46 protein-coding genes and 3 pseudogenes (2 of these 49 running past the window's edge) are annotated in these 57671 nt (G+C 70.3%); 23 read left to right on the top strand and 26 right to left on the bottom strand.

The window, feature by feature from the left end:
* From F4562_RS00790 to F4562_RS00775, 4 genes are all read right to left on the bottom strand, one after another.
* Positions 1 to 389, bottom strand: partial view of an MFS transporter gene (locus F4562_RS00790; protein WP_184546117.1) — the 5' portion only. The gene continues 787 nt to the left of window position 1, outside the view; the window shows 389 of its 1176 coding nt (coding positions 1-389); the start codon lies at positions 387 to 389; its stop codon lies off the left edge, out of view.
* Complete coding sequence (locus F4562_RS00785; protein WP_184546115.1) at positions 386 to 817, bottom strand: chromate resistance protein ChrB domain-containing protein; 432 nt, start codon at positions 815 to 817, stop codon at positions 386 to 388. Before F4562_RS00785 ends, F4562_RS00790 begins: the two co-directional genes overlap by 4 nt.
* Positions 814 to 1296 carry a Chromate resistance protein ChrB gene (locus F4562_RS00780; RefSeq protein ID WP_184546113.1) on the bottom strand — a complete coding sequence of 161 codons (483 nt, stop codon included), beginning with the start codon at positions 1294 to 1296 and terminating at the stop codon, positions 814 to 816. The genes F4562_RS00785 and F4562_RS00780 overlap by 4 nt, the downstream gene beginning before the upstream one ends.
* A gap of 303 nt (positions 1297 to 1599) precedes the next feature.
* Positions 1600 to 2781, bottom strand: coding sequence for a Cmx/CmrA family chloramphenicol efflux MFS transporter (locus F4562_RS00775; RefSeq protein ID WP_184546111.1), 1182 nt, complete (start codon positions 2779 to 2781; stop codon positions 1600 to 1602).
* Positions 2782 to 3632: 851 nt separating this feature from the next.
* On the opposite strand from F4562_RS00775, the gene F4562_RS00770 reads away from it, so the two are divergent.
* Both F4562_RS00770 and F4562_RS00765 read left to right on the top strand, forming a co-directional pair.
* Positions 3633 to 4169: a cytochrome b family protein gene (locus tag F4562_RS00770; RefSeq protein ID WP_184546109.1), complete on the top strand. Its 537-nt coding sequence runs from the start codon at positions 3633 to 3635 to the stop codon at positions 4167 to 4169.
* Between the two features lie 444 nt (positions 4170 to 4613).
* On the top strand, positions 4614 to 5201 hold the full coding sequence (locus F4562_RS00765) for a hypothetical protein (RefSeq protein ID WP_184546107.1): 588 nt from the start codon (positions 4614 to 4616) through the stop codon (positions 5199 to 5201).
* Positions 5202 to 5312: 111 nt separating this feature from the next.
* On the opposite strand, the gene F4562_RS00760 is transcribed toward F4562_RS00765, so the two are convergent.
* Positions 5313 to 5507: a hypothetical protein gene (locus F4562_RS00760; RefSeq protein ID WP_184546105.1), complete on the bottom strand. Its 195-nt coding sequence runs from the start codon at positions 5505 to 5507 to the stop codon at positions 5313 to 5315.
* A gap of 577 nt (positions 5508 to 6084) precedes the next feature.
* Between F4562_RS00760 and F4562_RS36170 the strand changes: the two genes are divergently transcribed.
* On the top strand, positions 6085 to 7185 hold the full coding sequence (locus F4562_RS36170) for a serine hydrolase domain-containing protein (RefSeq protein WP_184546103.1): 1101 nt from the start codon (positions 6085 to 6087) through the stop codon (positions 7183 to 7185).
* Between the two features lie 271 nt (positions 7186 to 7456).
* On the opposite strand, the gene F4562_RS34430 is transcribed toward F4562_RS36170, so the two are convergent.
* The 6 genes and pseudogenes from F4562_RS34430 to F4562_RS00730 form a co-directional block, all read right to left on the bottom strand.
* Entirely contained in the window at positions 7457 to 7999 is a 543-nt protein-coding gene (locus F4562_RS34430; RefSeq protein ID WP_311734208.1) for a TipAS antibiotic-recognition domain-containing protein, read from the bottom strand.
* Positions 8000 to 8091: 92 nt separating this feature from the next.
* Positions 8092 to 8214: pseudogene (locus F4562_RS36165) on the bottom strand (MerR family DNA-binding transcriptional regulator); the annotation flags it as partial.
* A 10-nt stretch (positions 8215 to 8224) separates the two neighbouring features.
* The gene (locus tag F4562_RS00745; RefSeq protein WP_184546101.1) at positions 8225 to 9109 is read right to left on the bottom strand and encodes a DUF2268 domain-containing putative Zn-dependent protease; all 885 of its coding nucleotides are present in this window, start codon (positions 9107 to 9109) and stop codon (positions 8225 to 8227) included.
* Positions 9110 to 9221: 112 nt separating this feature from the next.
* Positions 9222 to 9413, bottom strand: a pseudogene (locus F4562_RS00740) (transposase); the annotation flags it as partial.
* Between the two features lie 301 nt (positions 9414 to 9714).
* Positions 9715 to 10236, bottom strand: coding sequence for a calcium-binding protein (locus F4562_RS35610; protein ID WP_281402925.1), 522 nt, complete (start codon positions 10234 to 10236; stop codon positions 9715 to 9717).
* Positions 10237 to 10500: 264 nt separating this feature from the next.
* Positions 10501 to 12531, bottom strand: a complete 2031-nt coding sequence (locus F4562_RS00730; protein ID WP_184546097.1) for an NACHT domain-containing protein — start codon at positions 12529 to 12531, stop codon at positions 10501 to 10503.
* Positions 12532 to 12568: 37 nt separating this feature from the next.
* Here F4562_RS00730 and F4562_RS00725 point away from each other — a divergent pair, with 37 nt between their 5' ends.
* Positions 12569 to 15277: a helix-turn-helix transcriptional regulator gene (locus tag F4562_RS00725; protein ID WP_311734207.1), complete on the top strand. Its 2709-nt coding sequence runs from the start codon at positions 12569 to 12571 to the stop codon at positions 15275 to 15277.
* A gap of 3 nt (positions 15278 to 15280) precedes the next feature.
* Entirely contained in the window at positions 15281 to 16159 is an 879-nt protein-coding gene (locus F4562_RS00720; protein WP_184546095.1) for an alpha/beta fold hydrolase, read from the top strand.
* Between the two features lie 114 nt (positions 16160 to 16273).
* Here F4562_RS00720 and F4562_RS00715 read toward each other — a convergent pair whose 3' ends face one another.
* The 3 genes from F4562_RS00715 to F4562_RS00705 all read right to left on the bottom strand — a co-directional run bounded on the left by F4562_RS00715 (position 16274) and on the right by F4562_RS00705 (position 19885).
* Entirely contained in the window at positions 16274 to 17404 is a 1131-nt protein-coding gene (locus tag F4562_RS00715) for an alpha/beta hydrolase family protein (RefSeq protein WP_184546093.1), read from the bottom strand.
* 314 nt (positions 17405 to 17718) lie between these two features.
* Positions 17719 to 18333 (bottom strand): TetR/AcrR family transcriptional regulator, encoded by a 615-nt coding sequence (locus tag F4562_RS00710; RefSeq protein ID WP_184546091.1) that lies wholly within the window; start codon positions 18331 to 18333, stop codon positions 17719 to 17721.
* Positions 18334 to 18643: 310 nt separating this feature from the next.
* The gene (locus F4562_RS00705; RefSeq protein ID WP_184546089.1) at positions 18644 to 19885 is read right to left on the bottom strand and encodes a CaiB/BaiF CoA transferase family protein; all 1242 of its coding nucleotides are present in this window, start codon (positions 19883 to 19885) and stop codon (positions 18644 to 18646) included.
* Between the two features lie 303 nt (positions 19886 to 20188).
* Between F4562_RS00705 and F4562_RS00700 the strand changes: the two genes are divergently transcribed.
* From F4562_RS00700 to F4562_RS00690, 3 genes are all read left to right on the top strand, one after another.
* On the top strand, positions 20189 to 21730 hold the full coding sequence (locus tag F4562_RS00700; RefSeq protein WP_184546088.1) for an ABC transporter substrate-binding protein: 1542 nt from the start codon (positions 20189 to 20191) through the stop codon (positions 21728 to 21730).
* Entirely contained in the window at positions 21730 to 22620 is an 891-nt protein-coding gene (locus F4562_RS00695) for an alpha/beta fold hydrolase (RefSeq protein ID WP_184546086.1), read from the top strand. The genes F4562_RS00700 and F4562_RS00695 overlap by 1 nt, the downstream gene beginning before the upstream one ends.
* 118 nt (positions 22621 to 22738) lie before the next feature.
* Complete coding sequence (locus F4562_RS00690; protein WP_184546084.1) at positions 22739 to 23188, top strand: MarR family winged helix-turn-helix transcriptional regulator; 450 nt, start codon at positions 22739 to 22741, stop codon at positions 23186 to 23188.
* Positions 23189 to 23262: 74 nt separating this feature from the next.
* On the opposite strand, the gene F4562_RS00685 is transcribed toward F4562_RS00690, so the two are convergent.
* The 4 genes from F4562_RS00685 to F4562_RS00670 are packed head-to-tail and all read right to left on the bottom strand — an operon-like array spanning position 23263 to position 29520.
* Positions 23263 to 25383, bottom strand: coding sequence for a 2-hydroxyacyl-CoA dehydratase family protein (locus F4562_RS00685; protein WP_221207677.1), 2121 nt, complete (start codon positions 25381 to 25383; stop codon positions 23263 to 23265).
* On the bottom strand, positions 25380 to 26894 hold the full coding sequence (locus F4562_RS00680) for a carboxylesterase/lipase family protein (RefSeq protein WP_184546082.1): 1515 nt from the start codon (positions 26892 to 26894) through the stop codon (positions 25380 to 25382). Before F4562_RS00680 ends, F4562_RS00685 begins: the two co-directional genes overlap by 4 nt.
* A complete protein-coding gene (locus F4562_RS36160) occupies positions 26891 to 28333 on the bottom strand; it encodes an alpha/beta fold hydrolase (RefSeq protein WP_184546080.1) in 1443 nt (480 codons plus the stop codon). The genes F4562_RS00680 and F4562_RS36160 overlap by 4 nt, the downstream gene beginning before the upstream one ends.
* A gap of 50 nt (positions 28334 to 28383) precedes the next feature.
* Positions 28384 to 29520, bottom strand: a complete 1137-nt coding sequence (locus F4562_RS00670; protein ID WP_184546078.1) for a CapA family protein — start codon at positions 29518 to 29520, stop codon at positions 28384 to 28386.
* A 130-nt stretch (positions 29521 to 29650) separates the two neighbouring features.
* On the opposite strand from F4562_RS00670, the gene F4562_RS00665 reads away from it, so the two are divergent.
* The 3 genes from F4562_RS00665 to F4562_RS00655 are packed head-to-tail and all read left to right on the top strand — an operon-like array spanning position 29651 to position 33406.
* Positions 29651 to 30691, top strand: coding sequence for a carboxylesterase family protein (locus F4562_RS00665; protein WP_184546076.1), 1041 nt, complete (start codon positions 29651 to 29653; stop codon positions 30689 to 30691).
* Positions 30691 to 32190 (top strand): carboxylesterase/lipase family protein, encoded by a 1500-nt coding sequence (locus F4562_RS00660; protein WP_246473648.1) that lies wholly within the window; start codon positions 30691 to 30693, stop codon positions 32188 to 32190. Before F4562_RS00665 ends, F4562_RS00660 begins: the two co-directional genes overlap by 1 nt.
* A 49-nt stretch (positions 32191 to 32239) precedes the next feature.
* Entirely contained in the window at positions 32240 to 33406 is a 1167-nt protein-coding gene (locus tag F4562_RS00655) for a cytochrome P450 (RefSeq protein ID WP_184546072.1), read from the top strand.
* A gap of 194 nt (positions 33407 to 33600) precedes the next feature.
* On the opposite strand, the gene F4562_RS00650 is transcribed toward F4562_RS00655, so the two are convergent.
* The 5 genes from F4562_RS00650 to F4562_RS00630 all read right to left on the bottom strand — a co-directional run bounded on the left by F4562_RS00650 (position 33601) and on the right by F4562_RS00630 (position 38631).
* Positions 33601 to 34392 (bottom strand): ABC transporter ATP-binding protein, encoded by a 792-nt coding sequence (locus tag F4562_RS00650; protein ID WP_221207676.1) that lies wholly within the window; start codon positions 34390 to 34392, stop codon positions 33601 to 33603.
* Positions 34389 to 35402: an ABC transporter ATP-binding protein gene (locus F4562_RS00645; protein WP_184546070.1), complete on the bottom strand. Its 1014-nt coding sequence runs from the start codon at positions 35400 to 35402 to the stop codon at positions 34389 to 34391. Before F4562_RS00645 ends, F4562_RS00650 begins: the two co-directional genes overlap by 4 nt.
* Positions 35399 to 36316 (bottom strand): ABC transporter permease, encoded by a 918-nt coding sequence (locus F4562_RS00640; RefSeq protein WP_184854753.1) that lies wholly within the window; start codon positions 36314 to 36316, stop codon positions 35399 to 35401. Before F4562_RS00640 ends, F4562_RS00645 begins: the two co-directional genes overlap by 4 nt.
* Positions 36313 to 37326, bottom strand: a complete 1014-nt coding sequence (locus tag F4562_RS00635) for an ABC transporter permease (protein WP_184546066.1) — start codon at positions 37324 to 37326, stop codon at positions 36313 to 36315. The genes F4562_RS00640 and F4562_RS00635 overlap by 4 nt, the downstream gene beginning before the upstream one ends.
* Positions 37327 to 38160: 834 nt before the next feature.
* Positions 38161 to 38631: a MarR family winged helix-turn-helix transcriptional regulator gene (locus F4562_RS00630; RefSeq protein WP_311734206.1), complete on the bottom strand. Its 471-nt coding sequence runs from the start codon at positions 38629 to 38631 to the stop codon at positions 38161 to 38163.
* A 122-nt stretch (positions 38632 to 38753) separates the two neighbouring features.
* On the opposite strand from F4562_RS00630, the gene F4562_RS00625 reads away from it, so the two are divergent.
* The 6 genes from F4562_RS00625 (at position 38754) to F4562_RS00600 (ending at position 46234) form a co-directional block, all read left to right on the top strand.
* Positions 38754 to 39557: a crotonase/enoyl-CoA hydratase family protein gene (locus F4562_RS00625; protein ID WP_221207675.1), complete on the top strand. Its 804-nt coding sequence runs from the start codon at positions 38754 to 38756 to the stop codon at positions 39555 to 39557.
* A complete protein-coding gene (locus tag F4562_RS00620) occupies positions 39554 to 41536 on the top strand; it encodes an acetoacetate--CoA ligase (RefSeq protein ID WP_184546063.1) in 1983 nt (660 codons plus the stop codon). Before F4562_RS00625 ends, F4562_RS00620 begins: the two co-directional genes overlap by 4 nt.
* The gene (locus F4562_RS00615; protein WP_184546061.1) at positions 41533 to 42477 is read left to right on the top strand and encodes a 3-hydroxyacyl-CoA dehydrogenase NAD-binding domain-containing protein; all 945 of its coding nucleotides are present in this window, start codon (positions 41533 to 41535) and stop codon (positions 42475 to 42477) included. Before F4562_RS00620 ends, F4562_RS00615 begins: the two co-directional genes overlap by 4 nt.
* A gap of 13 nt (positions 42478 to 42490) precedes the next feature.
* Entirely contained in the window at positions 42491 to 43468 is a 978-nt protein-coding gene (locus tag F4562_RS00610; protein WP_184546059.1) for an amidohydrolase family protein, read from the top strand.
* Positions 43469 to 43798: 330 nt separating this feature from the next.
* A complete protein-coding gene (locus F4562_RS00605; RefSeq protein WP_184546057.1) occupies positions 43799 to 45502 on the top strand; it encodes a DMT family transporter in 1704 nt (567 codons plus the stop codon).
* 267 nt (positions 45503 to 45769) lie between these two features.
* On the top strand, positions 45770 to 46234 hold the full coding sequence (locus F4562_RS00600; RefSeq protein WP_184546055.1) for a transposase: 465 nt from the start codon (positions 45770 to 45772) through the stop codon (positions 46232 to 46234).
* A 215-nt stretch (positions 46235 to 46449) separates the two neighbouring features.
* Here the strand turns inward: F4562_RS00600 and F4562_RS36585 are convergent, their stop codons facing one another.
* Positions 46450 to 46734, bottom strand: coding sequence for a hypothetical protein (locus tag F4562_RS36585; RefSeq protein ID WP_184546395.1), 285 nt, complete (start codon positions 46732 to 46734; stop codon positions 46450 to 46452).
* On the opposite strand from F4562_RS36585, the gene F4562_RS00590 reads away from it, so the two are divergent.
* Positions 46697 to 46846 carry a hypothetical protein gene (locus tag F4562_RS00590; RefSeq protein ID WP_184546053.1) on the top strand — a complete coding sequence of 50 codons (150 nt, stop codon included), beginning with the start codon at positions 46697 to 46699 and terminating at the stop codon, positions 46844 to 46846. The genes F4562_RS36585 and F4562_RS00590 overlap by 38 nt on opposite strands.
* Positions 46847 to 47562: 716 nt before the next feature.
* Here F4562_RS00590 and F4562_RS00585 read toward each other — a convergent pair.
* The gene (locus tag F4562_RS00585) at positions 47563 to 49665 is read right to left on the bottom strand and encodes a WD40 repeat domain-containing protein (RefSeq protein ID WP_184546051.1); all 2103 of its coding nucleotides are present in this window, start codon (positions 49663 to 49665) and stop codon (positions 47563 to 47565) included.
* Between the two features lie 326 nt (positions 49666 to 49991).
* On the opposite strand from F4562_RS00585, the gene F4562_RS00580 reads away from it, so the two are divergent.
* The 5 genes from F4562_RS00580 (at position 49992) to F4562_RS00560 (ending at position 57488) form a co-directional block, all read left to right on the top strand.
* Positions 49992 to 50924, top strand: a complete 933-nt coding sequence (locus F4562_RS00580; RefSeq protein ID WP_184546049.1) for a tyrosine-type recombinase/integrase — start codon at positions 49992 to 49994, stop codon at positions 50922 to 50924.
* Positions 50925 to 51065: 141 nt separating this feature from the next.
* Positions 51066 to 51853 (top strand): IS5 family transposase gene (locus F4562_RS00575; protein ID WP_311734220.1). Its coding sequence is split into 2 segments (ribosomal slippage): positions 51066 to 51399 and positions 51399 to 51853, totalling 789 coding nucleotides; the frame shifts between segments, so codons are not numbered across the junction.
* A 694-nt stretch (positions 51854 to 52547) separates the two neighbouring features.
* Positions 52548 to 53951, top strand: coding sequence for a group II intron reverse transcriptase/maturase (gene ltrA / locus F4562_RS00570; protein ID WP_184546045.1), 1404 nt, complete (start codon positions 52548 to 52550; stop codon positions 53949 to 53951).
* A 533-nt stretch (positions 53952 to 54484) separates the two neighbouring features.
* Positions 54485 to 55707, top strand: a protein-coding gene (locus tag F4562_RS00565) for an IS3 family transposase (protein ID WP_375782492.1) whose coding sequence is annotated in 2 segments (ribosomal slippage) — positions 54485 to 54800 and positions 54800 to 55707 — 1224 coding nt in all. Because the reading frame shifts where the segments join, the coding sequence is not laid out codon by codon here.
* Between the two features lie 209 nt (positions 55708 to 55916).
* A complete protein-coding gene (locus tag F4562_RS00560; RefSeq protein ID WP_221522787.1) occupies positions 55917 to 57488 on the top strand; it encodes an IS4 family transposase in 1572 nt (523 codons plus the stop codon).
* 25 nt (positions 57489 to 57513) lie between these two features.
* On the opposite strand, the pseudogene F4562_RS36580 reads toward F4562_RS00560, so the two are convergent.
* Positions 57514 to 57671: pseudogene (locus F4562_RS36580) on the bottom strand (Tn3 family transposase); its annotated part runs 1274 nt beyond the window's last position; the annotation flags it as partial.

The following is a 57671-nucleotide window of genomic DNA, read 5'->3' as shown; positions in this document are numbered from 1 at the left end:
GGCCGCCCGGTGCCGGTCAGCATGACCTGCTCCAGCGTGGTGAACGGCCCGGACTCGATCACCTCGACCGACAGCGCGCCGGTCATGGCCACCACCGCCAGCAGCCACAGCGGTGCTCCGGACGCGATCGTGATCCCCGAGCAGGCCAACGCCGCGTACAGGGCGGCGTACACGCGGCGGCGGCCGGCCCGGTCGCCCCAGCGGGCCAACGCCAGGCTGGCGGCGAGGGTGCCGGCCAGGACGGCCGCCAGCAGCAGCCCCACCCCCGCAGGGGTCAGGCCGTCGAGTCGCAGGATCGCGCCGAGCTGCACGGCCGCGATGCCGTACCCGAGACCACGCAGCGCCTGGGACGTCAGCAGCAGGCCGACCACGCGGCCGGCCGGGTTCATGCCGGTTCCCGCCCCAGCAGTAGCGCACGCCGGTGGAACTCGTACAGGCCGTCGAAGATCGGGCCGGTGATCTCCAGCACCCGGGCGTCGTCGCAGACCATCGACAACCCGCGCAGGATCACATCCACGCCGCGTGCCTCCGGCGCGTCGAACCGCTCATCGTCGATGTCGGCCTCGTGCACGATTTCGGCGACCTTCCACAACACCGGATCGTCCAGTTCGTAGCGGCGCAGGATCGTCTCGAAGCTGCAGTCGTCGCCGTGATGGGACAGCTCGGCCCCGCGCATGTCGAACGGGGTCGCGTCCGCGGGCACCGCTGCGGGGTCGTCGACGAACACGAACTCCGGTTCCGGATCGATGTGGCGGCGGATCAGCCAGGCGCACGCGGCCCGGTCGATGTGCACGCCGGCGCGCGTGGCCCACCTCATCGCACGTCCTCCGTGACGACCGCCTCCGCCAGCGCCTGCACCGCGCGCTGCGCGGCCTCACGCTCTGCGGGCGGGAAGTAGTCGCGCCGGCCGATCCGGCGTAGCTCGGCCTGCAGCCGCTTGACCGTCCGGCTGCGCTCACCCGGCCGCGCCCGCGCAGCGGCCTCGGCCTGCTCGATCACCACCCGGTACTCGGCCGCCCGCGCGGTGCGCATCTCGGTGGCGACGGCCTTCTCCTGCGCCACGCTGCCGGCGACGGCCAGCCACACGGTGGAGCTGCCGCCCATCTCGCCGATCTCCTCGGCGATCCAGTCGAGCTGCTCCCGGGTCCGGGCGTCGGCGGGCAGCGCGACCAGCCCGTCACCCAGCCGCGCCACGCCGAGCCGGTCCAGCTTGCGCCAGATCGTGATCCGCAACGTCGACGGCTGGCGTGGGATGCGATACGCCAGCAGCACCCACTGCCCCGCCGTGCCCGTCATCGTCGCCTCCACGCCATACCCACCTCTAGCAAGTAACCATAGTTACAGTAACCATGGTTGCACTAACTGGACAACCGAAGGGGATGATCGCCTCACGGTGATTACGGAGCGGTTGCCTGACAACTGCCGTTCTCCGGCAAGGTAACGATCACAAGCCGGATCCGTTCCCGGTGGCGCTGTGCAGCCAGGACAGGCCGGCGGCGGAGAAGGTCGGGCGCATGGAGGGGCCGGAGGCCGAGCTGTCTCTACAACGCCCGATGAGCCGCCGGCGTCCTTCGACACTCGACGGAGCGTTCCCGCGGATCATCGGATCGCCTGGCCGACCCGGGGTGTGATCACTCGACGCAGAGGCAGGGCGGTGAGCACTGCGAACGCGGCAAGGAGGGCGCTGACCCATATCGGGCCAAGGTCACCGGCGCCGGCTCCGAGGGCCGCTGCCGCGATGGCAGGGCCACCCGCTGCGCCGATGTTGAGTGCCGCGGTCGCATATGACCCGCCCATGGTGGGGGCAGCCGCCGACTCATGGAGCACCCTGGCGATCAAGGTGCTGCCCACGGCGAAGGACAACGCGCCTTGCACGAACACGAGGATCAGCAGCGCCACCGGCTGGGCAGCGACGGTTGCCAACGTGACCCAGCCGAGCAACAGCATCGGGCTACCGATTCCGATCACGATGCCGGGGCGCCGATCCGAGAGCCGACCCGCAAGAGTGACACCGGCGAAGGACCCCGCGCCGAAGAGCACCAGCACCACCGAGACCCAGAGCTCGTCCAGGCCGGCGGTGTCAGTCACGATCGGCGCCAGGAAGGTGAAGGCAGCGAATGTGGCGGCGTTGACCAGGGCACCCAGCAGCATGACCAGGATCAGCCTGGGCGTCGCGAGCTGGGCTATCTCGGTTCGCAGAGAGGGGCCGGCCGGAGCGTCCGGTCCGGTCCCCTGGGCATGGTCCGGGATGCCTTTCACGATGCCGAAGGCGGCGGGAAGGCAGAGCAGTGCGATCGCCCAGAAGGTCGCCCGCCAGCCGAGCAGCGTTCCGAGCACCGCGCCGCCTGGAACTCCGGCAATGGTGGCCACCGTCGTGCCGGAGAGCAGCACCGCCAGCGCACGTCCCTTCTGGGCGGCTGCGACGAGCGTGGTTGCCGTACTCAGCGCGACTGCCAGAAAGCCTGCGTTGGCCAGGGCGGCGATCACGCGGGTGGACAGGAGGACCGGGAAACTCGACGTGAGGGCACCCGCGACATGGGTGAGGGCGAACACCAGCACGAAGCCCAGCAGACTGGCCCGGGCAGGCCACCGGCGTGCAAGCACGGCCATGAGTGGCGCCCCGAGGATCATTCCGACCGCGAATGCCGAGGTCAGAAGCCCGGCAGTTCCGACCGACACATCGAGGCCGGTGGCGATGTCCGGCACCAGGCCAGAGAGCATGAACTCCGAGGTGCCCATGGCGAAGACCGCCACGGCAAGCAGGTAGAGCGGGAGAGGCATCGAGGACTCCGAGGTGAGAGAACGAGAAGAAGGACATCTCGTCACCGCGGCCAGCGCCCAGGGGTGCGCGCACTTGCCCCGTTCAGCGAAGCCGCCGGGGAGTGGACGACGAACTCAGTGGTTCAGGGGGCTGACGGCGTGACCGAAAGCCCCCACCTTGGATGCCTCAGGGCTCGACATGCCACGGACACTACTCGACCCCACCGATTACCACGCAAGTGAATTCCGCCCAGAGAAGGTGTCGTTGACGCCCCGGCCCCGCAACAGCCAGGCGCTCAAGATCGACGCTGGTCAGCCACGCTGGCGTGTCACTCCTGGCGGCAGGACTGAAGGGCTGCCCAGCGTCACGTCCTGGCGCGTTCTTCGGAAGCGGCCGGACCGCAACAGGTGTTGCGACCCAGCTCGGCGTTGACCAGCGAACACCGGGTTCACGCGGTGGCCGGGTTGTAGAAGGCCGCGGCGCTGACCGAGGTGGCCGGCCAGCGCCATTGGGTCTGCTGCTGGTGCTGCATGGCGAAGTTGAGACGCTAGTCGTCCACGGCGAGGAAGAACTTCTCGTATAGTCCGGCGCCGCCGTACTGGCAGTTGACCGTCCCGCCTCCGGAGTCGGTGGGGGAGGTCACCGCAGAGCCGTCCATGCGTGGATACACGTTGGAAAAGGTCGCGGACTGAACCGTGATGGGGGTGCCCCCGAGTGTGGATCGCCCCGGCGATCCAACCTGGCCGACACCACCTGACCGCGCGTCCCGGCTGCCGGTGGGCTACCGCCTATACGGCTTTTGCCTGGATCGTGAGATCGTCGCGTTCTGATCCGTGGTGGACTAAGCCGAATGAGATTATATAAGACGCTGATGAGTGAGATGCTCGTCTACTGTTTCGTGGTCGTCCTGCTTACCGGCGCCTTCCTCGTGCTCTTCTACACGCCGAGCGACCGGGTGATCTATGACGGCTCCTACGAGCCGCTGCGCGGAGTCGAGATGAGTGCCGCTTACATCGCGGAGCTGACGACCAGGTTCGAGGTGCGTGGTGGACTGCTCATCCAGCAGTTACACCAGTGGTCATCGCTGGTTTTCCTGGCGGGAATCGTCCTGCGCGCAGTGCCTACCCGTGCGTTCCGACAGTTGCTGCCCGGGCTCGTGCTGCTGGGGACGGGCGTGCTCACCATGGTCACTGGCCATGCGCTGACCGGCGGTCTGGCTGTCGGGGAAAATCCGGCAGGGGTGCCAATTCCCTGGTTGTACGGCATACATCTGCTGCTGGGACTCACGACGGCAGCCGCCCTGGTGATTGTCTGGCGACAGACGAGAACCCGGTGGCCCAAGAGGGGCTACTTCATAATGGTCTGCCTCGGCCTCACGCTGGCGGCAGTCGTTGTCCCGTTCATCTGAAACCGTATGCCCTCGGTGACCTGCGGCAGGCACTGTGGATCACCGCCTTCTCCCATCCTGCACGGCAGGTGTCCGGCCGACGCGCAGCTCGCGCAGGTCCGGGATGTGGTTGTAGAGCGTGCCCGGGCTGACGCCCAACAGGCGGGCGATCGAGGTGATGGAGTGGACTGGGGTGGGCAGCAGGCCCCGGGTCGCCCGGATGATCTCCGGGGTGACGACAATGGCGCGGCCGCCACGTCCTCAGCGGTGCCGTCGGCGAGCCCCGGGGGCACCCCGGGGGCAGGACGGCCGGGGCGGAGCGCGTCTCTCATGGCCCAGTGCTCCCGAAACTGCGGGAGGGGCGAAGCAGCGGTGATGCGGAGCTCGGTTTCCGCGCGCGACCGGCATGAGCTGAGGTCAGAGCACCGTCGCCCGGGTGCCGTGAGGGGTGCGTATTCTCGCGGAGTGAAGATCATTCGTGGTGTGGTCGGTGTCCTCGTGCTCGGTGCGGGATTCGGCGCAGTCACCTCCCTGGTCAAGGATGTGTCCCCCATGGGCGGCTGGGCGTGGGCCGCGAAGGTCGCAGAGGTGGCGAGCCTGCTGCTGGACGCCGGCTGGGCCTGGGCGGCGCTGGCGGTGGCCGTGGGGTGGCTGGCCGGCGGGCAGGCCCGAGGGGCGGTCGCCGGTGTGCTGGCATTGGCCGCGGCCACGGCGGCGTACTACTGCACGAAGTCCGCCCTCGCGCAAGTCCCGTTGGCCTGGTCGTGGAGGTCGATGCTCTACTGGTGGTGCGCGAGCGCGCTCTTCGGGCCGCCTCTGGGCGCGGTCGGCGCGAGCATCCGACGTCCCGGAGTGATCGGCTTGCTCGCCTCGTTGACGGTGCCGGTCGGCGCGATCGTCCAGATGACCTTTATGCCGCCCCGGATCTTCCTGCTCGGGCGTCCGGCCGCGTCCTGGGCGCTGGTAATCGTATGGACGGCCGCCGCAGTGAGCATCGGTGTCATCCTCATCCGCTTCTTCGCCCTCCGCGATGCTCCGTTGGACGATCACTAGGGCCGATGTTGGCTTAGCGCACGATCCGGCACGGATACTCCTCACTCCCCTTCCCGCGCCTGGACCGCGCACCGGTGAGGTCTTCCCGCGCGGGGTGAGAGCTGGCGGCCGTCAGGTCCGGAGACGTCCGCCCGTCCCCGCCCGCAGCAGGTAGCCCAGCAGGGCGGCCGTCCCGGTCAACGCCTGGACGGTCAGGAAGGCGGTGAGGGCGGGCGGCTGGACGGCCAGCGCCACCGCCAGCGGGAGGCAGCCGAGCACCGCGATGTCCACGCCGGTCAGTCCCCAGATGAGCGGACCCGTCGGCACCGCCCCGCCGGGAGCGTCACGACCCGAAACCGAAGACAGGGCGATTTCTGATCAGCCCCTCTCCCCGGCCCTGCCGGCCCCAGCTCCGCCGGGGGGGCGGCCGGAGTACGCCAGAAACACGCCGCGTCGCCGCCCTCCGGCCGTGCCGTCATACGGGGATGCGCCACACCACGCGGCCGACCCGGATGGGTTCCCGGGCAAGGCCGCTGTCACTGTGCCGGTAGTGCTGCCCCCGACCGCCTACAACTACTCTTCGCATCGGATTAACTACCTTCAGTGGCGACGGTTTGAGTCGGGAGCCCTCTCATGCCTCTGTCCCCGGAGCGGCCCAGACCGCCACCATCCCCCGCTCCCCTGGCTCAGCCGCCCGGTCTTGCGGCCGCGGCGCCACAGACGATCCACGCTTCAGGACCGCTGCTGCGCGAGACAGTGCCCGGCCTGCCAGTCCCTGACATCCCGTCCTGAACGCCCCGGTCGGCCCGCGCACCCGCGACGGACCGGCCGAAGGCACTCCCCAGCTTTTCAGGATCGAGATCCACCGCCTTGCGACCGTGATTCTTGGCAAAGGAGTCCCCCGGTGAAACCACGCGTCCTCGCATCGCTCCTGCTCACCCTGCCGCTGCTGGTGTCAGCACCCACGCCGGCCGCCGCCCAGCCCACCCGCCGGCAGGCGGTCCAGGCCGCCCTGGACGCGATCGTCGCCGCCGGGGCCCCCGGTGCCCTGGCCGAGGTTCGCGACGAGAACGGCCGCTGGAGCGGCACCGCCGGCACCGGCAACACCCGCACCGGCGCTCCCGTCCCAGCCGACGGGCGCTGGCGCATCGGCAGCGTCACCAAGACCCTCATCGCCGCCCTGGTCCTCCAACTCGCCGGCCGGAACAGGCTCGCCCTGGACGACCCCATCGACCGGCACCTGCCCGGCCTGCTCCCCGGTGGGGATCGGATCACCGTCCGGATGCTGCTCAACCACACCAGCGGCATCGCCGACTACGCCACCACCTTCGACGACACCCCGGCCGGGCTGCGCCGCCTGGCCACCACCACCTACACCCCCCGGCAACTGATCGACATCGGCACCAGCCTGCCGCCCACCTCCGCCCCCGGCGACCGCTGGGCCTACTCCAACACCGGATATGCCGCACTCGGTCTGCTGATCGAGAAGCTCACCGGCCGGAGCCTGTCCATCGCCCTGTACACCCGCCTGCTCGCCCCGAACGCCCTGCCCGCCACCACCCTGCCCACCACCAGCCGCAATATCGCCGGAGTCCACCCCCGCGGCTACATGCGCGACGAGAACAACAACCTCGAAGACATCACCCGCTTCAACCCTTCCAACGCCTGGGCCGCCGGCGCCGTCATCTCCACCGCCGCCGACGTCAACCGCTTCTTCACCCGGTTGCTCCAGGGCCGGCTGTTCCCCGCCCACCTGCTCACCCAGATGCAACAGACCGTCCCGGTCGCCCCCGGCTTCGCCTACGGCCTGGGCCTGATGAAACTCACCCTCACCTGCGGCACAACCGTCTGGGGGCACAAGGGCCACATCCCCGGCTACGCCACCTACAGCTTCCACAACGACCGCCGCAGCATCACCGTCGCCGCCACCGCCCTGCCCGCCCCCGACGATGCCGCCGTCGACCAAGCCATGAACCATGCCCTGAACGCCGAGTTCTGCACCTGAAAGACCTGAGACCGCCGTGCCCGCGCCGGCTTGGCGCTGCCCCGCCGCTGCCCCGACGCGGTCACCGGCGGGCCATGTGCGTCCTCACGCGTGCCCGCGAAGGATCCCGGCGCCACCGGCGACACTCACCGCTGGGGTGGAGTCAGGCTGCGGCGTTTCCCGTATCATCCCCGCCGTTCGCGGGCGCGTCCTTCTGCGGACCGCCGAACAGCTCCAACTGCTCGCCGAGCGGCTCGTGCCCGGTGAGCTTCAGGCACCGGCAGCCAGCCGGCTACATCCGGGTCCGCGCGTACGCCTGCAGTGCGTCGCGGACGAACGTCGCCCCTGCGGCGTCGTCATACATGGCGGTGAAGCGGGGGTCGTCGACGTACATGTCCCCCAGGCATTTCACCATCTCGATCGAGCGCTCCCGGTCGCCCTCGGCCGTGGGGGTGCCCGGGATCCGGCTCAGCCACTGGACGTGCCGGGCAGCCAGCGACTGGGCGTGTTCCGATGTCGGAGAAACCCCGGCCTTCACTGCGGTGACCCATACGGCGACGAGGTCTTCGGCGGCCTGCTTCCAGGCCCGCTGCTGGTCAAGGGTCTTGCCGTGCCACCAGTCGTTGCTCACCTGGAACGCGCGCTCGCCCCAACGTGAGATCACCTCGTCCCTGTAGTGGTCGTTGAACCCCGCCAACATGACGTCCATCCGCGGTTCCGCCCCCGCCTGCAGGGCTTCGAGCGTGTGACGAACAGACCGGATCCGCCGTTCGATGCGGTCCCGTTCCTCCTCCAGCGCGGCGATGTGACCGCGGAGCCCGTCGCACGTGTCCACCTCGTCGGCCAGGACCTCGGCGATGGCCGACAGGCCATGCCGAGCCGGCGCATGAGCAGGATCCGCTGGAGCCGGGCGACCGCGGTGGGGTTGTAGTAACGGTATCCGTTCGCGCCGACCCGGGACGGGGCCAAGAGTCCGACGCGGTCGTAGTGACACAGGGTGCGGCTGGTGATGCCGGCCCTCGTCGCGAGTTCCTGGATCGTCCACTCCATCGTTCCAGTGTCACCCGCGGCGGAGCGTGGCGGCGATGATCTCCGAGCTGTCGGCGTGCAGGGCCTGCGCCGCCGTCTGCCCGGTCGCCGTCAGGTAGGTGTCGACCAGCCGGTTGCCCGCGGCGTACCCGGCGCCCATCGGCAGTCCCACCGGGGTGAGGCCGAAGCGCTCGGCGCTGGGGTCGCCGTGCACCCAGGCGGTGAAGTTCTGCATGCCTGTCACGTCGAGCCCGGTGAGCACCTTGCCGAAGATCTCGTCGTCGTGCAGGTGCGGCACGCCGATGCGGGTGAGGCCGAGCTCGTCGCCGTGGAGCTGGCGGGCGAAGGCGTCGGCCAGGCCCTCGGAGACGATGTGATCGCCGACCGTGACGGTCGTCGGGTCCCACACGACCCCACCCGGGCCGAACCGCAGGTTGTGGTGGAGTTCGTGCACGGCGGTGGCCTCCAGCCGCTCCACGTTCTCGGGGAAGGGCCAGAGCGTGATCACGATGTGGCCCGAGATGCCGCCGAACCCGGTCACTCCCCGGCAGGGACCCATGAAGTGCTCGTCACCCGGATCGCCGAGCACGAACAGCACGGTGATGTCCGGGGCCTCCAGCCCCGGCGTCGCCTCCAGCAGTACGGTGAGAGCGTTGTCGAAGGCGCGTTGCATCCGCTCCCAGGCCCCGGCCGCCGCCAGGGTTTCGAGCGCGTGGAGGCAACGCTCCTCGTCGCGGTCGACGGGGAACCCGGACGCTTGGAGGTGCATGGCCACCAGGTCGACCTCGCCGGGGTGGTGGCGGTACATGCCCCTGGTGGGCTCCAGCATCGAACGCAGCAGGTCAACGCGGTCCGCGACCGGGGCCAGCAGGATCCGCCTCATGGCGGAGTAAGTGTCAAGAACAGTGATCGACATGGCCCCGATGCTAGAAGTTGACGCAGCGTCAAGGTCAAACCAGCGGGCTCTTGCCGGCGTGAGGAATGAGTTCCGGGTTCCCGAGCGCCTCTCCGGGGCATTCAGGCTTCCCCAGGACTTCGCCGGTGATGGAGGAGATGGTCTGCTCGGGCACCTCCGCGCCGTAGACCGCGGCCAGGTGTGCGGAGATCTCCCCGGTGGTCAGGCCCTTGGCCGTCGGCGAGATGACCGTCTCATCGACGCCGGACAGCCGCTGCCGCTTACGGACGATCTCCGGCTCGAAGCCGGCGTCGCGGTCCCGCGGGCTCCTCCAGGTCCATCGCTTCGGATGCCTGGATCAGGCTGCTCGCCGCGCGTGTCTCCTTGATCAGCAATTGCGCCGTCGTTTGTACAGTCCCTTCCAGGGGCTGAGCGCATCGACTCCGGCCATAGGAACTCAGGGGTTGTTCGTCACCGGGGCGAGGCGGGCGAAGCCGTGGCGGTGAGCGTGGGAGAAACCGTCGCCGCACTTTTTCTTCCTTGGCCGACCGGCTGGGCAGGCGAGGCCGCGGCGAACGACGAACCGCCCCTGCCGGTCCGTCCGGCGGGGGCGGTCGTGTGGGCACCTACAGCTCGCAGTTGGTCTCGACTTCGCCGTCGCAGCGGTCGGTGTCGGCGCCGCCGTTGAGCGTGTCGTGGCCGACACTGCCGACCAGGCGGTCGTTGCCCCCGTTGCCGTTGAGCTTGTCGTCACCGAAACCGCCGAACAGGTTGTCGGCGGCGGAGCCGCCGTTGACGGTGTCGAAGCCGTTGTCGCCGGAGAGCGTGCTCGGCAGGTTCGTGTTGTTGCGGATCGAGTCGATGCCGTCCCCTGCGAACACGTCGACGCGATCAATCCCGCCGGTCGGGCACTTCGCCTCGACCCCCGACTGCGTGCAGCCGGAACCGGCCGCGACCGAGCCGAGCGTATTGCTGATGGTCGCCACGGTGCCCGCCAGGTTGAGCGTGATCTCGATCCCGTCGTCCACCGAGCTGCCGTTGACGAGGATCCTGCCACTGTCGAGCTGCGCGGTGACGGTGGCCGCCGACGCCGGTCCGGCCAGCGCCACGGCGCCGGTGAACAGGACGGTGACGAATCCCAGGGCCATACCCGCACTTCTGCGCATCCGACGACCCGTGTTGGTGCTGAACATTCCGGTTCCCTTCGATGATGTGTCGGTCCGGACCCCTGCAACACTGTGGGGCAACCTCGTCCGCTGCTCATCGCACAAAGACACACTGGCCGGGTGTAGTAATTCGTTGACTGGCGGCCTTGCCGTCCTCTATGCCGCGGAGGCCTCGCCGACGGCGAGTTCAGGGTGATGTGCCGTGGATCGCGGTTTGGTCACCCGGCCGACAAGGCGGGGTCGGCATTAATCGGTGGGGCGAGATTCGGGATGGGCGGCCAGGTGATCGCGGAGTTCGAGGTGGCGGAACTGGTAGGCGATGCCGGAGATTCTCAGCAGACCGGCGCCGTAACACCAGTCGAGGAAGCGGCCCAGGCGCCAGGGGAGAAGGCCTCGGGTGCAGAGCAGGAAGGCCAGGTAGCGCAGGCTCGCCGGGCCGCCCATGAGGGGTGCGGCGCTCAGGAGGAACAGGCTGACGGCGAGCCCGCACGTGACCGCGAGCACGGCTGGCCACTGTGCGACGAGTGTGCAGATGAGGCCGGTCGCGAGTGTGTAGATGAGCACCAACGTCAGGGCGCCTGCCGTGTCGTAGCGAATGACCGTCCTGGCGTCAGCGGCGGCCGGGGCGCCGACGGTGAGCCCAGCCGCGATGCCGATGACGAGTCCCAGCGAAACGCCGAACGATGCCCCGGTGGCCGGCCCCAGCACGAAGGCGAACACGACTCCGTAGGCGAATGCGCCCGGCAGCACGACGCGCACTCCCCAGGCAAGCCTTCTGAGGCCCTCCGCGGTCCTGAACCGGGACAGGTCGATGCGCTTGGGGGCATACCAGGGCTGCATCCAGGGCCCTGAGCCGACCATGCGCACAAAGACGACGCAGCCTACGGTGATCAGGCCGTTCGGGAGGGTCGGCTCGTCCGGGTATTTACTCCAGATCTGGACGAGGAGGAGACCCGCCATCAGGAGTCCGACAGCCCGGAAGACGAGGACGGCGACATGGCGGGGGCGGTGCCCGGCCAGGGGCCACAATTCGTGCGGCACGAGGTCGGTGGCGGATAGGGCACGTTCGGCGAACGGCGGCCGCTTCTCGTTGGCGTGCAGGTAGCCGGCCAGGACGGCGAGCCAGGCGTGCGCCTGCTCCGGTGCCGGGGCACCTCTCCCTCCTGCGGCGGTGACACGGGCGTGAACGAAGCGGCGGAGAAGGTGCTGGTGCACCTCCTCCTCGCTGGTCAGCTCGGTGAGCTCCTGAGGGTCGCGGAGGTACCGGCCACTGGCCGGGTCGCGTTCCTGATAGACGGTGGTGACCAGGGTGAGCTGCCACGGTGTACTCAGCGCCCCGGCCAGCACACCGCCACCGCTGGTCAGGGCGTCCAGCACGGGCTGCCAGCGCGCCGGATCCTCCTGGTCCGTCACCGCCTGGATGAACCGCCACGCCTTGTCGCCGGATACCCGGGTCAGCTCGATCCGGGCGGTCGCCCTCGCGCCCGCGTCGGCGTCCACGAGAGCGTCGTACTGGCCGGTCCGGCAGGTCACCACGAGGCGGGACCGGGTCAGCCCGTGCTGGTAGCCGTCCAGCGCGCGCAACACCTGGCCCGCCCGTGACGCGAATCCGGGGGAGGACGTCTCATCCATCTCGTCCAGGCCGTCGATGAACGGCAGGATTCGACCGGTCTCGACCAGCGCGCGGGCCGTCACGGGTGACAGGGCGAACGCCGCGGTCAGGTGTCCGGCGAGCCAGTCGGCCACCGGCACTCCGGTGTCCCAGCTCGCCGCCGACAGCCGGATCGGGATCGGGTCGTCCGGCGCGCGTCCAGTGAGCAGCCCGATGATGAGCTGCACCGCGAGGACCGTCTTCCCCGCCCCGGCGGGCCCCGTGACGACCACCCGTTGCGGCGCGTCCAGCCCCCGGAAGTAGGCGACGACCTCCTGCAGGCTGCCGCGCGGTGCGGCCGAGACGGGGCTGCCCTGGCGGCGGAAGGTGAACTCGACGTCGATGACCGCGCTCTCGCCCAGCAGTTGCGCTCGCTGCTTCGTCTCCGCCTGTAGTACCGCCACGGCCAACCGTCCCGACCACACCTGCAGGTCGGCGTCGGCGGCCCGCTGCGCCAGGCGCCCCTGGCGCCACGCCGCCATGGCCAGACCCGCCGACCCCAGCCCGATGACTGCGCCGACCGGGTCGACGTCGCCCTTCCACCGTGACCATGTCCACGCCACGGCTCCCACCGCGACCACCGCGCACATCGCGGCGGTCGCCTTGAACGACCATGCCCGGCCCATGGCGCCATCATCCCCCCGTGGAGGCCTCCTACAGTGGGTGTTCGTGCTTTATGGGAGATCTGCGGAAATCAGCGCACTCGACGAGGTCGTCGCGCGGGCCCGCGACGGCTTCGGGGGTGCGGTGGTGTTGCGGGGCGAGGCGGGGGCGGGCAAGACCGCCCTGCTCGATGCGGCGGCCGCGCGCGGTGGCGCGATGCGGGTGTTGCGGACCACTGGCGTCGAGTCGGAGTCCGACCTCGCGTTCGCGGCGCTGCACCAGGTGCTGTGGCCGGTGACCGGCTCGCTCGACGCGCTGCCCGAGCCGCAGCGCGTGGCTGTGAGCGCGGCCCTGGGGCTTGCCGCGGGCGGTGCCGGCGATCGGTTCCTGGTGGGGGCCGGCGTGTTCTCGCTGCTGGCCGAGGCCGCCGCGCCGGACGGGCTGATCTGCGTGGTCGACGACTTCCAGTGGGTGGACCGGGCTTCGGCCGATGCGCTGCTGTTCGCCGCCAGGCGGTTGGGGACGGAACGGATCGCGATGTTGTTCGCCGTGCGCGGGGACGCTGCTGTCAAGGGTGTGCCGCTGACGGTGGACGTGCGCGGCCTGTCCGAGTCCGCCGCGGCCGAGTTGCTGGAGTCCCGCTGCGGTGTGCCGGCCGCCCAGGTGGTACGGGAGCTCGTCACGTTGACCCGCGCGAACCCGCTCGCCCTGGGCGAGATCGCCGCTCGCCTGACGCGCGCGCAGCTCACCGGGCGTGAACCGCTGCCCGACCCGCTGCCCGGTGGTGCCCGGCTCTTCGGTGATCGGGTGGCCGCGTTGTCCGCGTCTGCTCGGCTGGTCGCCCTGGTCGCCGCCGTCGAGGCCGACCTCGACCTGGTCCTGCGCGCCACCGACCGGCTGTTCGCCGAGCAGGCGGTACGGCCCGGTGAGAGTACGGGGGCCGGGGTCGGCCGGGTGGCGTTGGCTGAGCTGGAGGAGTCCGGGTTGGCCGGGGTGTCGGGCACGAGCGTGCGCTTCCGTCATCCGCTCATCCGGTCCACGGTGCATGAGGCGGCCGCTCCCGCCGACGTCCGCCGGGTGCATGCCGTCTTGGCGGAGCTGACCGCCGGCGACCGCCGCGCCTGGCATCTGGCTGGAGCCGCCCTGGGGCAGGACGAGCGGGTCGCCGCCGCGCTGGTGACCGCCGCGGAGCGGGCACGTGACCGCGGCGGGTACGGTGCCGCCGCCACGGCCCTGGCCAGGGCCGCCGAGCTGACCCCTGAGCCGAGCGCTCGCGCCGTCCGCCTGAAGGACGCCGCCGTCGCGGCCTGGCTCGGTGGCCGGCCGGGACAGGCGGAGTCGCTGCTGGCCGAGGCGCGTGAACGGGCCGGCGGGGACGCCACCCTCGCCATGGAGATCGCCCAGCTCCGGGGCAGGTTCGAGCTGAACTCGGGCAACGCCGCCGAGGCCGTACGGATCCTGGCGGTGGGCGACACCTTGGACATGCTGGCCGACGCCGTGGAGGCGGCCTCATACGTCGGGGACACGGCGGCCATCGTCGAGCTCGGCCGGCGGGCGGCGGCGCATCCCGAGGGGTTCCTGCGGGACGTGGTGGCCGGGGTCGGCCTGACGCTGGACGGCGACGCCGCCGGGCCGGGCCTGCTGCGGCGGGCACTGGCGCGGACCGGTGAGCTGGAGGACGCGGCGGGGTACCTGTGGGCGACGGCCGCGGCCAGTGCCCTGGGCGAATCGGATCTGGCCACTGAGATGGCCAGCCGGGCCGGACAGGTGGCCAGGGTGTCGGGGATGACCGGGCAGCTGCCCGTCGTGCTGGAGTTCGTGGCGACCGCCGAGCGCATCGCCGGTCGGCTGGCGCGCAGCCAGGCCGTCTCCGAGGAGGGCCTGGCGCTGGCCCGGGAGGCCGGGTATGAGAACACGGTGGCCGCGCACCTGGCCAACCTGGCGGTGCTGGCGGCGCTGCGGGGCGAGGCGGAACCCTGCGAGCGGCAGGCCCGCGAGGCGCTGGCCATCGCCATCCCCCATCGGGTGGGACTGCGCGCGGGGGTGGCGTCGTACGCGCTGGCGATGCTCGACCTGTGCCTGGGCCGGTTCGCGGCGGCGCACGACCGTTTCACGGCCATCGCCGTGGCGGGACCGGGCGCCGGGCATCCGAGCGTGGTGTGGCGGAGCGCGCCGGACCGTATCGAGGCCGCCGTGGGCGCGGGTGACGAGGCGGGTGCGCGGGCGGCGCTGGCCGCGTACGAGCGGTGGTCGACGCATGCCGCGACGCCCGAGTCGCGCGCTCTGCTGGCCCGCTGCCGGGGCCTGGCCGACTCCTCCGAGGACGCCTTCGGCGAGGCGCTGCGGCTGCACACCAACCCCTTTGAGGCGGCCAGAACGGCTCTGCTGCTGGGTGAGCGCCTGCGCCGCGCACAGCGGCCGGGCGAGGCGCGGGCGCACCTGCGGAGGGCGTGGGAGACGTTCGAGCAGGCGGGCACACGGCCGTGGGCGAGGCGCGCGCAGGACGAGTTGCGGGCGACGGGCGAGAGCGGGCAGGCCCCGCCCGCCCCCGTGTTCGACGCGCTGACCCCGCAGGAGCTGCGCATCGCGGGCCTGGTCGCCGATGGGTTGTCGAGCAAGCAGATCGCCGCCCGGCTCTTCCTCAGCCCGCGCACGGTCGAGTACCACCTGTACAAGATCTATCCGAAGCTGGGCATCGGCTCCCGTACGGAACTGGCGCGACTAGTAGTTCTACAGAAGGCACCCGTCGCCGAAGACGACATGCTCTGAGACATGCAAAACGTGAACTTCTGGAGCGAAGAGTTCGGCGCCGAGACGGACACGCCGATCCTGCTGATCATGGGTTCGATGTCGCAGGGCATCCTGTGGCCGGACGAGTTCGTCGGCCGCCTGACCGCCGGAGGCCGCCGGGTGATCCGGTACGACCACCGTGACACCGGCATGTCGGGCACCGTCGACTTCGCGGCGGAGCCGTACACGTGGGACGACATCAAGAACGACGTCTACCGCGTGATGGACGCCCATGGCCTGGAGAGCGCGCACCTGGTCGGCCATTCGGCGGGTGGGCTGCTCGGCCAGCTCATCGCCGTGGAGCGGCCGGAGCGGGTGCGCTCGCTGACCGTCATCGCCTCCTCGCCACTCGGCGGCGGCGAGGGCCAGGTGCTCATGCGGGCCCTGACGGGGCAGCCGCAGCCGGAGGGGAGCCTGCCCGAGCCGACGCCGGAGTTCGTGGCCTTCTACCGCGCGCTGATGGCCGCCCCACCGCCGGAGGACCGGCGCGCGCGGATCGACGGCATGATCGCTGAGCAACGCGTGCTGCACGGCACCGGGCTGCCCTTCGACGAGGACGCGGCGCGCCGGCTGCAGGAGCGGATCTACGACCGGGCCCGCGACCTGTCGGCGGCGGCCAACCACCGGATGGCCGCGATGGCCGATCCCGACTTCGAGCCGGTGGGGGTGCTGGACCAGGTGAAGGTGCCCACGCTGGTCATCGAGGGCAGCCACGAGCCGGTCAAGCCGGGCCATGGTGCGATCATCGCCGAGCGGATCCCAGGTGCGCGGCTGATGATCGTGGCGGGCATGGGGCACACGCTGCCGCCCGAGGTGCACGAGGAGTTGGCCGCCGCCGTCCTCGCGCACACGGCCGGGTGACCTGCCGCGAGGGGAGTGCCGATGCCTCACCACCGGCCGGCTCGCCACGCGCGTTCCTGATCGACGACGAGCCGTTCGACGCCGAGTGCCTCACGCGACCGGCCGCCGGCGGGGTCACTCCACGGCGGCGGTGAGACGCCGCACGAACGGAAGGGAGTCCGGGAACGCGGCACTGGGCACGTCGAGGTGTCCGGTGCCGGCGTAGCAGTGGTACTCCACGTCGCTGCCCGTGGCGCTCAGATCCGCGGCGAGGCGCTCCACCGTGCCCGGGACGCAGAACTCGTCGGCGCCGCCCTCACCGAGGAACACAGGTCGGTCCAGGCGCTCGCGCGGCACCTCCAGGCCGTCGTAGTCGACGGATTCGCTGAGCCGGGCCGCCGCCTCCGCGTCGCTGATCTCACCGGAGGCCAGTTTCAGCAGCGGCTTGCCGTACAGCCCGGTGAAGGTGTCCAGCACGGTTCCGGGCTCGTGCAGGTAGCTGGTGCGCCAGGCGTTCCACAGGACGTGCCCGTTGTCGTTGAGCCAGTCGTCGGCGTCCACGGACGGGTCGTGGTAGCCGGCCGCGTGCAGGATCAACGGGGTCAGGATGCGTCCCATATCGCTGGTCTGCGAGCTGAGGGTGGACCACTCCGTCGGCGGCGCCGTCGCGACCGCACCTCGGTAGTCGAGTTCCGGGGCCACGGCCGACGCGGACGCCGCCGTGAACAGGGTCGCCAGCCCGCCTTCGGAGTGTCCCATCGCCAGCCACGTCGGCGAGCAGTCCCCGGCGATCCGCCGTGCTGCCCGCACCGCGTCGATCTGGCTGGCAGACAGGCTCGGTCCATGCAGGTACGGATGAAGCCCGGCTGTTCCCAGGCCCTCGTAATCGGTGCACACCACGGCGTATCCGGCTTCGAGGAACCTGGGGACCATGCCCAGCAGCGGGTGACCGAGCACCTGCGCCGTCGGACGCAGAGACGGCGCCGCGTCCGGGATGATTCCCGTGGTTCCGTGCGCGTAGGAGATCACCGGCCAACCACCCAGGGGTGCCGGGTCGCTCGGCAGGTACAGCAGCCCGCTGATCGGGATGTCGTGGCCGGCGTGTCCGACGCTGACATACAGGATGCGGAACCCGCGGGCCGCGCCTTGGACCAGGAACGTCTCCTCCAGCGGCTCGTGCCGCAGCACCGTCCCCCTGGGGCTCCCGCCCAGATCCTCGTGCCAGTCGTAGAACTCACCTGCCGCCGCGAAACGGTCCTCGCGCATCCTTTGATCCCCTCTCCGCCGAAGCGCCGACGAAGTTCACTGTCAGGCCCGCTGCGTGAGACCCAGGGGCTCAAGTTGCCGCACGCTCCGCCTCGCACCCGGTAACCGGCTCTCAGCTTATATGCATTCATGAATGTATGTAATGCGGTTCCAAGGTGCGGTTCACCCGTACCCTGATCCGCCCTGTTCCCGAAGTCTCCGGGGGCGGGCCCCCGTCGCTTCGCCGGCTTTCGTCAACCGCGACAGGACGACGACGAGCACCGACGGCATCCCCACTCCGCTCCACGCTCAGGCGGCGTACACGGTGGCCGGTCCTACTGCCGAGCGGGCAGGAAAGCACGGAGCAGGTCCGTGAGTTCACGACGGAGATCGGCATCGGTCTCGGGGATCATGAGGCGGCGGGCGACGGCGCCCAGCATGAACGTCCGCGCCGTGTGCCGGATGCCGACGAGCTCGGCCCGACTGAGCCCGGTGTCGGTGAACGCGGCCACCCACAGCTCGTCAAGCCGCTGCTCCGCGGCCAGCGCCATCGGCGTGTGCTCGGCCATGAAGCCGGCGTTGCCGCGGTAGTGGACCAGTATCTCGTAGCCGGCCAGCGCGGCGGGATGGGTGTAGGCCTGCACCATCGTCGTACCCCAGCCGGTGATCCGCCGGTCCAGGGAGACGTCCAGACCGGGCGCTGTGCGGTACACGGCCGCGATCTCCTCCCAAGCGTGGTTCACCACAGCGAGGTAGAGCTCCTGCGCCGAGCCGAAGTGGTGCTGGACCGCTCCGCGTGTCACGCCGGCGGTGGCAGCGATCTGAGCGGTGCTCACAGAGGCGGGGCCCACGATGTTGACGCACGCCACCGCCGCCTCGATCAGCGCCGCGCGCGTGTGAGCACGGCGCTCGACCTGGGTCCGCCGGACCTTGACCGTCGCATCCGCCATGCGTCTCCCACCCCCTGCCTTCACCGCCGCGCACGAAGGTAACCGCTCGTGTCGCGACGACTCCACTCGCCCCGCACACTCTCCCCGGGCTGCCGGGGTTCGCGAGGGACGGTCGGGACCTTCCCCGGACACCGGCGCCCGCGTCCCTTCTGTTCATGCCTGCATGCATGAATGTACAAAACCCATTGGGCGTTCGCCGTCCCGCCCGCCCTGCCCGGACGACCGCGTCAGGCGTGGCGTTCGCGTTCCCGCTCGTCCTGCCGACAGGGACCGCAACGTCCCCGTGAAGCGCCTCGGCTCCGGGCCGAGCTCAGATCACCCCGGAACGCCGGAGCTCGTCCACCGTGCGGGCGTCGTAGTCGAGGAACTCCTTCAGGACCCGCTCGGTGTCCTGGCTGAGGGCCGGGGCGGGACGGTCCAGCGTCGTGTCGCTGCCGGACAGCCGGAACGGGATACCCGATCCGTAGACGTCGGCCACCTCGCCGTATTCCGGGTGGGAGAGCGGGACGACTTCACCGCGGGTCAGCAGGAGCGGGTCGCGGACGGCCTCTGCGGTGCTGCGCACCGGTGCGGCGGGTACGCCGCCGGCCACGAGGCCGCTGAGCGCTTCCTCGTTGGTGCGGCTCCTGATCCAGTCGCCGATGATTGCGTGCAGTGCGTCGGCGTTCGCGACACGGGCGTCGCGGGTGGCGAAACGGTCTTCGGTCAGCAGATCCTCGCGGCCGACCGCGCGCAGGACGGAGGCGGCCAGAGCGTCGGTCGGCGCGCAGAGCGCGATCCAGCCGTTCTTGGACTCGAAGGTGCCGAAAGGCGCGAGGCGGGGCACGAGAGGACCGGTGCGCAAGGGGATGCCGACGCTTTCCAGCGCGTCGAACGGCTCGGCCGCGACGAGCGAGGTCAGCGCGCCCAGCATGGAGACGTCGACGTGCTGCCCGTGTCCGGTCGTGCGTGCCTGGAGGACCGCGGCCAGGGTGCCGATGACGGCGAAGAGGGGGGCGACGAGGTCGCCGACGGGGACGCCGAGCCGCACGGGCGGGTCGTCAGGCTGGCCGGCCGTCATCATCAGGCCGCTGAGCGCCTGGATGATCGTGTCCATGGCCTTTCCGCCGCCCTCCGGCAGGCCCTGGGCGCCGAATCCGCTGATCGAGGTGTACACCAGACGCGGATTGGTCTCGCGTAGCCGCGGGTGGTCGATGCCGAGCCGCTCGGTGACCCCTGCGCTGTAGTTCTCCACGAGCACGTCGGCGTGAGCGGCCAGTTCCTTCAGGAGGGCACGGCCCTCGTCCGTTCTCAAGTTGATCGTCAGGCTCTCCTTGCCCCGGCCTCTGAGCATCATGGACAGCGACATGTCGACCTCGTCCAGGCGGCGAAGGCGCAGTCCCTCGCGGGTGACGTAGGGCGAGTTGCCGCGGGAGGAGTCGCCTCCGGTGAGCGGGTTCTCGATCTTGATGACGCGAGCGCCGAGGCCCGCGAGCAGCAGGGTCGCGTAGGGGCCGGCCAGCGCGGTCGTCAGGTCGAGCACGATCGTGCCGTCGAGCGGTCGCGTCGACATCGCAGTCCTTCGGTCGGAGGGGCGGGATGGTGACAGTAATATCAGGCAGCTTGATATTCCGCCAGTGTCGCCGGCGTCGACCCTGGCTCGCGGCGCCCCCGAAGGGATTCCCGGTTTCGGGGATGTCGCAGGACGGTGTCGCGACGAAGCATGGATATCAAGATGCTTGACAAGCTGGAGGTGGCTTTCTTACGTTTACGGCGCGCCGAGGTGGCTCGATGTGACATTTCGGCTGCTTGTCCAGGGTGGTGCCGTTCGGATGTCCCGATCGTCGCGCGTCACCCGAGAAGATAAGGAGATCCCATGGTCGAATCCCCTCGGTGGCGCGCACGCCTGCGCGGCGCCGCCGCGGCCTTGGCCCTGCTGGGCACCGCGACCGCCTGTGGCGGCGGGGGAGGGGGAGGAGCAGGGGAGAACGCCGCCGGGAGCGACACGGTGCGGATCGACCTCACCACCAACGCGCGGTCGATCGACCCCATCTCCGGCCCGCTGCTCGTCGACAACCAGATCATCAGCCTGACCAGCGCCACGCTCTTCGCCTTCAAGAAGGGTTCGGCGACGGAGACCTCACCGGTCCTCGTGGAGAAGATGACCGCGGCCGGCGACCGGCGCACCTACACCATCAAGCTGAAGCCCGGCCTGAAATTCTCCGACGGCACACCGCTGACCGGCAAGGACGTCGTCGCGTCCCTGGAGAGGGTCAGGGACACCCCCGGCCCCAACGCCCAGGAGGCCAAGAACCTCGCCTCGGTGACCGCTCCCGAGGACGACACCGTGGTGATCGAACTGAAGCAGGCCGACACCTACTTCGACCAGCAGCTGGCGATCCCGTCCTACAGCATCATCCCGGCCGCGGCCGCCGAGGCGAAGGATTACTTCTCCAGCAATCCCGTCTTCTCCGGCGCGTACGTACCCGACGGCGACCCGACGAGCAAGAAGTTCGCCCTCGTGCGCAACGAGAACTTCGGCGGGCCCAAACCGAAGGTGAAACGGATCGAGTTCTCCGTCATCTCCGACCCGGTCACCTCGGCCACCCGGCTCAACGGCGGCGAGATCGACGTCGCCCCCATGCTCTCGGCGTCGTCGGCGCGCCAGGTCTCCGACGGCGCGGTGATCAAGAACGTCCAACGGCTCGCCAGCCTGTACCTTATCCCCAACAACCGGTCGGGCTCGCTGTTCTCCGACGTCCGGCTGCGCCAGGCCCTCGCCTGGGCCGTGGACAGGGCGGCCCTCGCCAAGGTCGCCTACGGCGACGCGGCGAAGGTCCAGTCCGGCCCGTACCCCGTACCCGCGACCTATCCGGTGCCCGTGGAGGTCTATCCGCGACAGGACGTCGCCAAGGCCCGTGAACTGCTCAAGGGCACCGCCTGCGAGAACGGGTGCACGGTGTCGGCGAGCTATTTCGCCAGCAGCACCGAGATCGAAGGCCGCGTCGCCGTCGCCCTGCAGCAGATGCTCACCCCGCTCGGCATCGAGATCAAGCCCACCCCCGTCGAGGACCAGCAGTTCATCAGCAACTCCCTGGACGGATCCTTCGAGCTCAACATCGTGGAGAGCGGCAGCTTCAACATCGCGCAGTCCTTCATCGGGGCCTTCGACACCTCCGAGACGAAGTGCATCTACGCCGGCTGCTCCAATGACAAGATGGAGGGGTACGGTCAGGAACTGCTCGGCGCGCCGCAGGACGGGGCGGCAGCGGCGTCGGAGAAGGTGCTGCGCACCTTCGAGGAGTGGACGCCGATCGTGCCCGTCACCGGGGCGGTCTTCAGCTACGGCGTCCGTGAGGGCCTGCAGGACACGGTGGTCCTCCAGCCCAGTTCCCTGTTCTGGATCGAGAGCGAATGATGAGCGGCCACACGAACTCCGCAGCCGGCCCCGTCGTCCGGGGCATCCTGCTCAACGGGCGCAGGCACCGCTATCTGTCCTGGGGCGACCCCGGCCGCCCGGTCGTCTCCCTGCTGCACGGCCGGACGGCCGTCGTCGAGACCTGGAACCGGGTCGCCGAGCGGCTCAGCGACCGGTTCCACGTGGTCGCCCTCGAACAGCGGGGACACGGCGACTCGGCATGGGCCGAAGACGGGCGCTACCACCTGATCGACTTCCTGGAGGACTACGAGACCTTCGCCGACCAGGTCATCCCGGAGCCCTACCTCCTGGTCGGCCACTCGATGGGCTCGTGCACCTCCCTGGTGTACGCCTCGCGCCGTCCCGACCGCCTCCGGGGACTCGTCCTGGAGGACGGCGGCCCTCCCGGGAAGACGGTCCGCGAGGCCGTCCGCGCCGACCATGACCGGTCGCCCGAGTCGTTCACCTCCTGGGAGGCGGCCCGCGAGCACGTCGCCCGGGAGTACCCGCACCTGCACGGTGACGATCTCGACACACGGGTCGATACGCTGGTACGGCCCGCCGACTCCGGCCGGTACACCTGGCGGTCGGACGTGCACAGGCTGCTGGGCGACTCCCACCTGGAACGCGACGAGCTGTTCGACACCGGGCAGTGGCAGGCCGTCGAGCGCCTGACCGTCCCGACCCTGTTCCTCTGGGCCGCCCGGCCGCCGTGCCTGGTGGAGCCGGAGGTGATCGACAGGATGGCGGCCATGAACCCGCGTATCACCAAGGTGGAGATCGATTCCGGGCATGGCATCCACGAGGAGGCCTTCGAGCCGTTCATGGAAGCCGTCCTCCCCTTCCTCACCGAGCGCGCCGGGCCGGGTGCCCGAGGCGACGGCCGTTGATCACCCCGGGGCGGGCCGCCCGCTCGCGGTCGTCGCCGGTGGGTAAGGTGCAACCGTGAGTCTGGAACGCAACCCCGCGCAGAGTCCGGAACCGACTCTGCGCCATGGCCTCCGCCATGTGAATCGTGTCTTCCAGCAGCTGTTGACGGAGCGGCTGGCCGCCTACGGGGTCAGCGAGGCCGAGTACGTCAGCATGTTCGCCCTCCGGAGGATCCCGAACATGTCCAACGCCGACCTGTCGCGGTGGACGGGGGTGACCGCCCAGGGCGCCAACCAGGTCCTCAAGAGCCTCATCGCCGCGGGGCTGGTCGAACGGCGGCGTTCTCCCGACCACGGCCGGATCCTCGAGGCCCGGCTCACGCGGAAGGGCGAAGAGGTGATCTTCGAGTGCGAGCGTGAGGCCAACGAGCTCGAGGCGCGGATGTGCGCGCGGCTGAGCGCGGAGGAGACCACGCTTCTGGAGTCGCTGCTCCGCCGTTGCGCCGAAGGTCTGGGCTCCCCGATCCGCGACCGGGACGAGGTTCCCCCTCGCCTGGCGCAGTCCGCCGAGGTCCCGAGCAGGGGCTGACGACCTGGACGACGGAGAAGGCCTCCACCGGTTTGCCGGTGGAGGCCTTCTTCATGGGGCGTCTCCGGCAGCCGCTAACGGAGGCGGCCGAAGTGCTCGTCGAGGAAGGCGCCGATCCGGTGCTCGGCGGGCCCGCCCCCGTCCAGGCTCAGGTTGTCGGCCCGTATCCGCAGGACCGGCAGGCCTTCGCGTTCGAGTTCGTCCAGGACGTGCGGCTCGGCGTCGGCGATGCCGACGACGGCGTCGACGCGATGCCGTCTCGCCTCGGCGACGTGCCATGCGGCCGACCAGCTCGGCATGCGCAGTTCGTCGCCCATCGTGAGGAACCGTGCGGCCAGCGACCGCAGGGGGTCGCGTCCCCTGTCGAAGTAGCGGAGGTAGCCGTCGGCGGCGAGCCCCAGGTACATGGACCAGACGAACACGGCGCCGTGGCTCTCCCCGAACGCCTGGTAGAGCCGCATGTTCTGCCAGGTGCCCCGTCCCACCCACATCACCCGGACGCGTTCGCGCGCGCAGACCGCCTCGCCCCGGTCGACCCGTCGCGCCACTTCGGCGTGCAGGTCGCGGGCGGCGTCGCGGCCCCACTCGGTGCCGCGGTGCCACTGGGGGATCATCGTCGCGGGCATGGTGTCGGCGATGCTGACGGGGGCGGGCGAGGTGGCGGCGACGAGATCGCGGATCCTGCGGTAGTACTCCTCCTGCTCGTTGACCAGGTGCAGCACCGACGTCAGGCGCTCCGGGTCGAGGCGACGGCCGGTTCTGCGTTCGATGACGGCGATGCTCTCGCGGATCTGGGCGGTCATGAGGTCGAGCCGCTCGGGCTCCAGCGTCTCCTCCCATCTGTCCGGCAGGTCGTCCCACCAGGTCAGCGGGAACTCCCGCCGGGTCTCCGCCGAGCGGTCGAAGGTGATCAGATCGGCTCCGCCGGCCTCGGCCCACTGTTCGAAGATCCCGACCAGGGCGTCCTCGCTGCGCACCGTCTGGAGGAGGGAAGGACGGGGAAGACCGCCCCAGGGTGCCTCCTCGTCCGGAACGAAGAGGGCGGCGAGGCCCTGGCTGCTGTAGGCCTCGTTGTCGGTGGGGAAGCCGTGCTCGGCGAGCGCGCGGCGGAAACGCGGGGTCGCCTGTTTGGCCGCGACGATCGACGCCCACCACTGGTTGACGACGAACGGGATGTCGAGAGCGCGCAGGATCTCCTGCGGGGTGTCGGCGTTCACCACGGCGAACGGCTCGCCCGCCGCGGCGCGGGAGCGGATCGAGGCGAACCATTCCCGCTGGTAGGCGCCGAACGTGGAGATCACCGCCAGTGACTTCCGTGACCGTCCGCCTTCCCGTCCGGTTCTCGCGGCGGAGCTCGTCGAAGGCGTGGATCGCTTGCCGGCCACCACCGCGGGGCTCTCCTGAGGAGTCGGCCGCACGCCCCCGGATTCGAGTTCGGGCAGGGTGGTCACCCGCGGGGCGGCGTCGGCGCGCAGCAGCAGAGCGCGCAGCCAGGCCGCCGCGTCGTCGAGGGGATCGGCGGCGAAGACCACGGTGTCCGCGCCGGCTCGGGAGGCCAAGGCGCGGAGCGCTTCGGCGCGCCGGATGAGGGACGCCTTGGACGTCGTGCTCGCGCGGGCGAAGTGCCGGTCGAGCAGGATCTTCCACGGGTCGGTCCCGGCGGTCTCGGCGTCAGCGCCCGCACCGGAGCCGTACCCCGCGGGCCCCTCGGTCGCGACCACGGTCAGGCCGGCCCCGGTCACCCTGTAGACGGAGTCGGGGACCTCCTCGGCGCCGACGATCACCGCCCGCGGGGACCGGCTGTCCGGAACCGTCCCCGTGGTCCCGGAAGGCTCGACCGCGGCGCGCAACTCGCGCAGGAGGGCCGCCTCGTCGAGGCGGACGCCGGTGAGGGGGGAGAGCCGGTCCCCGGCCTGGCGCAGCCGGGCGAGGGCGTAGGCGCGCGCACCGGGGCCTTCGGTCATCGGCAGGTCGAGCAGGACCAGCTCGGGGGTCTTCCGGACGTCCCGCAGTTCGGCGTACCAGCGGTGGTACGCCTGGGCGTAGCAGGCACGCAGGTGAGAGAACACGACGCAGGCCACGTCCGGGTCCTGCAGCGCGTTCTCCGCCTCGCACAGGCCGATACGGCGCGGCTCCAGGCCGCAGGCGCGGACGAGGGCCGACGGGATGTCGGCTCCGACGAGGGCGGCGATCATTGGATTCCGATCTGCTCGGGCCGTGCCCGCTCCCAGAGCGCGGCCAGGTCGGGGTGAAGGTCCTCGACGACGCGGGAATCGGTGTCGAAGACGGCGGTGAACCGGGAGCCCGGACGGTGGGCGGGCCAGACGAGCCCGGGCACGGACGGATTCCCGTCGCGGGCGAAGGCGGCCCAGGAGCCGTGCATCACCTCCACCAGACGGGCGGGCAGCGGCAGGGGGCCGTGGAAGGCCGGGGCCACCGCACGGTCGAAGACGAACGGGATCTCCAGGGCATGGCAGGAGCCGAGCCGTCCACCGAGCACGGGGGAGCGCCAGCGGAACTCGTACAGGTGGACGCTGCCGCCGCGGCGCGCGTGGGCGTCGGCGATCCGCAGGGCGGGGGCGTAGAAGTGCTGGTGGTTCAGCACCGCCTCGCTGAGCTCCACCGGATCGAGCTCGGGGCGGTGCCGGGCGTGCGCGGCGAGCAGCGCTCCGGTGAGGTCGCCGAGCGGGGAGAGGTCCTCGGGGAGGCCGTCCGGGGCACGGGTGAGCCGGCGGAGCCGGTACTCGTCCGCCGTCCAGCCCAGGATCAGCTCGAGCCCGTCGGCGCGGCCCGCATCGACCGCCTCCAGCCCGTCGAGGTCGAGTCCGGCGGGATCGCGGGTGAACAACCAGGGAAAGGTGACCGGGGTGTCCACCCCCTCCAGCAGGCCGGGGATGCCCACCAGCCCGACCAGTTCCCGCACCGGCACGGCTTGGAGTGCCGCGCGGTCGTCCGGCGCGACGCCCAGGAGGCGGCAGGCGTTGCGCGTGATCTGCCCCGCCGCCTCGTGCTCGATGAGCCGCACGCAGGTACCGGACTGCATCACCGCTCTGCGGAACAGGCCGCGGGCGGTCGGTGAGGCGACGAGGCCGTTCACCATCGCGCCGCCGGCGGACTCCCCGAAGATCGTGATGTTCTCCGGATCACCCCCGAACGCGGCGATGTTGGCGCGGACCCACCGCAGGGCCAGTTCGGCGTCCTGGAGGCCGAGGTTCGTCGTCGGGCGCCCGTCGTCCGCGCCGAACCGGCCGAAGTCGAGGAAACCCAGCGCGTGCAGGCGGTAGTTGACGCCGACGAAGACGATCCCGTCCCGGGCGAAGGCCCTCCCGTCGTACTGCGGCCAGGACGACGCACCGCTGGACAGGGCACCCCCGTGGATCCACACCATGACGGGCAGACCTGACCCGGATGCGGCCTGTTCCGGTCGCCAGACCGACAGCGTGAGGCAGCCGGCCTCGGACTGCGGCTGGTCGTCGGCGCCCATGGCGGCGTCGATCGCGTCGAACTCCTGCGGGCAGACCGGGCCGAACCGGGTGGCGTCGAGCACATCGGACCAGGCGCCGTGCGGCTGCGGGGAGCGGAACCTGCGCGTGCCCACGGGCGGCGCGGCGTAGGGGATGCCCCGGAACTCCGACCAGCCGTGGCGCCGGACGCCCCGGACGCGTCCCACGGGGAGCGTGATCTCCATGGTGGTGTCGGCCGTCATCGGGTCCCTCCGGTGGCGTCGAGTTCGTCGAGGAAGAGCGCGACCTCGCCGACCAGGCGGTCGGGGGCCTCCTCCCAGGTCATGTGCCCCTCGTCCTGCCACAGCACGGACTTGGCCAGGGGCACCGACGAGGAGGCGCGGAACGCGGCGTCCGCGGAGATGATCACATCCTGGACGCCGCTGAGGAGCAGGGTGGGCACCTCGACGGTGCGCAGCACCGCGGCCAGCGCGGCGTCGGTGGCGGCCTGCGGCCAGGGCTTGCCCTGGTTGATGCGGGCCTCCTGCGGGGTCATCTCCTTGTAGTCGGCGACGATTCCGTCGATGAGCAGGGCACGCCTGCGAGCCCGCCTCGGGTGCGTCGGCGGTCCGAACACGAGGTCTTCGACGTGCCTGCGCACCGCGGCCTCGTCGGGCCAGGCGTCGTTGATGGAGCGCCGGGCGACCGAGGAGGAGGTGTCGTTCTCGCGGTCGTGCGGGCCGGAGACCACGCCGATGTAGCCGTCGAGCCGGTGCGGGTGGCGCTCGGCCAGGTACCAGCCGACGCCTCCGCCATGGGAGCCGCCGGTGTAGTGGAACCTCTCGATGCCGAGGACGGTGGCCAGTTCGGCGATGTCGTCGGCCCACCGGGACAGCCAGCCGAGGCCCAGATCGTGCTCGACCGTGTCGGAGGGCCGGAAGCCCCGCAGGGTGACCGCGAGCACGCGGGCGTTCACGGGTGCCGACGCCAGCAGGGAGGGGTAGTTGGGCTCGGGAGGGAAACCCATCTGAGCAGTGATGATCACCCGGTCGCCGGCGCCGTACTCGGTGTAGGCCAGGGTGGTCCCGTCGGCCAGTCGCGCAGTGCGCGCCGTTCCCGGTACCTCGGGGACCACCCGCCGCCACGAGCCGGGCGGCTGGGCGATCTCCTCGGCGTACGCGGCGATCTCCGCGGCCAGGAGGCGCGGCGTGAGGTCCGGGCCGTGCCGCATGCCGTTCCACAGGACGGACTTGGCGCCCGGGGTTTCGCAGGCGGCGCGGATCTCCCCGGCGGGCCGGGCGTCGGCCGTCAGATCCGCGAGCAGCAGCGGCCGCGCGGATCCGGCGGCCTCGGCGGACGGCGCGGTGCCGAGGCCGACGACGCCGACGACGTGCCGGGGCAGGCCGGCGGCGACCTCCAGGCAGGCGGGCATGGTCAGCGGCGTGGCGACCAGGACGACCACACGCCCTCCGGCGTCCGCGATGACGTGGTTCACCGCCGCGGGGAGCGCCGGGTCGCGGTCCCGGCGGCTCTCCAGGACGAGCACGCCGGTGCCGGTCTTCCGCAGCTCGGCCGCGATCGCGTCAGGCGCCGCGGCCAGGCCCGCCTCGTCCTCGGCCGCCCGGACCAGGACGTACACGGTGTCACGAGGCCGGGTGCCCCGCGTCGATGGTGAGGGGGAGGCCGAAACGGTGGCAGTCACAGGGGGTTCCTTCTTCGAGGGGATGAGAGCGGTCCGAGCGCGCGCCGTCGTCAGGCCGTGATCGGGTGGACGGCGGCGGTCCGGCCGTCCCAGTCCATGCGGACGGCGAAGCCCGCCTCGCGCGAGATGCGTTCCAGGTAGCGCACGACGGCCTCTCCCCGGTCGCCGGTGACCGGGACGGGCCGCGCGTCGTCGTCGATCCAGCAGGGCAGGAACCCCGCGGTGACGCCGTGGGAGCCGACCCGCAGGATCGCGATTCCGGTGTTGCGGCTTTCGGGGTGGAAGGGGTACCGGGGCATCGCCGGGTCCGGGTCGAACCCGGCGAGCCTGCGGCGGCGGGCCGCCCAGGCGCGCCGTTCCGGCGAGTTGTCCGGGGACGGGCTGAGCGCGGACGTGACGGTCACGAAGTTGCCGAGCCCGTGGAAGACCGGCTTGCCCGCGTGGATCTGCACGCCCTTGAGGATGTGGGCGTGGTGTCCGAGGACGGCGTCGGCCCCGGCGTCCACCGCGGCCCTGGCCAGGTCCACCTCGTACTGGGCGATCTCCACGGGAACGTGCAGGACGCCCTTGTGCAGCGCGACGATCAGGACGTCCACGTCGCCGCGAAGAGCCTGGACATCGTCCTGGAACGCGGCCAGCGAACGGCGGTCGAGGAAGGTGCTGATCTCCATGGGCATGCCGCCGGGCCCGCCGAAGGGCTTGCCGTACACGGTGTGCACGTCCACGTAGGCGGCCCCGGCCTTTCCCGAGGTGGCCTTGGCCCCGTCCGGGCCGACGCAGTTGTAGCTGAGGACGCCCACCCGCAGGCCGCCGCGTTCGACGACGGCGGGCCGCCGCGCCGCGGCCAGGTCAGGTCCGGCTCCGGCGGTGGCGATGCCGAGGCGGTGCAGGGCCGCGAGGGTGTCGGCGACGCCCGGCGCACCCCGGTCGGCGATGTGGTTGCCCGCCAGGGTGCCGATGGTGAATCCGGCTCGGCCCAGGGCGTCGAGCCGGTCCGGGGGACAGGCGGGGGCGGCGACGTCGGTGCTCTCCTCGTGCCCGCGCAGCGTGTACGGGGTCTCGACGTGGCCGATGAGGACGTCGAAGGACCGCAGCACCTCAAGGCTCGGCTCGAAGTACGCGTCGGGACCGGGGGCGTCGAGGATCAGGTCGCCCACCGCGCCCAGGACGAGGATGTCACTGCCCATGGCTCTGCTTGCTCTCCGTGGAGGGGGCCGCGACGATGCGCGCACCCGTCTGAATATCAAGCATCTTGACATGGTGGCGGCGGGAATCCTAGCGTCGGACCACCCAGACCGTTGGAGAGGGAGGACCTGAGTGCCCACGTCAGTCGAGGAGCTCGTCCGGCTCGCCGGGACGCTCGCTCCGCCCGCGCAGGACCGCGACCGGCGCGCGTCGGTGGGCATCTGGCCCTCCGAGTACGCCGACTACGGCCGGATGAGCGCGCAGCTCCGCGCCGAGCGACCGCATGTGCTCGACCTCAGGTACGGGCCCGACCCCCGCCACATCGTGGACGTCTTCCTGCCCGCCGAGCGGCCGGAGCCGGCCCCTGTGATCGTCTTCTTCCACGGAGGCGCCCTGGAGGAGGGACACCCCCGGCGCTACGGCTTCCTCGCCCGCCCGTACGTGGACCGGGGTGCGATCTTCGTGAGCGCCGGCTACCGGCTGATCTCCGACGAGGTCGCCGAGCAGCGCCGCAAGGCCGAAGCCGACCTCGGCGCCTACGTCCACCAGGTCACCGGCGAGGCGGCGCAGGCCGTCGCCGCGTCCCGCCTGGCCGTGGCCGAGGCCGGGGTGGACGCGGCCGTCGACGCCCGGGCCGCCATCGCATGGGTCTACCACAACATCGCCGCCTTCGGCGGAGACCCCGAGCGGATCACGGTCGCCGGGCACTCCTCGGGCGCCATGGTCACGGTCGCCGCCGCCTGCGCGGACGACTGGCAGGAGGCGCACGGGGTGCCGCGCGATGTCGTCCGGACGATGGTCCCGGTCGGCGGCCGCTACGGGCTGTGGCTCGCGAACGCGATCATCGCGGGCGAACGCGTCGACGACCCGCCGCGCGTGTGGGATCTGCGTCGCGCACCCGGCAGCGTCGTGGTGTTCGGCGAGGAGGAGTACGACGGCGTCGAGGAGGAGGACCCGTCGCGGTTCGGCGACTGCGCGCTCATCGGGCGTGGTCTGCTCGGCGCGCTCAGAGAACTGAGGGAACGCCGGGGGCGAGGCGCCGACGACATCGTCGAGGTCGCGCTGAGCCCGCGCGGGCACTGGGAGACCCTGCGCTCGCTCGCCCAGGAGGACGGCCCGACGCTGCGTGCCGTCCTGGCGGCCATGGGGCTCGCCGAGGGAGGGAAGGCGTGATGGATCCCATCGTCAAGACCGAAGCGGGTGCCGTGCGCGGGGTGCGGAACCCGACCCACCTGACCTTCCGTAACATCCCGTACGCGGCGCCGCCCGTGGGACGGCTCCGCTTCGCCGCGGCCCAGCCCGCCCCGCCCTGGGCGGGGGTTCTCGACGGGACCGGGCCGGGACCTGTCGCGCCGCAGCGCTTCGAGGAGATCGATCGCCGCCTCGGGGCCGTCGAACTGCCCTCGGACGAGGCCGGCGCGCTGCACCTGACCGTGCACACCCCCGGCCTCGAAGGAAAACGGCCGGTCTTCGTCTGGATCCACGGCGGGTCCTATACCTCGGGTTCCAGCGCCTGGCGCATCTACGACGGTGCCCGGTTCGCCCGCGACGGCGTGGTCTTCGTCGGGTTCAACTACCGGCTCGGCGCCTTCGGCTTCCTCGACCTGCGCGCTCACTTCCCCGACGACGGGCTTCTCACCGCCAACCCGGCCCTCAGCGACGCGGTGCTCGCCCTGCGCTGGATCAGGGACAACATCGCGGCCTTCGGCGGAGACCCGGACTCGGTGACGATCGCGGGCGAGTCGGCGGGCGCCGGCATGGTCACCGCGCTCCTGACCTCGCCCCAGGCCCGCGGCCTGTTCCACCGGGCCGTTCCACAGTCCGGCATGAACTTCTGTATCCAGGAACCCGAACAGTCGGCGGCCATCGCCGGCAACCTCCTGCGCCGGCTCGGCGTGCGCGCCGGAGACCGGGCGGCGCTGGAGGCCGTTTCCACCGAAACCCTTCTGCAGGCGTCCGAGGACCGGGCATGCCTGCTCGACGGGGTGCCCGGCGGCCCGCACCTCGCCTGGAACATGCACCGCGACCCCGAGACGCTGCCGACAGGCGGCTACGAGCCGTTCGCCGCGGGCTCCCTGTCGCAGATCGACCTGCTCATCGGCACCACGGCCGACGAGAACAAGCTCCGGTGGCTGGCCGAGGAACCCACGGGGATCGACGAGGGCGTCGACATCGACGACCCGGAGCAGGTGCGAAGGCTCCGGGAGGTCTACCGGAAGGCGGGCCGGGCGGAGAAGGAGTGGGAGATCTCCGAGGCCATCGTCAACGACCTGAGCTATCTGGTGCCCGCGACACGCGCGGCCGAGGAGCACGCGCGCCATGGCGGCCGCACGTTCATGTACCTGTTCACCTGGCGCAGCCCGGTCCTCGACGGCAGGCTCGGCGCCTGTCACGCGCTGGAGAACGCCTTCGTCTTCGACCGGCTCCAGTCGCCCGAGTTCCACGGTCCGCGACCGCCCCAATGGCTCGCCGACGCCATCCACGGCGCCTGGATCCGCTTCGCCCGCACGGGCCGTCCCGGCCACCCCCTCCTGCCCGAGTGGCCCGAGTTCGATCCGGAGAGCCGGGCCGTCATGGAGCTCGGCGCGACCTGCCGCGTCGTGTACGACCCGAGAGGCAGAGAGTTCCGCGCCTGGCGCGACCTGCCCGCGTCGGTCTTCGGCGTGGCGTGAGCTCTCATCGGCCGGACGCCGCGCGGCGGCGAGAGGAGGAAAGTGAGAGATGACCGACTGGAGCCCCCGCGAAGAGTGGGGTCCCGTCCGCGAGGATCGGGTTCCGGGCGCCACGGGGGCCTACGCCGACGCGCGGTCCCGCTGCCCGGTGGCCCGCAGCGACGTCTTCGGGAACGCCTGGGTGGTGCTCAGCCGGGACCTGGTGAACGAGGTCGCGCTCGACACCAGGACGTTCAGCAATGTCCTGCCCCTCTTCGGTGTCCGGCGGCCGCCGCTGGAGAGCGACCCGCCCGAGCACACCCGGTACCGGCGCTGGCTCAACCCCTATTTCGGCAAGGAGCGCCTGGACGCTCTGGAGCCCCGTGTCCGCGCGGTCGCGGGGGAGATGCTGGCCGGGCTGGCCGCCGAGGGCCGGGCGGACTTCGCCGCCCGGTTCAGCCATCCGTTCCCCACGCGGGTGCTGTGCATGCTCATGGACCTGCCCGACGAGGACTGGGAGCTGATCAACGCCTGGTCGCAGAAGGTGGACAGGGCCGGCGGGCAGGAGGCGCCGGGCTCCGCCGCCCGGTCGGCGGTCGGCGCCGAACTAGAGCCCTACATGGCGGAGATCATCGCCAGGCGCCGGACCGCTCCGGGCGACGACGTGATCAGCGGGCTGTTGCAGGCGGAGACCGACGGTGTGCCCCTGCCCGAGGAGGCGGTCGTCGGCATCGTGATGCTGCTGATCTCCGCGGGCCACAACACGACCACGGGCGGGATCGGCAGCGCCGTCCTGCGGCTCGCCCGCGACCCGGAGCTGCAGGAGCGGCTGCGCGCGGATCCGTCGCTCATCCCGGCGGCGGTGGAGGAGGTGCTCCGCCTCGACGCGCCGCAGCAGGCGATGCGGCGCGTCGCGACGCGGGAGGTGGTCCTCGGCGGACGCCGGATCCGTGCGGGCGAAGGCGTCTGGCCGGTCTTCGGAGCCGCCAACCTCGATCCGGACGCCCTCGCCGATGCGGCCGAGTTCCGGCCGGACCGCAGGCCGAACCGGCATGCGGCCTTCGGCAAGGGCATCCACCTGTGCATCGGAGCTCCCCTGGCCCGGCTCCAGATGCGGGTCGTCCTGGAGGAACTTCTGGCCCGGACGTCGTCCTTCAAGGTCGCCGGGCAGGTCGAACGCCCGGACTGGCCGCGGATGGGCGTCGACCGGCTGCCGCTGCGCCTCACGCCGCGCTGACGCGGTTCCACCGGCACCATGCCGCACCATGCCCGGTGCGGCATGGTGCCGGTGGAACATCTCCACCTCGCCCGGAAGCGTGAAGTCCGAGGTACGTCGCAGCAGTTCTTCGGCTGCCGGCACGAGTTCCACCCGCGCCGTGGGAGCGGCCACCCAGGAGTGCTCGCCCCGCCCGGAGGAACTCTTCCACCGGCTCACTCGGCGTGGAAGGCGGCGACGAGCTCGCGCGTGTAGTCGTGCGCGGGAGCGTCGAAGACCTGCGCGGTGGTGCCCTGCTCGACGATGCGGCCATGCCGCATCACCGTCACGTCCTCGGTCATGTGATGCACGACGGAGATGTCATGGCTGATCAGGATGAGGGTGAGACCGCGCTCCTCGCGCAGCCGGAGCAGCAGGTTCAGGATCTGCGCCTGGACCGAGACGTCCAGGGCCGAGGTGGGCTCGTCGGCGACCAGGACGCGTGGTTCGCAGGCGAGAGCGCGGGCGATGACCACGCGCTGGCGCTGCCCGCCGCTGAGCCTGCCGGGGGAGCGTTCGGCGAGGGCGAGGCCGATGCCGACGTCCTGGAGGAGGTCGGCGGCGACGTCGCGCGCCTCCTTGCGCCGTAGCCCGCGGGCCACCGACACCGTCTCGGTCACCGCGGCCAGCGGGGTCAGCCGCGGGTTCAGCGCGCCGTAGGGGTCCTGAAAGATCATCTGCACCGAGCGCCGGACCTCGCCGTGCGGCGGGATCTCCTTCCATGGCCTGCCGAAGATCCGGACCTCCCCGCTCGTCGCGTCCCGCTCGTGCACGATCAGGCGCGCGACCGTCGACTTGCCCGATCCGCTCTCCCCGACGATGCCGAGGGAGCCGCCTTCCGGCACGCTCAGCGAGACCCCGGAGACGGCCGGGGCGGCTCCCTTGCGGTAGCGAAGGGCCACGTCCTGGAGCTGGACCGCGGGCGGCGCAGTGCGTTCACCGGGCATGGTGTGCTTCGTGTCGGTCATGCCCGCGCCACCTCCTGGGCGTGGTGGCAGGCGACGGACTGGTCCCCGAGCCGCTGCTCGAGGTCCGGTTCCGCCTGCCCGCAGATGTCGGTCGAGAAGGCGCAGCGCTCCATGAAGGAGCAGGTGCCGTCGCGCCACGCGTGGGGCTGCCGGGGTGACCCGGGGATCGCGCTGAGCGGCGCACCGCGGGGCACGAGCGCCGGATCCGCGGCCAGGAGCGCGCGCGTGTAGGGGTGGCTCGGCCGGCTCAGTACCTGGTCGGCCGGTCCCGCCTCGATGACGCGGCCCGCGTACATGACGGCCACGAAGTCGCAGGTGCGGCGGACGACCCGCATGTCGTGCGAGACGGTGACGACGGCCATGTTCCGTTCGCGCTGGACGTCCTTGACGAGGTTCAGCACCTCCCGCTGGACCGTCGCGTCGAGGGCCGTCGTGGGTTCGTCGGCGACGAGGATCCGCGGGTCGCCGGCGAGGGCGAGGGCGAGCATCACTCGCTGGCGCATTCCCCCGGAGAGCTCGTGCCCGTAGCTGCGCAAGACCCGTTCGGGATCGCGCATCCGCACCTCGCGCAGCAGTTCCAGGGACCGTGCGCGCCGGGCCGCGCGGTCATCGACGCCTTGGACGCGCAGGGTCTCGTCGAGATGGGCGGACACCCGGCGCACCGGGTTCAACCCCGAGAGAGAGGCCTGCGGCACGAATCCGATGACGCTGCGGCGCAGGTCCACCCATGCGCGAGAAGAGGCTCCGGCCAGTTCGGTGCCGCCGATGACCAGGGAGCCCGAGTCGATCGCACCGCCCACGCCGTCGAGCATGCCCACCAGCGTGCGGCACAGCAGGCTCTTGCCCGATCCGGTCTCGCCGACGATCCCCAGGGACTGCCCCGCGGAGACCGCGAGGTCGATGGGGCCGATGGCCACGGCGTCACCCACGCGGAAGCGCAGGCCGGAGGCCACGAGCAGCGGGACCGAGGACTCCGGGAGTCCGGCGGCGGTTTCGTGCGCGGTGCTCATCGGCTGCCTCCCGAGGTGCGGGATTCCTCGCGCATCAGCCCGTCGGCCAGCAGGGCGACGGCGACGGCGGTGACGATCAGGGCGGCTCCCGGGAAGACGACGACCCACCAGGCGGCGGACAGGGTGCCGCGGCCGTCGTAGATCATCGATCCCCACTCGGGTGTCGGGGGTGCGACTCCGGCACCGAGGAACGGCAGACTGGCGACGAAGCCGATGATGAGGATCGCGTCGGAGACCGCGTAGGCGCCGTTGGTCCGCAGGACCGTCGGCAGGACATGGCGGAGCACTATCCGGCTGCGGCTGTAGCCCATCAGGCGGGCTGCGACTATGTAGTCGCGCCGGCGCAGGCTGAGCGTCTCGGCCCGGGCGAGGCGCATGTAGATGGCCCATCCCACGACGAAGATCGCGATCAGGACCGGGGCGACGCCGCGCGGCAGGCCGAGCAGCTCGCGGTCGGGCCCGACGCTGACGACGATCAGCAGGATGACCAGGGCGAAGGGTACGGCGATCAGGGCGTCGCTGAGGCGCATGAGCAGCGTTCCCCACAGGGGACGCCGAGCCATGCCGACGAGGATGCCGAGGACGGAGCCGACGAGCAGGGAGAACAGCACGCCGACGATCGCGATCAGGTAGTCGACCTGGACGGCGGTGAAGGTGCGCACGAAGATGTCACGGCCGAGGGCGTCGGTGCCGAACGGGTGATCCGCCGTGGGCGGCGCGAGAACGTCCCCGGTGATCTCGTCGGAGCCGTGCCCCGCGATCATCGGGGCGAGGAAGCTCATCACGATCATGGCGACCAGCAACCCGACGCCGGCGACGGAGGAGGTGCGCGCCTTTCCGGCGCGCAGGCGCAGGCGCAGGACCCGGCGGGGACGCGTCGGAGACTTCGGGGGAGAGGCGACGGCGGCCATCATGCGGTCCTGGTCCGGGGGTCGACGACGGTGTAGAGGAGGTCGGTGAGCAGGTTGACGACGACGACGAAGATCCCGCTGAAGAGCGTGACGCCGACGATCACCGGGTAGTCCCGGGTGCTGACGGCCTCCATGATCACTTCGCCGAAGCCCGACACCCCGAACACCGACTCGACGATGACGGCCCCACCGAGGAGCACCGAGGCGCTGTAACCGACGAGGGTGATCAGCGGGAGCAGGATGTTGGGCAGGACGTGCCGGACGACGATGGCGTTACGGCGCAGGCCGCGGGCACGGGCCGCCTCGATGAACTCCTCGTCCAGGACGTCGATCGTCGAGCGCTGCACCGCGCGGGTGAGCAGGGGAATGAGCATGAAGGCCAGGACCACGCTCGGGAGCCAGGCGTAGCGGAAGTTGCCGGGCCAGCCGTCCCCCCATCCGCCCGCGGGGGCCAGACGCCAGTTCACCGCGACGATCAGCAGCGCGTAGATGCCGATGACGAAGGACGGGATCGCCAGGAGCACGACCATGATCACGCCGATCGCGTCATTGAGCCGCGGCGCGCGGCGCAGAGCGGGCAGCAGGCCGAGGGGGATCGACACCGCGAGCGCGACGGCGATCCCGCCGACCATCAGAACAACGGTCACCGGAAAGGCCTCGAGCAGGATGTCGACCACCGGGCGGTCCCGGGAGATGGAAACGCCCAGATCGAGGTGGAGGATCCCCCACAGCTGGTCGCTCGCCTGCTTGAGGAGGGACCGGTCGAGCCCGAGTTCCGCGCGCAGCTCGCGGAGGGCGTCCGGGGTCGCGTTCAGGCCGAGGATGGCCTGGGCGGGGTCGCCGGGCATCAGGCGGACGATCATGGCGGTCCCGATCACGAGCACGAGGACGACGACGATCATCTGCGTGAGGCGGGAGAGCAGTGTCCGCAGAGCGCCTCGCCCGGCGGACGCCGCTCCGGACTCGTCGGACGAGACGTCCTCGCCGGCGAGGGCGAGGTCAGCAGAGGCCATGCCACGGCTCCTTCGCCTGGCCGCGCTTCGCCTCCAGGGAGGTCATGGTCGTGGGACCTTCACGTTCACGTCTCCTGGACGCCATGGGTTCCTCCTACGGCTGTGCGGGGCGGAGCGGGGTGAGCCCCGCGCTTGCCGCTCGCGCTGTCGATCATGATGTGGCCGTGGCGGCACAGACGGCCGTTCGTCGCCCCGCGATCACCGTCTCTCGCAGTTCCCGACGATCCCGTCGAACTTGCTGACATCAGTTGATCGGATGGCGCGGTGGTGGCCGAGTGGTGAACACGATTGCCGAGCCCGTCTCCAATGTCAAGGTTCCTGATAATTACGATCACGAATCCGCTGTAACCTGTGCGAATCCTCTGCCGGCTGAATGTCGTGGCCGCTGTTCCCAGGACGGAACCGCGAGAGGATGTCTGTCGTCACGTCCTCCGCGCGGCGAGGCGTCGGCAAGCCTTCCGCGGTGTCGGCCGACTTCGGCGACTTCGGGTCGGTCGAGGCCGATGGGGCGACCCGGGCGCCAGGGACACGGCTCTCGGTGCCGCGATCCGGGCGACCCGGGACCGGGTGGGTGACCGGTCCCGTCGCCCTTTCGAGATCGGCCTGCGAATGTTGCCCGCCGGTCTCGCCGGCTTCGCCCGATGGCGCGGCGGCCCTGCGCGAAGACGCACATCCCCAGGACCGCGGGCTACTACGGGGCCCGCTGTTTCCGTCCCGGCCTCGCGGTGGCCGAAGCCTACGAGCCGGGCACGCGCTCGTGCTCCGTCGGTCGGCGACGCGCCCGGAGCGGGGCATGACGGTGTCCTGCGAAGGAGCTTCGGAGGACGCCGTCTCTCAACACGCGCTGTCAGTCAAAGCCCTGGTCCGCTCGGGACTGAGCGTGATCCAGGCTGAGGTGAGGGCGGTGCGGAAGGCGTCGACCTGTTCGGGGGAGAAGGCGGAGACCATGTGGTCTTCGAGACCGGCCGCGGCCGAGGCGTAGGCGTCGAGCAGGGCGTAGCCCTCCTCGGTGAGGTAGAGCAGCAGTTCCCGCTTGTTGTCGGGGTTGGGTGAGCGGCGGATGAGGTGACGCTGGTCGAGAGCGCGGACCATGTCGGCCATGGCCTGCGGCGTGACGAAGGAGTCGCGTGCGAGCTGGGCGGCGGTGGTGCCGTCTCGGCGTTCCAGGACCGTCAGCGCCGTGTACTGCAGCGTCGTCACGCCCGAGCCGCGCAGCATCTCGTCCAGGTGGGTCCTGATCGCCAGTTCGAGCCGTTTGACGGCGTACAGGAGCGACGGGGTCGGTCGGGACAGGTCGTTGGCCACGAACGTCAGTATCGCAGTCCCCTGATTGACAGGAAACCTGATGCTGACCCGGGCCGTCTATTGACAGGAAACCTGATGATGCAGCAGGCTGCGACATCAAGTTTCCTGATATGGGAGAGAGCGTGAGCCACCCCAATCCAGACCTCCCCCCGTCGCTGAGCCTGGACCGCCGCGGTGACATCGCGGTCCTGTCGCTGAACCGGCCGGAGAAGCGCAACGCTCTGGACGACACCACGATCGTCGCGCTCGGCGCCTTCTTCTCCGCACCGCCCGCCTGGGCGAAGGCCGCGGTGCTCGCCGCCGAGGGGGCCCACTTCTCCGCCGGCCTCGACCTCGGCGAACTCACCGAGCGCGACGCCGTCGGCGGCCTGCACCACTCGCGTATGTGGCACGAGGCGTTCGGTGAGATCACGCACGGCTCCCTGCCCGTGATCGCGATCCTGAGGGGCGCCGTCGTCGGCGGCGGCCTGGAACTGGCGACCGCCGCGCACCTGCGCGTCGCCGAGGACACGGCGTTCTTCGCGCTTCCCGAGGGCAAACGCGGCCTCTTCGTGGGCGGCGGCGCCTCGGTCCGCGTCTCCCGGCTCATCGGCGCCCAGCGGATGACCGACATGATGCTCACCGGAAGGGTTCTGTCCGCGGAAGAAGGAGAGTCCTGCGGCCTGGTCGACTATAAGGTCGCCGAAGGCGAAGGACTCGCCAAGGCCCTTGACCTCGCCACGCGCATCGCGGAGAACTCGCCGGTCACCAACTACGCCGTCCTGCACGCCCTCCCGCGCATCGCCGGCGCCGACGCCGAGACGGGGCTGCTCCTGGAATCGCTCATGGCGGCCGTGGCGCAGAGCAGCGCCGAGGCCAAGACCCGGATGCGGGACTTCCTCGACGGCCGTGCCGCGAAGGTCGATCACGCGGGAGCCGCCCGATGAGCACTGCCCCTCCTCCCGCCGAGCCGCTGTACCTGACCGACCCGCAGCAGGCGGCGCGAGCGCGCGCGGCGGATTTCATCGGCTGGCTCGCCTGCGAACGTGACGTCGCCGTGCCGACCTGGGACGACCTGTGGCGTTGGTCGACGACCGACATCGAGGACTTCTGGGAGAACGTCTGGACGTACTTCGACGTCAAGGCCCACACCCCGTACGAGACGGTTCTCGCCGACCGGCGCATGCCCGGCGCGCGCTGGTTCCCCGGCGCGACCCTCAACTACGCCGAGCACTGCTTCGGCGAACCGGAGGACGCCGACCGGATCGCCGTCGTCGGCCACTCCCAGACCCGCCCGCCCGTCGAGCTCACCTTCGGCGACCTCACCACGCAGGTCCGGCGCGTCCGCGCGGGCCTGCGGCGCCTTGGCGTCGGACGCGGCACCTGTGTCGTCGCCTACCTGCCCAACTGCCCCGAGGCCCTGATCGCCTTCCTGGCCACGGCGAGCCTCGGCGCGGTCTGGGCGAGTTGTGCCCCCGAGTTCGCGGCCCCGGCCGTGGTCGACCGCTTCGGCCAGATCGAGCCGGCCGTCCTGCTCGCCGTCGCGGGCTACACCTACGGTGAAAAGCAGATCGACCGGCGCGAGCAGGTGCAGACGATCCGGGAGGGCATCCCGTCCCTGGAGCACGTCGTGCACGTTCCCTACGGCGAACTCGACCTGGAGGACACCGTTCCGTGGGCGGAGCTGGCCGCCCCGACGGATGAGGCACTGGAGTTCGCGCCGGTGCCGTTCGACCACCCGCTGTACGTCCTGTTCTCCTCCGGCACGACCGGCAAGCCGAAGGCCATCGTGCACGGTCACGGCGGGATCCTCCTGGAACATCTGAAGAACCACGCGTTCCACTGGGACCTCGGCCCCGGAGACCGGCTGCTCTGGTTCACCACGACGGCGTGGATGATGTGGAACAGCCTCGTGTCCGCACTGCTGGTCCGCTCCTCACTCGTCATGATCGACGGCAACCCGCTCCACCCCGACCTGCGTGCGCAGTGGCGGCTCGCGGAGCAGACCGGCGCCACTCTCATGGGCGCGAGCCCCGGTTACCTCATGGCGTGCCGCAAGGAGGGCGTCCGGCCCGGCGAGGAGTTCGACCTCTCCCGCCTCCGGCAGATAGGCGTCGCCGGCAGCCCCTTCCCCGCGGAGGGCTTCAAATGGGTCGCTGAGCAGTTCGGCCCGCGTGTCCTGCTCAACGTGGGCAGCGGGGGCACCGACGTGTGCACCGGCCTCGTCCAGGGATCCCCCCTCCAGCCCGTGTGGGAGGGGGAGATGTCGGGCCCGAGTCTCGGCGTGGACGCCAAGGCGTTCGACGAGCGCGGTCGCGTGATCGTCGGCGACGTCGGGGAACTCGTCATCACCTCGCCGATGCCGTCCATGCCGGTGCGCCTGTGGGGCGACGACGACGGCCGCCGGATGCGTGAGACCTACTTCGGCGAGTACCCGGGTGTCTTCCGCTTCGGCGACTGGTGCCGCTTCTCACCTGCGGGTACCTGCGTCATCACCGGCCGGTCCGACGCCACGCTCAACCGCGGCGGCGTCCGACTCGGCACTGCCGAGTTCTACCGTGCCCTCCAGGACGTCGACGAGATCGCCGACAGCCTCGTCATCCATCTGGAGAGCAAGGATGGCGGGATGGGGGAGTTGATCCTCTTCGTCACCCTCCGCGACGGGCTCGACCTCGACGACGCGCTGCGGGCCCGCCTCGTCACACGTATCCGGGAGACACTGTCCCCCCGGCACGTGCCCGACGCCGTCATGGCCGTCCCCGCGATGCCCTACGGACGGACCGGGAAGAAGCTCGAAGTCCCCGTCAAGAAGATCCTGCTCGGCGCCGCGCCTGACGCGGTCGCCTCGGCGGGCTCCCTCATGGACGCCACGGTGCTCGACGCGTTCGCCGCCATCGCCCGTCAGCGCGCGGGGGAGGGGCGATGAGCGGGAGCGGCGTGCCGGTCGCCGTCATCGGCACCGGCGTCATCGGCGCGGGATGGGCTGCGCTGTTTCTCGCGCGCGGACTCGCGGTCACGGCCTACGACCCCGCGCCGGGCGCCGAGGAACGGCTGCGTGCCCAGATCGACCTCGCCTGGCCCGCGCTCACCCGGCTCGGGCTCGCCGACGGTGCGTCCCGCGACCGTCTCGTCTTCACCGCGACCGCCGAGGACGCCGTAGCCGGCGCCCGCTTCGTCCAGGAGAGCGGTCCTGAGCACCCGGACCTCAAACAGGGACTCCTGGCCGCGCTCGACGCGGCGGCTCCGGCGGGCGTCCCGATCGCGAGCAGTTCCTCGGGCCTGATGCCCAGCCGCCTGCAGGAGATGTGCCCCGCGCATCCCGAACGAGTGCTGGTCGGGCATCCCTTCAATCCCGCCTACCTGATCCCGCTGGTGGAGGTGGTCCCCGGTGAACGCACCGATCCCACCGTCGTCCAGCGGGCGACGGCCTTCTACTCCAGGGTCGGCAAGCAGCCGGTGCTGGTACGCCGGGAAGTCCCGGGGCATCTGACCAACCGGCTTCAGGCGGCCCTGTGGCGGGAGGCATACTCGCTCGTCGAGCGAGGCGTCGCGACCGTCGCCGACATCGACGCCGCCATCGCGCACGGTCCCGGCCTGCGCTGGGCCCTGCTCGGCCCGATGGTCAACCAGCACCTGTCGGGCGGGCCGGGCGGCATGGCGCACACCCTGAAGCACCTCGGTCCGCCCGCCCAGGCCTGGATGGACGACCTCGGTGCTCCCCGCCTGACGCCCGCGCTCGTCGACCTGCTCGTCGACGGCGTCACCGCCGAACTCGACGGCATCGACCAGGCCGCCATGGTCGCCGACCGCGACGAGCTGCTCATCGGCCTGCTGGAGGCCAAGAGCAGGCACCGTGCCCTGCCCTGATCGAGAAGGAACGATGACCTACACCTCGCGCATCGACCCGGACGCCATCGTCGCCCTTGACGTCCACACCCACATCGAGGCCGACCACCATGGTCGTCTCTCGCTCGACGCCGAGCTGATGGAGGCCTCGGCGAAGTACTTCAAGGCCGGTCAGGACCGGACTCCGACCATCGACCGCGTCGCCGCCTACTACCGGGAACGGAACATGGCCGCGGTCGTGTTCACCGTCGACGCCTCCACCGAACTCGGCCACCCCGCTCTGTCCAGCGAGGAGATCGCCCGGCAGGCGGCCGAGCACGCCGACGTCCTCATCCCCTTCGGCTCGGTCGACCCGCGCCGCGGCGAGGAGGCCATCGTCCAGGCCCGGCGGCTCGTGCAGGACTTCGGCGTCCTCGGCTTCAAGTTCCATCCCAGCCTCCAGGGCTTCACGCCGAACGACCCCGTCCACTACCCGCTCTGGCAGGCGCTGGAGGAGCTCGGCTCCGTCGCGCTCTTCCACACCGGCCAGAGCGGGATCGGCGCGGGACTGCCCGGAGGGCGGGGCATCAAGCTCCGCTACTCCGACCCGATGCTGCTCGACGACGTCGCCGCCGACTTCCCCGGCCTGACGATGATCCTCGCTCATCCGTCCGTCCCCTGGGTGGACGCCTCGATCTCCATCGCCGGTCACAAGTCCAACGTCTACCTCGACCTGTCAGGCTGGTCGCCCAGGTATTTCCCGCCCCAGCTCGTCCGCCAGGCCGCCGGCCCTCTTCGCCACAAGGTCCTCTTCGGCTCCGACTACCCCGTTCTCACCCCCGACCGCTGGATGGCCGACTTCGCCGCCCTCGACGTCAGGGAAGAGGTCAAACCGCTGATTTACAAAGAGAACGCCCTGCGCGTCCTCGGCCTGAGGCAACCGCCGAGAACATGCCCGGAACAAGCCCGTCAGGACACCGCGCAACGACGCACGGTGCCCCGGCGGGCTCAGAAAGAAGGAACTTCCCAGTGACCGAGCAGATCACCTGAGCCTTCGCAGGAGCGCCGTGGCCGCCGGTGGCGGCGACCGCGACGCCTCCGCGCAGCGTCGATCAGTTGCTTGGCAACAGAGTTGTCGCCTTGTTCCCGGCGTAGTCCTCCACAGTGGCGACGACAGAGCCGGTGGAGCTCGACATGGTCACCGTTTCGGAATCTGATCGGCGAGATGGGACGTTCGTTCCGCTGTGTCCGCCCGTACGGCGGTGCCGCGCTAAGATCGCGTCACGTGCCTTCGGATAATTTATGGCGGATTATAAGAATTGGATTAGTAGGTCTGATTCTTGCGGCGGCGGTTGCGGGACTGGTGCTCGACGACGCCTGGCTCTGGGTGGCCGTCGAATGGTCGCCGCCGGCCTATGCGGAGTTCTACGCGCGCGATGGGTTCGACACCCCGACGACTGTGGTGCTGCTCGTGGCCGCCCTGGTGAAGGCCGCGTTCCTGTGGCTGATCCTGCGTGCCCCCGCGCCGGGACCGCTGGACCGCCGGGAGAAGGCGCTGCGCCGACTGCTGTATCTGGCGGTGGCGTACACCCTCGTGCTGTGGTACCCGGTCGTGCTGCTTTCCGACGCGGTCGACGCGGCATCCCAGCTCGCGCTGTGGACCGCGATCGACGTCCTCTACCTGCTCGTCATCCGCTGGCGGTCCCGCATGTTGCGCGCGGCGGCCGGAGCGATGTTCGCGGTCGAACTGGCCGGGATGGCCGACGAACTGCTCGACGAACTCGACCTCCCAGAGCTTGGATCGGGCGGCATCGTCGGGCTGGGCTTGATGCTGGGTGGAATGGCGGCGACCGTCATCACGGTCGTCGGACAGCGGCGCGACGGCCGGTGGAGCCGCGGTACGCAGGCCGCCGGGTGGTTGTCGGTGGGCGTCTACGCGCTGGTGATCCCGCTCGACGTTCTCTTCGAAAGGATCCCCGGCGGCAATCTGGCGATGCTGGTCACGATGGACGCGGTGGGGCTCGTCAGCACCGTGTGGATCGCGGCGACCGCCCGTGAGCTGCCCGCCGAGGGCCGTCCGGCGGACCTTCCGCCCGCGCGGCGGCGCGTGATCCGCGTCGCGGTGGCGGCCGTGGCCGTACTGCCGATCATCGCACTGATCCACCCGGAGGAGACCCCGCACCTCACCTACACCGGCTGGTCGATGGACTGCTATGACCGGCCCGGCTTCGGCGACCTGAAACCCGCGGAACGCGACGCCGCGTTCCTGTGCCGGGCACGGAGCACAGATGGCGGAGTCCCGCCCATGTTCCCGGACAGCCTGTCGGACCAGGAGATCCTCGCGTCCGGGCGGGCGCTGTGCCGTACGAAGAACCGTGACGAGCAGGAGGCGATTCTGGCGCGGGCCGGGAGCGCGCGGCCCGGGTGGGGTGCGGACCCGTGGGACCTCGTCTACGTCTGCCCGGAGATCATCGGCGCGACCCATCCCGAACTGCTGCGGTCGACCGCGGAGAGAAAGGCGGCGAACACCGCCCACATCGCCGAGGAGAACGCGAAGTGCCGCGACCCGTGGCCCCGGGCGAAGGGTGTCGTCCAGGCCACGGCCAAATACTTCCTGTTCGCCGACGGCGATCACGGCTATCTGGTCCACGACCCCCAGGACGAAGCGGTCGACGAGGCGGCGGAGCAGGCGATAGACAAGGTCTACGATGACGACGCCCTCATCGGGGTGGCCGGCAGCGCGGTGCTCATCGGGCACGTCGAGGACGTCGTTGATCTGTGCCTTACGGTGAAGGCCTTCCGCACCGCGCCGCCACAGCGGACGGCCGGGTGGGATCAGGTCAACGAGGTGCCGATCGTCAGCCGCACCGGCCGGCTCACCGTGCCGGAGATGGGCGAGGGCGGAGACGTGGGCGCGGGTGCCCCGATGCCGAACCTGGCGATCGCGGGGAAGGGCCGCTACCGGCTCCGTGCCTACGTGCGGGTCGACGATGCAGGGGAGGAGCAGCACCTGGTCGTCGTGTTCCCGGGTGCGTCGAGGAAGAGGCTTGAAGTCCTAACAAAATGAGCTGAACGGCATCTTTGCAGGTCATCGGTTGTTGTTCCTGGTAGGAGGAAGGGTGAGCAGCTGCCCTGGATCGTTTCGGATGAGCTGCGGGAGCAGATCGAACCGTTGTTGCCGAAGGTACGGCGCCGCTACCGGCATCCCGGGCGTAGACGGCTCGATGACCGCAAGGCCCTGTGCGGCATCCTGTTCGTGCTCTACACCGCGATGCCCTGAGAGTTCCTGCCGCAGGAACTCGGCTTCGGCTCGGGGATGACCTGCCGGCGCCGGTTGCGCGACTGGCAGCAGGCCGGGGCCTGGGACCGGCTGCACCAGCTACCGCTGGCCGAGTTGCACGCCGGCGATGATTGGCAGCTCCCACGTGCGGGAGCTCAAGGGCGGCCCAAAACCGGCCCGAGCCCGGTCGACCGCGCCAAGACGAGCTCGAAACACCACATGATCACCGACGGCCACGGCATCCCGCTGGCCGTGCGCCTGACCAGCGGCAACCGCCATGACGTCCTGCAGTTGATACCACTGATCGAGGCGATCCCACCGGTACGCGGCAAAGTGGGCAAGCCCCGCCAACGGCCCAGCACGCTGTACGTTGGCCGGGCTTATGACCACGATTGCCATCGCCGTTCGGTGCTCACCCGCCACACCAACGATGTCTCCTCGGTGACCTTCAGCCCGGACGGCGAAACCCTCGCCACCGCCAGCAACGACAACAGCGTGAAGTTGTGGCCGACCCGCTGACCCAGTAGATCATCACCGCTTCAGCCCTACCGCCAAGATCCGCACCGACCCTCCCCGGAGGCCTGTTCCTGCGATAGCTCAGATACGCAGCGCGGAGTTGATCGTGCTGGGGCGGGACCGGCAGATGTACGGATGGGAGACCTTTGCCACCGTGCCGCTGTCACCATCGCCTTCACCGGATAGATGATCTCAGCGGCGCCGACCGGGACCGGCCGTCAGGGCCGCACGCCCGGCCGGATGCCGCCCAGTGCGGGACGGCCGCGCCAATGGCGCGGCCGTCGCTGAAACCAAGGTCCGGCGGTCAACGCAGCAGGTGGGAGCCGAAGTGGCCCCCCGCGCGTGCCCATGGAGACGTCGAGGCCGTAGACGACCTGCGCGGTGGTGGCGGGGGAGACGCCGGTGGCGGTGCCGCGCAGGATGGCGAGCATGCCGCGGCCCTCGTACTTGCCGGGGGTGCCGACGATGACCTCGGCCTTGCCGTCGCTGGTGACGTCGAGGATCGAGACGGCTTCGCCGAAGTTGTCGCCGGCGGAGTACTACGGGGACCCCAGGTCGGTGCGGGTGCTGGCCCACCGCACGACGCCGTCGCCGGTGTCGGGCTGGCGGGCGTAGCCGTGCACGGCCATCAGCTCGGCGACGGCGGTGAAGTCGTCACCAGACGCCCAGTCCGGCGCGTTGGGGTGGCGAGGCGGGCATAGCGGCGTTGGACCGCGCGCCGGTCGGCCACTCCCAGGTACGGGGCCAGGGCGTCCCAGGTGGCTCCGGCCGCTCGGGCCGCTCGGGCCGCCTCGATGAGGTCCGGCTCGATGCTGGTGGTCCAGGCCCGCACCGCCCGGGTCAGGGTCAGCGCGGCCAACGCCTCATCGGCGGTCAGCTCCTCGACTCGGCCTGGCCGAGGGACGAACTGGGCCAGCGAGGCCAGGTAGTCGGCCCAGATGTGCTCGGCCCCGGGCGGACGGAACCGAGCATGACGGGCCTCGCCCTCATCGCTACCGTGATCTTCGATCCAGCGCGCGACCTCGTGCGGGTCAGGTCAGGTCATAAGCGGGACGCACAAGACACCTCCACGTCGTCATGTTGACGACGAATATGTCGTCACATCGATGACATCGTGTCCGGCGCTTCGAAAAAGCGGCCGTGAGGTCGCTGACACTGCGATCTCCAGGGATCCCGGACTGGCGGAAAATCCAACGGGTGTGGGTCTGACCTGCATCGATAGAGCTGGTCCCGTCGTTCAGCGATCATGTTTCCCAAAGAGTCTCCGCAGGTCACTCGCCGGGCAGGTGCGCACAGGCGACTGGGCTGTCGGCGCTCGTCTTGGCCGAGCGTCATCTTCCGGCGCGGATGGACTCGGAAAGGGGAAGCAGCGCGGGACGTGACCGGCTCATCCCCTCGCCGGTGTCCGTCAGGAGGCCGTCGGTGGTGGCCAGCAGGTGGCCGTCGGGGTGGAAGGCAAGCCCCACCACCCGGCCGTGATGACCGGTGAGGAGCTCACCGACGGCCTCCCTGCTGGTGAGGTCCCACAGCTGCACCAGCGACGGTTTCTCCGGGTCGAACAGGCAGGCGCTGGCCAGCAGGCGCCCACCGGGGTGGAACGCGATCGCCTGGATGCGGCCGCGGTGCGCGATGGGCTCACCGGTAGGCAGCCGGGTGGCCGGGTCCCACAGCTGCACCTCCCACCCGCCACCGATCGCCAGCAGGTGCCCGTCGGGGTGGAACGCCAGCCCCGGTATGCCTTTGGTGTTGAATTCGTGGGCTTCACCGACGGGCTCCCCGGTGGTGGCGTCCCACCACTGCAGCAGGGAACCGTGGTCGTCTTTGTAGTCGGTCGTGGCCAGCAGACGTCCGTCGGGGTGGAGCGCCATGGAATACACATTGTGCGGGCGGTCCCCGGAAGCGTTGACGGCTTCACCGGCGTACCGTCCGGTGGCGGCCTCCCACAACCGCACCGTCCCGTCGTCACCGGCGCTGGCCAGCAGGTGACCGTCAGCACTGAAGGTCACCGTCCAGACGTACTGGCCGTGGCCGGTGAGGGGATCGCCGACGGGTTGTCCGGTGCTGGTCTCCCACAACCGCACCGTCCCGTCCTTACCGCTGCTGGCCAGCAGGTGACCCTCAGGGTGGAACGCCACGCCGTAGACGGGGCCGTCGTGACCGGTAAGGGGGTCACCAACGGGTTGTCCGGTGGTGGTCTCCCACAACCGCACCGTCCCGTCGTTGCCGGTGCTGGCCAGCAGGTGGCCGTGGGGGTGGAACGCCACCGCGTTGATGAGCCCGAGGTGTCCGCTGACCCACTCGGCATGGGCGGCCTCCCACAACGGCCGGATCTGCGCCACCTCGCCGCCGAGTTCCTCAACGACGAACGCCACCTGCTCCCAGGGGGGTAGTTCGCGGCAGCGCAACACCTCGAGCGCGAAGGTACAGCCGGCGGTGCCCCCCGCACCGAGGTGCCCGATGTTCAGGTCCCACAGCCGCACGACCGGGCCGCCGCCTGCCGAGGCTTCGTCGCGTTGAGTGGAGTCGATGGCGACGGCCAGCAGGTGGCCGTCGGGGTGGAAGGCGATCTCGTCGACGTGGCCGGTGAAGACGGTGAGAACGGACTGACCGGTCGCCAGGTCCAGCAACCGCACGACCTCGTCGTCGGCGAAGGCGAGGAGACGCCCGTCGGGGGAGAAGGCCCTCATCGTGTGGGGAAGGTCGTTGAAGAGGTCGCCGGCGGGTTGTCCGGTGGTGCTGTACAACAGCTGAGTCGGCTTCCTGTAGAAGAGACTGACGGCCAGCAGGTGGCCGTCGGGGTGAAAGACGATCTCGCGGACGTTGTTGGCGGAGATGGTGAGAACGGACTGCCTGGTCGCCAGGTCCCGCAACTGCACGCTCTGGTCGTGGACAAGGGCGAGGAGACGCCCGCCGGGGTGGAACGCCATCGCACGGACGCGGTCGCCGTCGTGGCCGGTGAGGAGGTCACCGGCGGGTTGCCCAGTGGCGCTCTCCCACAACCGCACCGTCCCGTCCTCCCCAGCACTGGCCAGCAGGTGACCATCGGGATGGAACGCCACGTCGTAGACAGAACCGTCGTGGCCGGTGAGGAGGTCACCGGCGGGCTGTCCGGTGGCGGTCTCCCACAACCGCACCGTCCCGTCCTCCCCAGCACTGGCCAGCAGGTGACCATCGGGATGGAACGCCACGTCGTAAACGAAACCGTCGTGGCCGGTGAGGAGGTCACCGGCGGGCTGTCCGGTGGCGGTCTCCCACAACCGCACCGTCCCGTCCCCGCCCGCGCTGGCCAGCAGGTGACCATCGGGATGGAACGCCACCGCATGAATCTCCTCGTCGCCGTGACCGGTGAGTTCGGCAACGCATGCCGCGTGCCGATACAGCTCCTGCAGCCGTATCCGCAACCTGTGCAGTGCGGCCTCTCCGACATGGGGCATAACGGTAGATCTAGACATGGTGGCCATAGGTATCACGGGTGGTCCACTGGCCGAGCACCGAGTGCCGGGCCGACGGTGATAGAAGTCCCCGTAGTAATCGCGGTGAATCCAACGATGTTGCCGCTGACCTGCGGAGACTCTTTGGGAAACATGACCGCGAAACGACGGGCCAAGCTCTATCAATACAGGTCAGGCCCACATCCGTTGGATTTGCCGCCAGTCCGGGACCCCCTCCACTCGGGTTCGAGGTCGATCTTGCTACTTCTGATATCGCGGTCCGGGGCTACCTTTAGCTCCGGGAAAACACTTCTGATATTGCGAGGGGCATGTGGGGGGGGCAGTACCAAGCGGTACCGCAGACGTACGCCACCGTCCACGCCGCCTACGCCGCGGCCCTCGAACGGGCCCCGCTGGACAGCGACACCCGCCGCGCCTACGACTCCCGCGTGCGGACCTTCCTCGCCTGGCTGGATGGCAGCAGCCTGGACGGCGACCCGCTCACCGACGCTCACGACCGTGACTTCGCCGTCCGCGATTACAAGACCCACATGAAGACCGTCCTGCACTGGGCATCGAACACCGTGAACGCCCACCTCACCGCCCTGGACCACTTCTTCGCCCAGCTCGGGCTCGGCCCCGCGATCGTCCGCCGCGACGATGCCCCCAAGCTCGCGCCCCGCGCCCTGGGTGCCCGCCAGCAGAAGCGGTATCTGCGCGCCGTCGAACGACGCCCCCTCGCCCGCGACCGCGCCATCGGCCGGCTGCTGTTCTACTCCGACGTCCGGATCGCCGAACTTGTCGCCCTGGACGACGACGATGTCCCCCTTTCCGCGCGCAAGGGCAAGGTCATCGTCCGCTCCGGCAAAGGCGAGACCTCACGCGAGATCCCGCTGTTGGACGGCACCGCCCGGGCCTCGGTCGCCGAGTGGCGCACCGAGCGCGCATCCTGGCCCGGCGCGGCCGACAACCCCGCGCTGCTCCTCAACCGCCGCGGTGGGCGTCTCACCACCAGGGCCGTCGATCAGCTCATCGACGAACTCGCCACCGACGCCGACATCCTCGACGAAGCAGGCGCTGTTGCCCTGTTCGCCTACATCCTGCGGCACACCCTCGCCACCAACCTGCTGCGCGCGGGCGTCGACATCGTCGTCGTCGCCGAACTTCTCGGTCACGCCCGCCTGGACACCACCCGCCGCTGCACCCTGCCCGCCCACGCCGACCTCGAAGACGCCGTCGGACGCCTCCCCACCGATCAGTAGAACGCCACTGACCTGGGCGGACTCAATCGCGTGTACCTGGTTGCACAAGTCTTACAACTCCTAACAAAATGACCTTGGCCGTATCCGTCCGTCTGGACGGTCGTTGATCTGCGCGTGAGGAAGGGTGAGCAGCCTCCGTGGATCGTCTCGGACGGCTTGTGGGAACGGATCGAGCCGCTGCTGCCGAAGACGGAGCGACGGCAGCGCTACCCCGGTCGTAAGCGGCTGGACGACCGCAAGGCCCTGTGCGGCATCCTGTTCGTGCTCTACACCGCGATCCCGTGGGAGTTCCTGCCCCAGGAACTGGGCTTCGGCTCGGGAATGACCTGCCGGCGGCGCCTGCGCGACTGGCATCACGCCGGCGTGTGGGAACGACTGCACCAGCTCCTCCTGGCCGAACTGCACGCCGCCGACAAGCTCGACTGGTCCAAGGCGGTGATCGACAGCTCTCACGTCCGGGCGCTCAAGGGCGGCCCAAAACGGGGCCGAGCCCGGTCGACCGGGGAAAGACGGGCTCCAAACACCATGTGATCGCCGACGGCAACGGCATCCCCCTCGCGATCGGCCTGACCGGCGGCAACCGCAATGACGTCACCCAGCTCATGCCGCTGCTCAAGGGCATCCCACCGGTCCGGGGCCGACGCGGGCGGCCCCGGCAACGACCGAAGACGCTGTACGCCGACCGCGGTTACGACCACGACAAGTACCGCCGCTTGGTCTGGGCCAAGGGTGTGAAGCCCGTCATCGCCCGCCGGGGAACCCCGCACGGTTCCGGGCTCGGCGTGCATCGCTGGGTGATCGAGCAGACGATCGCGCTGCTGCACTGGTTCCGCCGCCTGCGCATCCGCTGGGAGATCCGCGACGACATGCACGAGGCCTTCATGACGCCGGCCGCATCGATCATCTGCTGGCGACGCCTCACCCGCTGATCATTCTGTTAGGAGTTGTTAGTGCGCCACGAGGCGCTGCTGTTCCGAATGGAGGTGAAAGACCGTCCATCTCATCCCCGTCGTAGCGGCGAGGTGAAGCTGGAGGCAGCCTGAGCCGGGAGCCGCCGGGGAGGGTGGGAGCAGCCTCGACAAAGTCGCGTCGGCCCAGCACTACCGGATGGGCCGGGCGCGGTGAGCGAGACGGGAAGGTATACGCGAGGAACCGGTGTCGTTACGCCTCTTGACGTGTCTGCCAGCTCCAACCCGGTGGATATGGGCTGGATGGCGGTGCGTACCCACTCCCTCATCACGGAGCGGGGAACTTCGGGTCGGGTCTTAAGAGCCTGGGCCCGGAGGCCACGGTGAAGGACTACGGCGTAGCCGTGGCGATGCCGCAGGGGCAGAGCCGGGTGCCTAACCCGTCGATCGGACAGCAGTGAACGTGGGAACCATCCGTGATCACTCCCGGTCACACCTCCTCCAGAGGCGCCGACCTGGGATAGGCCCGGCGTCGGCCGAACAGACGGATGGGACGGAGCCGCCGTAGTACTCCGAGGCCGGGAGAGCCAGCCACCTGGGGAAGGGCGGCAGCGAGCCAGACAACGAAGGGACGGCAATGTCCGAAGACGCACCGGTGAACACCGGTGCCAGCGCCTGACCCGACCCGTGGTCAGCCGAGCGTGCGGTACGGAGGATGCAGACCAAGTTGCACCGTTGGGCGACCGATGACCTCGGCCGCCGGTTCGGTGACCTGTTCAACCTCGTCTACGACCCGGCGTTCTTGATGCACGCGTGGGAGCGCGTGTCCAGCAACGTCGGTGCGCGGACTCCGGGGATCGATCGGGCCACGGTGGTTCAGATCGAGACCTGGATTGGAGTCGAGGCGTTCCTGGACCAGATCCGCGACTCGCTGAAGTCAGGCGAGTTCACGCCGGTAGAGGTGCGGCAGGTGATGATCCCCAAAGCAAGCGGAAAGTTACGCAAGCTCGGGATTCCTACCGTCGCTGACCGGGTGGTTCAGGCCAGCCTCAAGTCGGTTCTCGAACCCATCTTCGAGGCGGAGTTTCTGCCGTGCTCGTATGGGTTTCGCCCCAACCGGCGCGCGCATGATGCGATAGCCGAGATCCACCATTTGGCCTCCGAACCCATCAACTATCACTGGGTTCTGGAGGCTGACATCACGGCGTGTTTCGACGAAATCGACCACACGGCGCTGATGGACCGCCTGCGGGCGAGGATCAAGGACAAGCGCGTGAACGCGCTGGTGAAGGCGTTCCTAAAGTCCGGGGTCATGACGACTGACGGAACTCGGGAGGAGACCTGGACCGGCACCCCGCAAGGCGGGATTTTATCCCCGCTGCTGGCCAACATCGCCCTGACGGCGCTGGACGAGCACTTCGCCCGGCAATGGCAGCAGGAGACGAGCACCTGGCGACAGCGGAACCGGCGCAGAACCCGAGGCCAGGGCAACTGGAGGCTCATCAGATTCGCTGATGACTTCGTCCTGATGGTGTCGGGTGACCGGCACCATGCCGAAGAACTGCGTGGAGAGGTGGCCAGTGTGCTCGCCCCACTGGGGTTGCGACTGGCACCGGACAAGACCCGCGTAGTCCACATCGACGAGGGCTTCGACTTCCTCGGGCACCACATCCGCCGCCTGCGGAAACGAGGGACCTCGAAGTACTACGTCTACACCAAACCGTCCAAGAAGGCCGTTCAGGCGGTCAAGGACAAGGTGTTGGCGAAGACCCACAGGTCAACCCGCAATCAGGATCTGGCCGAGCTGATTCTCAGCTTGAACCGGATGCTACGCGGATGGGCGAACTACTTCCGGCACGGAGTATCTAAGGCGATCTTCGGCGCTATCGATGCCTTCACCTGGGGGCGGTTGATGCGCTGGATTCGTCGCAAATACGCGGGCAAGGCCCGGCTCGGCATGGTCGAGTTCCGACGTCGCTTCTGCGATCGAGGCTGGAGGATCGCTCACCAGGGCGTCGCCTTTACCGGCGCATCCAGCGTCTCGGTGAAGCGCTACCGCTATCGCGGCGGCAACATCGCGACCCCATGGACCCCGGACCCGGCAGCTGCTGACAGCTGACCGACGGGCAAGGCACGTGGAGCGCCCGGTGCGTGGAGACGCGCACGCCGGGTGCGGCGGGCGGGCCAGGGAAACCCACCGTGAGCAATCACGGCAGGGCGCCCCGGTCCGACCCAACCCGATACCCCGTATCCCACTTCTGCCCTGGGTTGCCCAACAAGATCATTCTCATCGATAACGGCTGTCCGCCAGTTCCTCAGCCCCGAGCCCGCGCAGCGTGACCTCCCCGCGCACGGCCACGAGCTCCTGGCGGGCGGCGGCCAGGCTGCCCGCAGGGCGCCGGCCCTCATTACCGCGACCTCGGCCCGGGGCGGCGGCGGGTCGACCCGTGCCCGGTCCGGGGCGCCGTCGACGTCGTCGCGGACGGCCTGCGCGCTCCAGCGCTCCCACCCGCCGACCATCGCCTGGTAGGCGGCCGCGGCGGCCCCTTCACGCAAGTCCGCCCCGTACAGCAGGCCGGCCGTGGGCCCTGCCCCCGAGGTGTGGACACCTTGAATACCGGATGATGGAAATCCGGAGACAAGGAGTTCCACGTGGCGATGAAGTCGTACCCGCCGGAGTTCAAGGCGGACGCCGTCGCGTTGTACCTGTCTGATCCGGCGCGGACGTACGCGTCGGTGGCCCGGGACTTGGGGATCAACCGCGAGACGCTGCGCCTGTGGGTCAAGGAGGCCCGCGCGAACGGCACGGCCGGGGCGAAGAAGGCGGGCCCGGTCAAGCGGCTAGCGCGGGGCCCGCTATCGTCCGACGACGTGCTGGAAGAGGAGAACAAGCAGCTCAAGGCCCGGATCCGGGAGCTGGAGCTGGAGCTGGAGCGCGACATCCTGCGCCGGGCGGCGAAATATTTCGCCGGAGAGACGAACTGGTGAGCCGCTTCGAGTTCGTTGACGACCATCGGGACGCCTTCGGCGTGAAGCGGCTGTGCCGGATCTTGAAGGTGTCCCGCTCGGGGTTCTACCGGTGGCGCAAGGCCGCTCCAGCCCGGGCGGAGCGGGCCGCGGCCGATGCCGCGCTGGCGGAGGAGATCAAGCAGATCCACGATGCGTTCGACGGCACCTACGGCAGTCCACGCGTCACCGCTGAGCTGCGGGCCCGGGGGCGCAGGGTCAACCACAAGCGGGTCGCACGAGTGATGCGCCGTTCCGGCATCGTCGGGCTGCACCTGCGCAAGAAGGTGCGCACCACGGTGCCCGAGCCATCGCATCACAAGGTGCCCGACTTGATCCAGCGGGACTTCACCGCACCGGCCCCGAACCGGCGCTACGTCGGCGACATCACGTACCTGCCCGTCGGCGATGGCCGGTTCCTCTATCTGGCGACCGTGCTGGATCTGGGCTCACGCCGATTGGCGGGCTGGTCGATCGCCGACCACATGCGCACCAAGCTGGTGACCGACGCGCTGCGGGCCGCCGCCGCGATCCGGGGCAGCCTGGACGGCGCGATCTTCCACTCCGATCATGGAGCCCAGTACACCTCGGCCGAGTTCGCCAAGGTCTGTGCCGAACTCGGCGTACACCAATCCATGGGAGCCGTCGGCACCAGCGCCGACAACGCCGCCGCGGAGGCGTTCAACGCCAGCCTCAAACGCGAGACGCTGCAGGGCGCCAAGCGCTGGCCCTCGGCACGTGAGGCCCGCCTGGCCGTCTTCAAGTGGATCACCCGCTACAACACCCGAAGAAGACATTCCGCCCTCGGCTACCTCAGCCCGAATGACTACGAGCAGCAGACCGTCGATAGGGTGCTGCTCGCCGCATAACGATCGGTGTCCACACTTCGGGGTGAGCCCCCAAGGCCGGGTAGTTAGAGCCTGGAGCTGCGGCGCAAGAGCGTCTCACAGAGTGAACGGGGCGTGAACGAAGGAGCGGAGCTCCGGTAGAAGGGCTTTCGGCCAAGATCGCTCTTCGTGAGGAGACTCCGCTGTCCGCACAGTCTGCCATCACCCGTCGTGTCACGGTAGCCGAGGGCGTGTTCGCGCCCGGGCACCTCGGGGAGCTGACCGCGCTGATGCCGTTCGAGCTGGTCGACGCGGTGTTGGACGAGACCCGAACCGTGCAGCGCCGCCTGCGGGACCTGCCCTCACGGGTCGGCGTCTACTTCCTGCTGGCGATGTGCCTGTTCCCGGAGATCGGCTACCGGCTGGTCTGGCAGAAGCTGACGACGGGCCTGGCCGGGCTGGTGGTGGTGACACCGACCGCCAAAGCTCTGCGTGACCTGCGTCGGCGGGTCGGCAGCGTGTCGATGCGCCGATTGTTCGAGGTCGTGTCCGGGCCGTTGGCCGGGCGTCGAACACCAGGTGCGAGGTTCGGCGCCTATCGCCCGGTCTCCTTCGATGGCTGCAGCTCGCTGAAGGCCCCCGACACCGCCCGTAACCAGGCATGGCTAGGCTCGGTCGGGCACGGCGGTTACCCCCTGCTGGAGCTGATGACGCTGGTGGAGACCGGCACCCGCGCCGTGATCGGCGCGGTCTTCGGCCCGACCAGCGAGGGCGAGACGAGCTATGCCCGGCGGCTGTTGCACCTACTGACCCCGGACATGCTGGTGTTGTGGGACAAGGGCTTCGACAGCAACGACTTCCTGGCCGAGGTGAGGGCCACCGGCGCGCAGGTCCTGGGCCGGCTGCGCGGTAACCGGCGCACTCCCATCCTGCGCCGGCTTGGCGACGGCTCCTATCTGTCGGTGATCGGCGCTGTCCAGATGCGCATCATCGAGGCGCGCATCACCGTGACCTGCGCGGACGGAACCGTCTTTGTCGGCTCCTACCGGCTGGCCAGCAGCCTGGTCGACGCCGACCGCTACCCGGCCGCGGCCCTGGTCGACCTCTACCACCAGCGGTGGGAACACGAATCGGCCTACTACGCTCTCCGTCACACGATCATGAACGGCCGCGTCCTGCGCTCCGGCGACCGCCCTGGCCTGGAACAGGAGATGTGGGCCCTGCTCACGCTCTACCAACTGCTGCGCACGGTGATGGTGGACGCGGCCGAGTCCCGCCCCGGCACCGACCCCGACCGCTGCTCCTTCACCATCGCCTTCCAGACCGCCCGCGACCAAGTCCTCCAGGCCACCGGTGTGATCACCGACGGGACGGACCTGGTCGGCGCCATCGGCCACGCCACCTTGACCGCCCTGCTCCCACCGCGCCGCCCGCGCGTGAGCACCCGCAAGGTCAAGTCACCCATGTCCCGCTACAAAGAACGCCGCCCCGACGGCAGACCCGATCGCAGCCGCGCCGTCACCAGCCTCGATATCACCCTCCTCGATCCCCCGCCCACACTCCCCACCGCCTCCCGCGACGACCGGCACACCACCCCGAACAAGCGCCGCCACCACCGCGTCCTGACACTGATCCACGAACATCCCGACCGGCTCTGGCACCCCCGCGACATCGCCCTCCACCTCGGCGACATCACCCTGAACACGATGTACCGGCAGCTGTCTCGCTGGGCCGAACGCGGCCTCATCCGCAAGATCGGCCACGGCATCTACACCGCGACCACGGCTTCCCCCGGCCCCTTGCCAGCAGGCCAGAAACCCTAACTACCCGGCCTTGGGTGAGCCCCCCCTGGTTGGTCACCAGCGACCCGGCGACCCGCACCATGTCCGGCCACTGTGTGAGCACCTTCTTGGTGTTCACCTTGTTCCGGGCGATCGCCTCCAGCACTCCGTAGTCGCCAGTACTGCCGCCGGGCAGGTCGGCCCGCCAGAACCGCTGGTCGCCCA

Source organism: Streptosporangium becharense (genome assembly GCF_014204985.1).
GTDB lineage: Bacteria > Actinomycetota > Actinomycetes > Streptosporangiales > Streptosporangiaceae > Streptosporangium > Streptosporangium becharense.
This window is presented reverse-complemented; position numbering and strand designations above follow the sequence as displayed.

Coding starts and splice junctions, on each gene's coding strand:
- F4562_RS00640 (WP_184854753.1), bottom strand. CDS start 36,316: ATGATGGCCGCCGTCGCCTCTCCCCCGAAGTCTCCGACGCGTCCCCGC.
- F4562_RS00745 (WP_184546101.1), bottom strand. CDS start 9,109: ATGTCGATCACTGTTCTTGACACTTACTCCGCCATGAGGCGGATCCTG.
- F4562_RS00685 (WP_221207677.1), bottom strand. CDS start 25,383: ATGATCGCCGCCCTCGTCGGAGCCGACATCCCGTCGGCCCTCGTCCGC.
- F4562_RS00610 (WP_184546059.1), top strand. CDS start 42,491: ATGACCTACACCTCGCGCATCGACCCGGACGCCATCGTCGCCCTTGAC.
- F4562_RS00700 (WP_184546088.1), top strand. CDS start 20,189: ATGGTCGAATCCCCTCGGTGGCGCGCACGCCTGCGCGGCGCCGCCGCG.
- F4562_RS00645 (WP_184546070.1), bottom strand. CDS start 35,402: ATGAGCACCGCGCACGAAACCGCCGCCGGACTCCCGGAGTCCTCGGTC.
- F4562_RS00715 (WP_184546093.1), bottom strand. CDS start 17,404: ATGCGCGAGGACCGTTTCGCGGCGGCAGGTGAGTTCTACGACTGGCAC.
- F4562_RS00655 (WP_184546072.1), top strand. CDS start 32,240: ATGACCGACTGGAGCCCCCGCGAAGAGTGGGGTCCCGTCCGCGAGGAT.
- F4562_RS00615 (WP_184546061.1), top strand. CDS start 41,533: ATGAGCGGGAGCGGCGTGCCGGTCGCCGTCATCGGCACCGGCGTCATC.
- F4562_RS00635 (WP_184546066.1), bottom strand. CDS start 37,326: ATGGCCTCTGCTGACCTCGCCCTCGCCGGCGAGGACGTCTCGTCCGAC.
- F4562_RS00590 (WP_184546053.1), top strand. CDS start 46,697: ATGACCTCGGCCTTGCCGTCGCTGGTGACGTCGAGGATCGAGACGGCT.
- ltrA (WP_184546045.1), top strand. CDS start 52,548: ATGCAGACCAAGTTGCACCGTTGGGCGACCGATGACCTCGGCCGCCGG.
- F4562_RS00770 (WP_184546109.1), top strand. CDS start 3,633: ATGAGTGAGATGCTCGTCTACTGTTTCGTGGTCGTCCTGCTTACCGGC.
- F4562_RS00650 (WP_221207676.1), bottom strand. CDS start 34,392: ATGACCGACACGAAGCACACCATGCCCGGTGAACGCACTGCGCCGCCC.
- F4562_RS00580 (WP_184546049.1), top strand. CDS start 49,992: ATGTGGGGGGGGCAGTACCAAGCGGTACCGCAGACGTACGCCACCGTC.
- F4562_RS00780 (WP_184546113.1), bottom strand. CDS start 1,296: ATGACGGGCACGGCGGGGCAGTGGGTGCTGCTGGCGTATCGCATCCCA.
- F4562_RS00585 (WP_184546051.1), bottom strand. CDS start 49,665: ATGCCCCATGTCGGAGAGGCCGCACTGCACAGGTTGCGGATACGGCTG.
- F4562_RS00670 (WP_184546078.1), bottom strand. CDS start 29,520: ATGGGCAGTGACATCCTCGTCCTGGGCGCGGTGGGCGACCTGATCCTC.
- F4562_RS00660 (WP_246473648.1), top strand. CDS start 30,691: ATGGATCCCATCGTCAAGACCGAAGCGGGTGCCGTGCGCGGGGTGCGG.
- F4562_RS00720 (WP_184546095.1), top strand. CDS start 15,281: ATGCAAAACGTGAACTTCTGGAGCGAAGAGTTCGGCGCCGAGACGGAC.
- F4562_RS00775 (WP_184546111.1), bottom strand. CDS start 2,781: ATGCCTCTCCCGCTCTACCTGCTTGCCGTGGCGGTCTTCGCCATGGGC.
- F4562_RS00705 (WP_184546089.1), bottom strand. CDS start 19,885: ATGTCGACGCGACCGCTCGACGGCACGATCGTGCTCGACCTGACGACC.
- F4562_RS00695 (WP_184546086.1), top strand. CDS start 21,730: ATGAGCGGCCACACGAACTCCGCAGCCGGCCCCGTCGTCCGGGGCATC.
- F4562_RS00710 (WP_184546091.1), bottom strand. CDS start 18,333: ATGGCGGATGCGACGGTCAAGGTCCGGCGGACCCAGGTCGAGCGCCGT.
- F4562_RS00620 (WP_184546063.1), top strand. CDS start 39,554: ATGAGCACTGCCCCTCCTCCCGCCGAGCCGCTGTACCTGACCGACCCG.
- F4562_RS00680 (WP_184546082.1), bottom strand. CDS start 26,894: ATGACGGCCGACACCACCATGGAGATCACGCTCCCCGTGGGACGCGTC.
- F4562_RS00730 (WP_184546097.1), bottom strand. CDS start 12,531: ATGGGCCGGGCATGGTCGTTCAAGGCGACCGCCGCGATGTGCGCGGTG.
- F4562_RS35610 (WP_281402925.1), bottom strand. CDS start 10,236: ATGGCCCTGGGATTCGTCACCGTCCTGTTCACCGGCGCCGTGGCGCTG.
- F4562_RS00785 (WP_184546115.1), bottom strand. CDS start 817: ATGAGGTGGGCCACGCGCGCCGGCGTGCACATCGACCGGGCCGCGTGC.